The sequence below is a fragment of the Nocardia aobensis NBRC 100429 genome (genome assembly GCF_000308375.1).
Lineage (GTDB): Bacteria > Actinomycetota > Actinomycetes > Mycobacteriales > Mycobacteriaceae > Nocardia > Nocardia aobensis.
On sequence record NZ_BAFQ01000044.1, the window covers coordinates 1 to 51,636 of the forward strand.

The window sequence follows — 51,636 nt, forward strand, 5'->3', positions numbered from 1 at the left end:
GGCGTCGGATCGAATCCGTTGCAGGGGTTGTTGATCTGCGGGCAGTTGGAGATCAGGACGAGTGTGTCGATCTCGGCACGCAACGTCACCGACTTACCCGGTGCGGAGAGCCCGTCGACGATGCCGAGGGTCCCGTCGGCCTCGACCGGAACGTTCATGAACCAGTTGATGTTCGAGACCAGATCGCGTTTGCCCAGGCCCCAGCGCAACGCCTCGGTGAGGAAGTTCTCCACGCAGGCGTGCTGATGGCGGGTGTGGTGACCGTAGCGCAGGGTGTTGGATTCCTGCGAGCACGCGCCGGCGATGGTGTCGTGATTGCCGACCTCGTCGGCGACCACGGTCATCAGTGCCGTCCCCGATTCGGCACGGAGCACGCTGCCGGTGGTCAGGAAGATGTTGCGCTGGGCGGCGACGGTCGCCTGGGCACTGTAGCGGTCGGTGTGATCGGCGGCCGAATAGAGCAGGCAGTCCACCGCCTGGTTGCCGTACAGGTCGACGATCTGCCACTGCTGACCCGCCCGGACCACGGTCGACCACGGTGCGCAGGCGGCCACGGTCTCGTCCAGGACGACAGTGCGTTCGGTAACGGTGGTCATGCGATCGCCTCCGGATCGTGTGCGGCCAGCCAGGCCTGTTCGGTGTTCTCCACGGCCCGGCGATATTCCGGCTCGGTGCCGGCGTCGTGGGGCTCCGCGGCGCCCCGCCAGGCGACGACGTCCAGCGCCGTGGCGGGCCGGTCGTCGAGTGGATGGGTGCCGTTGGCGATGAGGACGGTCAGCGGCAGGTGGATCAGCAGTTCGACCGAGCGGCCCGGACCGGCGCTGCCGGTGGCGGTGAGGGCGCCGTCCGCGCCGACGCGCACTCCGCGGAACAGCGCGATCGACGGACCGATATCGCGCGGTGTGAGACCGTGTTTCGCGCCCGCGACCCGCAGTGCCTGTCGTACCCGCGGTGTCGGTCCGCACAACGTGTCGTGGTGGCCGGACGTGTCGGCGACGATCGTGGCGAGCACGCGCCCCTGATCCGACAGCAGCGGATGGCCCGGGCCCGGATAGGCCTGCCACGGCACCTTGACGGTGTCCGCGACGTTCAACCGTTCCCACGGCGCCTCGGCCCGCAGGAGCAGCAGGTGGGCGCCGGCCGCGCCGTCCGGATCGGCCAGCCGGAGCCGGGTACCGCGGGCGAGTACCGCGGTGGTGTAGCCGTTGCCCGGAACACGTTGGGCGAAGGTGACTTTCGCCGGATCGAGGCTTTCGGGCAGATCGGGACCGGCGACGGTCGCGGCCGCGGCTTGCGCTCGCGCGTGGTCGCGGGCGCCGACGGTGGAGGCGGTTGCGGACATGATGTCTCCTCGCAGAGTCGGATGGGAATGTCGCTCAGGCGGGTTGCGGTGCGGGCCGGGCTTCGGCGGCCGCGGCGCGCGGGGTGACGATGCGGTGCACCACCGCGCCCACCGCGACGGTCAGGAGCAGGAACAGCGGTGCGGCCCAGAGCATCCACCAGCCGCCGCCGGCCGGCGTGTACACCTCCGCGCGCGGCCAGGCCAGATTCACCGCCATCGCGATGCCCCACACCACCGCCGCGACGTTCACCGCGATCCCGTAGCGGCCCAGCGAGAACAGGCCGGGTTCGGCGGCGGGCAGCCCGCGCAGCCGCCGGATCAGCAGCGGGACGGTGACCAGCAGATATGCCACGTACAGCGTCACGATGCACACGCTGGCCAGCGTCGCGAACAGCGCGGCGTTGCCGAGGTTCACCACCAGCAGCGCCACGGCGAGCACGCCGATGATCACCGCGGGCAGGACCGGGGTGCCGAAGCGCGGATGCACGGCGGCCAGTCGCGACGCGAACGGCAGACGGCCGTCGCGGGCCATCGAGAAGATCAGTCGCGAACCCGCGGTCTGAATGGCCAAGGTGCACACCGTGATCGCCACCGCGACACAGCACAGCAGCACGGTGCCGGCCGGACTGTCGAGTTTGGCGGTGATCACGTAGGCCAGTCCGTCCGTGGCCAGGTGGCCGTCGCTGATGCTGGGTGCGGCCATCAAGGCCCCCAGCAGGAGCAGGCCGCCGCCGAGGGCGGAGGCGGCGAGCGCCAGCAGGATGGTGCGCGGCGCGACCCGGCGCGGATTCTTCGTCTCCTCGGAAAGCTCTCCGGCGGAATCGAATCCGACCATCACATAGGCGGCCATCAAACCGGAGACCAGGAACGCCGCCCAGTACGGGCCGGGCGCCGCCTGGTCGGTCTGCAGCACCACATCGGCGCCGCGTTCGGTATGGGTGAAGAACAGGGCGATGACGGCGAGCACGCCCACGATCTCGACGGTGACGCCGATCGAATTGATCCGAGCCATCAGATCGATGCCGATCACATTGATCACCGTGGTGATCACCAGCAGCACGCTGCCCAGCAGGACCGCGTTCGCCGCGCCGTCGGTGGAGGTGAGCGCGGTATCGGTGCCGACCAGTTGGAAACCGCTCCAGATCGAGGGCAGCACGACCTGCAGCGCGATGGCGGCCGCGGCGGCGGTGACGATCTGCGCGATGATCATCATCCAGCCCGCGAACCAGCCCACCACCTCACCCGCGAGCCGGCGCGACCACTGGTAGATGCAGCCCGAAATGGGATAGCGCGCGGCGAGTTCCGCGAAATTCAGCGCGACGAGGAACTGGCCGGCGAACACGATCGGCCAGGTCCAGAAGAACGCGCCGCCGCCGAATCCGTAACCGAATCCGAAGAATTGGAAGATGGTGGTGAGGATCGAGACGAAGGAGAATCCCGCGGCGAACGAGGCGTAGCGGCCGAGTTTGCGATGCAGTACCGGCTGATATCCGAAGCGTTCGAGATCGGCGCTGTCACCGGTCGGGGATTGGGAGGGTGGATCGAGTGCAATGGCCATGGGGCGGTCCTTCGGCGTGGCGGCCAATATCTATCAGGTGACAGTTTTGCGGGCCGGATCGCGCTTTCGGTGACGGCTGTGTATCGCTTGCGGTAACCCGCGTAACGTCTGCGTTGCCGGTATTTCTGTCGAGTGACAGATATTTCACAACCGCAGGTGGGACGCGGTGCGCGGCCCTGTGCCGGTCCGCAGGTGCGGGGACGGTGGCAGGATGAGGCGGTGACACACCTGGGGCCGGGCCGTCCTCGCGTCGACCAACGCAGCCGTCGCGGGCGGACGCCGCGCGCCGAGATCCTCGACGCCGCAGCGGAATTGTTCACGGCCAACGGCTACGGCAGCACATCCACCCGCGGTATCGCCGACGCGGTGGGTATCCGGCAGGCCTCGCTCTACCACCACTTCGCAGCCAAGGACGACATCCTGGACGCGCTGCTCGCCGAAACCATCACCGGCGCATTGGAATTGGCCGAGCGGTTGCGTGCCGAACCCGAGCCGGCGGCGGTCCGGTTGTACGCCCTGGCCCGCGCCGACGTGCGCCAGCTGTGCGCCGCCAAGTGGAATCTCGGTGCCCTGTATCTGCTGCCCGAACTGCGCAGCGACCGATTCGCCGACTTCCGGAGCCGCCGCGCCCGGTTGCGCCGCCACTACGAGGAGCTCGCGGCGGCGGCGATCGAGACCGCACCCACCGGCGTCCCCGGCGCCCACGTGCTGCCTTTCCGAATGGTGGAGACGGTCATCAACATTCGCTCCGACGAGGGCGGCGCACCCGATTACGCGGAAACCACCATCCCCGACGCCGCGCTGCGCCTGCTGGGCGTCACCGACGACCCGGCCGTGCTGCGCGCCGCCGCCGAGCAGCTACTGCGGCGACTCGACGCTGGCGCATAGCCGCCTCAGGGACATCGCCCGGCGATCCGAGCCAGCGCGGTGTGGTCGGCTGCGGTGATCGGCAGCCGGTACTGCGCCGCCGTGGTGAGGTACTTTCCGGCGTAGAAGCAGTGATAGGCCCCGGCGGGTGGCAGCCAGTCCGCGGGTGTGCGATCGCCTTTGTCCATATTGGCCGGGCCGTCGACGGCCAGCAGGTTGAATTCGATGTCGTTGGCGAAGCGCGCCCGCTGTTCGGGCGACCAGGCCGCCGCACCCATATCCCAGGCGGCGGCCAGCGGATAGACGTGGTCGATCTGCACCTCCCGGGCCCGCGCCTTGTCGAAGGTGATCGAGCGGCCGGTGTACGGATCTCGCAGTGTGCCCGCGAGCACCACGCAGTCGCGGGTACCCGGCCGAAATCTCACCTCGCGCAACTGCCGGGCCAGCACGCCGTTGCGCGAATCGCATCCGTCGTGCCCACCCGGCCCGTCCTGATCGTCCGACCACGCCGGCCCGAACACACATCCGTGCCCTGCCCCGCAGTCCCGGTCGTACCCGCCCGGATGCGGCCGCCGCGCCACCACGGCCACCGAGCCCAGCAACTGCTCGATCCGAGCCCGGCTCGGACTCCCCGGCGCGGGGTCGGGCCCGCCGACGATCCCGCACGCCGTCATAGCCATGACCACGACAACCACCGCTGCCCACCCCGCCCGACGTCCCCACCGCATATCCCAGATCTACCTGCCGCGCCCGACAACATCGGTGCCGAAGGACCTGCACGGGGTGCGTTCGTGCGATACGCCTGGATCGGATGGCACCGCGGCCGCGTGACCGCCTCCGTCGCGTCGGCCACGACGACACCGGGGGCACGCGCATCGCCCTGCCGCTGTGTGGACCCGCGCGCGGTCGCACCCCACCACCGGCCACGACCTGGTGTGTCGGTGGCGGCTGATTGGATGGAGGGCATGCTGCACGGTTTGTGGTCGCCGGGGTCGGGGTTGGTGCTGTGGCGCCTGCCCGAGTCGGTGGCACGACCGGACGGGGAGGCATTCGGCGAGCTGCCCGATCCGCTGGGGGCGATCGCGCGGTCGGCGCGGTTCCGGCATCGGGTGCGGGTGCTGGTGCCCGGGGGGACCGGACCGGAAGTGGTCGAGGTGCGCGGGCATGCCTTGGCGCCGGAGGTGGCCGCCCGGGTACTCACCCAGGCCCTGCCGGAGACGGCGGTGGCGGCGGATCTGCGTTTTCTCGCCCATGTGGCCCGCGGACTGCGGCGGTGGGTGCGAGCCGGGCGGATCGTGCCCGAACTGCATCGCGCCGACGGCGAGTGGTGGGTGCGGTGGCGGCTGGTGGGCGGGCAACGGCAGCGGGCCTGGCTGGCCGAACTGGCGGCCGCGATGCCCCCCGCGCTGCGGGTGCCGGATGCCCGGTCCGCGGCCTCGATCCTCGAGGACTTCGTCACCGAACTCGCCGACCCGCTCGTCCGGCTCGAGCTGAGCGTCCGGGAACCGTCGCATCCGCTGACGGCCGCGCTGGTCGCGGAGGTCCCGCTGGAATCGGGATCGCATCGGGTGGCCTCGGTGCTCGAGGAGTGGCGCGCGAGTCTCACCGTCGGCGAGCCGGAACTGGTCCTGCGCCTGCTCGAACCGGACGACGATCCCGACGACGATCCGCAGGCGGTCGACGCCCTGTGGCGGCTGGAAGTCTGCCTCCGGTCGGAAGGCGAAGCGCCGCAACCGGTTCCGATCCAGGGCGACCCGGCGCTGATCCGGCTCGCCGGGGAGAAGGTGGCCGCCGCGGTCCAGGCCTACCCGCGGCTGCAGCAGGTCCCGCGCGACCCGTACGGGATGGATTTCCTGCTCCCGACGCCGGTCGTGCAGGAGTTGGTCGCCCACGGTGCGCACGAATTGCGTTCGGCGGGTGTGCATCTGATGCTGCCCCGGGCGTGGCGCATCGTCTCGCCGAGTATGCGGTTGCGGGTACAGTCCCCGGCCGCCACCGACACCGCTGTCGGACTCAGCGGATTGGTCTCCTATCGCTGGGAACTGGCCTTGGGGGATACGGTCCTCACACCGGCGGAGATGGGCCGGCTGATCCAGGCCAAATCGGATCTGGTGCGGTTGCGCGGCCACTGGGTGCAGGCCGATCAGCGCAGCCTGGCCGCGGCCGCCGCCTATCTGGAGGGCAAGGTCGACGAACGTCCGGCGACACTGACGCAGCTGCTCGGCGAGATCGCGGCCACCCAGGTGCGCCAGGTTCCGATCGAGGAGGTCACCGCGACCGGCTGGGTCCGGGAACTGTTCGACGGTGTCCACTCCGGCGACCCGGTCGATCCGCCCGCCGGCCTGAAGGCGCAGCTGCGTCCCTACCAGCTGCGCGGCCTGTCGTGGCTCGCGACGATGAACCGTCTCGGCTGCGGCGCCATCCTCGCCGACGATATGGGCCTCGGCAAGACGGTGCAGGTGCTCGCGTTGCTGTTGCACGAGAACGAGAGTGCCGCAACGGATTCCGTTCCGGGGCCGACCCTGCTGGTGTGCCCGATGTCGGTGGTGGGCAACTGGCAGCGCGAAACCGAGCGCTTCGCCCCGGGATTGCGGGTGCTGGTCCACCACGGTTCGTCGCGCCGCTCCGGCGCGGAATTCGATGCGGCCGTGGCCGATTCCGATCTGGTGCTGACCACCTACGCGCTGCTGGCGCGCGATGTGGAGGAGTTGAAGCGCCAGCCCTGGGAACGCGTCGTTCTGGACGAGGCGCAGCACATCAAGAACGCCGCCACCCGCCAGGCCCGCGCCGCCCGCGCGATCCCGGCCCGGCATCGGCTGGCGCTGACCGGAACTCCGGTGGAGAACAGGCTCGAGGAACTGCGGTCGATCCTCGATTTCGCGGCGCCGAACGTGCTGGGCAAGCCGTCGGAATTTCACGCGCGCTTCGCGGTGCCGATCGAACGCGAACACGACGAGAACGCGGTCAGCCGCCTGCGCGCCGTCACCGCGCCGTTCGTGCTGCGCCGGGTGAAAACCGATCCCTCGGTCATCTCGGATCTGCCGGAGAAGTTCGAGATGACGGTGCGCGCCAACCTCACCGTCGAACAGGCCGCGCTGTACCAGGCGGTCGTCGACGACATGCTCGCGCAGCTGAAGGCCTCGCGCGCCACCGGTTCCGGCGTGGTGAACATGGCTCGCCGGGGTGCGGTCCTGGCCGCGCTCACCCGGCTCAAACAGGTGTGCAACCATCCCGCGCACTTCCTCGGCGACGGGTCGGCGCTGCTGCGGCGGGGACGCCACCGCTCCGGCAAGCTGGCCCTGGTCGAGGATGTGCTCGAATCGGTACTGGCCGAAGGGGAGCGGGCACTGCTGTTCACCCAGTTCCGCGAATTCGGTGATCTGATCACCCCGTATCTGAGCGAGCGGTTCGGCACCGCGATCCCGTTCCTGCACGGCGGCGTCGCCAAGAAGCGCCGCGACGGGATGGTGGAGCGCTTCGCCCAGGCCGACGGACCGCCGATCATGGTGTTGTCGCTGAAGGCGGGCGGTACGGGACTCAATCTCACCGCCGCCAATCATGTGGTGCACCTGGATCGCTGGTGGAATCCGGCGGTGGAGAACCAGGCCACCGACCGCGCCTTCCGCATCGGCCAGCGCCGCGATGTGCAGGTGCGCAAACTGGTCTGTGTCGACACCATCGAGGAGCGCATCGACGATATGCTCACCGGCAAACAGGAATTGGCGAATCTCACCGTCGGCACCGGGGAGAACTGGATCACCGAACTGAGTACCGACGAATTGCGCGACCTGTTCATGCTCGGCGCCGAGGCGGTGGGTGAATGAGTCCGGCGCCCGAGTATCCGGTTCCCGATTTCAGCGTCTACGGCAAGCGCCGCCCGGTACGCGGCGGCGTCGAACCTCGCAGCCGCCGTGGGTCTTTCGCGCGATCCTGGTGGGGCCGGGCCTTCCTCGAAGCCGTGGAGCAGGTCGCCGACGCCGGCCGGCTCTCCCGGGGGCGCACCTACGCCCGCTCCGGACAGGTCGTCAACTACCACATAGAGCCCGGCGCGGTGGCCGCCGAGGTGCAGGGCAGTCAACCGCGGCCGTTCACCTCCGTGCTGACACTGCGGGTGTTGCGTGACGACCGGTTGGCGGAGCTGGTCGGGCAGGTCCGCGGCACACCCGGCATGCTCGCCCAGCTCGCCTCCGGCGCCCTGCCACAGGAGCTGGGCCCGCTGTTGTTGCCCGATACCGCCGCCGAACTCGATTTCTCCTGCACCTGCCCGGACGACGGCTGGCCCTGTAAACACGTCGCCGCGCTGTGCTACATCGTGGCCGAACGCCTCGACGAGTCCCCGGCGATCATGCTGACCCTGCGCGGCCTCGACCTCGACACCCTGATTCGCGGAGTGCAGGAGGACAGCGGCCCGACCGTCTCCGACGACATCTACGGCGAGAACGTGGTCCTGCCCGACCTGCCGGCGCCGCAGTTCCGCGCGGCGATCGAGGACCTCGATCCGATTCCCCTGCGGCAGGCGTTGCGGATGACCAGTGAGGACGAATCGGTCGCCGAGGCCGGTATGCGGGAACTACGCGCCCTCTACCGGGCCCTCGAGAGCTCCGGCTAGCCCATATGCTGGCGTAGTGCCCGAAGATCCCGTCGACGATCTGGATGCCGCGGTGGCACTGCGGCGTCCGGTGCGCCGGGTGGTGTCGCTGGTCCCGTCGCTGACCGAAGCCATCGCGGTGACCCGCCCGGAGTTGCTGCTCGCCGCGACCGACTGGTGCACCCACCCGCCGGAGCTGGCGGTGGAACGGGTGCGGGGGACGAAGAACCCGAATCTGCGCCGGATCGCCGAACTGGCGCCGGATCTGGTGGTGTGCAATCAAGAGGAGAACCGCCGCCTCGATGTCGAGCGAATGCGCGAGGCGGGAATTCCGGTGTGGGTCACCCGGATTCGCACCGTCGACGAGGCCTTCACCTCGATGACGCGGCTGTTCGGCATCGCCCTGGACGGTGCGGTGCCGTCCTGGCTTACCCGGGCCCGCGCGGTCTGGTCCGAGCCCGCGCCGACCCCGCCTATCGATGCGGTGATCCCGATCTGGCGCAAGCCGTGGATGGTGGTCGGCCGCGACACCTTCACCGCGGACCTCGCCGGTCGCCTCGGTCTGAACCTGGTCCACGCGAGGGGAGCGGAGCGCTATCCCACGGTGACGGAATCCGAACTGGTGCAGGGCGTTCGGCTGGCGGTGCTACCGGACGAGCCGTATGTCTTCACCCCCACCGACGGTCCGGAGGCGTTCGCGGGCATCCCGGTCGCCCTGGTGAGCGGCCGCGACCTCACCTGGTACGGCCCGTCGCTGGTCGAGGCGCGCGAGCGGCTGACCGCTCAGCTGGCCCGCGTGGTCGGCAGCTGAGCCGGGACCTGTTCGAAGGTGTAGTCGCCCAGATCGAAATGGGTTGCGCGCCAAGCTGCTTCGACGGTACTCATCGGTTTCAGGGGCACATCGCCGTGCCTGTCGAAGTAGTAGCTGTTCGAGACCGCGCAGCTGTCCTGCCAGAAGACCTGTCCGCCGCGGCGTTCCAGCATCTCCCGGAAGTACCGCTCGTTGGCCGCCGCGGTGACCTCGATGCGGTGGGCGCGCTTGCCGCGCGCATGCCGTAGCAACCGCAGGATGTGGGAGGTCTGCATCTCGATCAGCGTGAAATACGACGAGCCGTTGTATCCGTAGGGTCCGATGATCGAGAAGAAGTTGGGAAAGCCCGGCACACTGACGCCCTCGTAGGCCTGCAGGCGGTTCTCGTCCCACCACTTCTCGAGGTCACGGCCGCCGACCCCGGTCATGTCGAAGGTCGGCATATTGCCCGATTCCATGACCTTGAAGCCGGTCGCGAGGATCAGCACGTCGGCCGGATATTCGTTGCCGGCCGCCGTGCGCACGCCGGTGGGGGTGATCTCGGCGATCGGATCGGTTTCCAGCGACACGTTGTCGCGGTTGAAGGTCGGCAGGTAGTCGTTGGAGAAACCCGGCCGCTTACATCCGAGCGCATACCGCGGAGTGAGTTTGTCCCGGACCACCGGATCGTGCACCTGGCGCCGCAGATGGGCCAGTCCGGAGCGCTCGCCGAGTTTGGCCAGGGGCAGATTCGAATAGTAGTGCGCCGACAGCGGGAAGGTCAGTTCGACGAACGCCTGGCTCGCAAGACGCGAAATCGCCTGTCCGCCGGGCAGATACCGCAGCGCCCAGCGGGCGGGTGTGGGCAGCGCGGTGTCCGGCCGCGGCAGGCACCAGATCGGCGTGCGCTGGAAGACCGTCAGCTCGGCGACATCCGGAGCGATCGCGGGAATGACCTGCACGGCCGACGCCCCGGTTCCGATGATCGCCACGCGCTTGCCGTGCAGGTCACGGTCGTGGTCCCAGCGCGAGGTGTGCATGGTGAGACCCGAAAACGATTCCACGCCAGGGATATCCGGTAGCTTCGGCCGGGTCAGCACACCGGTCGCGCCGATGACGTAGCGCGCGGTCAGGGTTTCCCCATCGCCGGTGCGCAGCGTCCACACGGAGGCGTCCTCGTCGAATTCCGCGGTGGTGATCGTGGTGCTGAACCGGATGCGCGGTCGCAGCCCGTATTTGTCCACGCAGTGTTCGGCGTAGTCCTTCAGTTCGCGCCCGGGTGCGTAGATGCGCGACCACCGCGAACTCTGCTCGAACGAATATTGATAACTGAACGAGGGGATGTCCACGGCGATGCCGGGATAGGTGTTCCAATGCCAGGTGCCGCCCACGCCGTCGGCGTCGTCGACGATCAGGAAGTCCCGGAAACCGGCCTTCCGCAAGGCGATCGCCACCCCGATACCGGAAAATCCGGCGCCGACGATGATCACTTCGTGGTCGATGGCCATGACTGCTCCCGTGCCGTCCTCGGCCAGGGCACCTGACTGGCCGCACCTGCCACCAATTAACCGCGCGGTGGCCGGGATGTCAACGCCCGGCCGTCTCAGGCCGGACCGTAGGCCCGCAGAAAGGCATCGGCGGCGGCGTCGGCGATCTCGTCCAGTTCGGCCGGTTCCACTGCGCGGGTGCCCAGCCGGGAACGCGCCTCGAGCGGTCCGGTCAGGAGCGCGAGGAAATGTTCGGCGGCGAGTTCGGGATCGCATCGGCGCAGCCCGCCCGAGAGCGCCAGCCGCGCGAACCGGTCGGCCAGGGTCTGCGCCAGGCGCAGCGAGGTGCGTTCCTGCACGGTCAGCACCAGGTCGGGAAAGGTGCCCAGCTCGGCATAGGCCAACGCGCGCAAGGCATGCGACCGCGGTCCGGCGCAGATGTGCACGAGTGCGCGCGCGGTGGCGGTGAGCGCCGGACCCGGGTCGCCGTCGACGGCCCGCAGTGTCTCCACCGCGGCGAGGCATTGCGCGCCGACCTGGTCGGCGGCCGCCTCGACCGTGCTGCGGAACAGTGTTTCCTTATCGCTGAGGTGGTTGTAGACGGTGGGTTTGGCGACCCCCGCCTCGTCCGCGATCTCCTGGACGCAGGCGCGGCCGTAACCGCGCCGGGCGAAGACGTCGAATGCGACGTCCAGGATCGCCTGGCGCTTGTCGATGCGTCCCCGCGCGGCCGGTGCCTTCGTCACCTTCGCATCGTACGTCCAATCCGATGGACTCCCCGGTCAGCTCTTGTGGACTACCCAATTAGTTCATTAGATTGGACTAGCCAGTTCAAATCAGGAGGTACGGATGATCATCCACACGCTGCGCTTCGCCTTCCGGCCCGAAACGTCCGAGGCGGACCGAGAGCGCGTGCTGACCACCATGCGCCGGACCGCGTCGGTCGAATCGGTCTCGTTCGCGGCGGTCGGGCAGGCGCTACTGACCGACCCGGAGGCCGGGTACACCCACGCCTACACCGTCGGCATCGCGGATCTGGCGGCCCTGGAGCGGTACATGCACGATCCGGTCCATCTCGCCGGTGACCCGGAAATCATTCCGCACCTGGCGAAGCTGCATATCGGCCCCGACGTGTCCGACGATCCGGACCCGGAGTTGGAGGCGAAGATCCTGGCCGTCAACGACCGCAAACTCGCCATGTACCCGGAGTGGAAGGAACTGATGGCGACGATTCCCGAACTGCGCTTCGGCTGAGACCGCCACCGCCGCCGCGCACGAAATCGACTGGGATACAGTGCAAGTGGGGTGCCACCGTGTTCAGGCCAGCAGTTCCGCGTCGATGCCGTAGGTGCGCTGGGCGTTCGTGCGGAAGACCTGCTCGAGTTCCTCGGCGCTGCCGTCACGGTCGGCCAGGACGTCGATCACCGCCTGCGCGCCGTTGGCGATACTCGTAATCGGTTTGTCCACAGGGTAATTCGAACCCCAGATGAGACGCTGGGCGCCGAAGACGTCGAAGGCGTGGTGCAGCAGCGGCGCGGTGCGGTCCAGCAGTTCGGAGACCGTGGTCGGAATTCCCCGGACCGGCACCGGGTGGCCGAGGATCGGCATGGCCAGCCCGCTGACCTTGGCCATCACATTGGGATGTGTCGCGAGCGTGGCGATATCGTCGCGCCACTGCACGAACAGTTCGCGGCGCCGGCCCGGTTGGGTGCCGGTGTTCTTGCCGACCGGGCCGAAGATTCCGGCCGGCGTGCCGAGATGGTTGAGCACGATCGTCACCTCGGGATAGCGCCGGGCCAGGGCGGTGACCTGCGGGAGCTGATGCGAATAGACCCACGCCTCGAACGACAGCCCACGTTCGGCCAGGACCGCGAAGCCGTCGAGGAAGGCCGACTCGGTCAGTGCGCCCTCGGCCCGGCAGAACGATCGCACCCCGGGATCCGGATGATGGGCGACCATGGTGCGGATACCGCGGAACAGCGGTGACGCGGACTGATGCTTGTCGATGAGCTCGGCGAATCCGGGCGCCGCCGGATCACCGCTGCCGATGATCGCGCCCAGGGCCGGAGTGTCCACACCGAAGGGCAGGCTGGCCACCCAGCGCGTCTCGTCGGCCTTGGCGTCCGGTGCCCGCCCCGCCCATTCCACCTCGATGTGCACCAGCGCCTCCACCGGCACCGCGCCCAGATCCTCTCGGTAATCCGCGGGCAGATACGGCCGCAGATACGCATCGGGAATTCCGACGAAATCGCGGTCCCGTTTGGGAGCCAGCCGTGCGGCCTTGTCGACCGGCACCGGCACGAACCGGAACAGCTTCGCCAGCATGCTGAAATCCCGCGGGGTGTTCAGCGGATCCCATTGATGGATATGTGCGTCCACAACGCTGATACCGGCGAGGTCCATGGCGCCCTTCCGTCGCGTTCGACTGTCCGCTCTCCGGCATTGTCACACGCCCGCACACACCGGCGGGCCACATCCGAACCCTTGTCACACATTGCGGCGGTATTGCCCGCCGACGGTGAAGAAACAGTCGGTGATCTGCTGCAGAGTGCATACCCGCGCGGCGTCCATCAGCACGTCGAAGACATTGTCGTCGCCGCGTGCGGCGGCCTCGAGCCGGGCCAGCGCCGCCTGCGCCGGCTCGCGGTGCGCGGTGACGAATTCCTCGGTGCGCCGCAGCTGCGATTGTTTCTCGGCCTCGGTGCCGCGGGCCAGCTCCAGCACCTGATGGGTTTCGCCGTTCGGATTGCGGAACGTGTTCACTCCGATGATGGGCAGCGTCCCGTCGTGTTTGCGGTGTTCGTAGCGCATCGATTCGTCCTGGATGCGCCCACGCTGATAGCCGGTCTCCATCGCGCCCAGCACCCCGCCGCGTTCGCTGATCCGCTCGAATTCGGCGAGCACCGCCTCCTCCACCAGATCGGTCAGCTCGTCGATCACGAAACTGCCCTGCAGCGGATTCTCGTTCATCGCCAGGCCCCATTCCTTGTTGATGATCAACTGGATGGCCAGGGCGCGTCGCACCGATTCCTCGGTGGGGGTGGTCACCGCCTCGTCGTAGGCATTGGTGTGCAGGCTGTTGCAGTTGTCGTAGATGGCGATCAGGGCCTGCAGGGTGGTGCGGATGTCGTTGAAGTTCATTTCCTGGGCGTGCAGCGACCGCCCGGAGGTCTGGATGTGGTACTTCAACTTCTGCGAGCGATCGTCGGCGCCGTATTTGTCGCGCATGGTGACCGCCCAGATCCGCCGGGCCACCCGCCCGATCACCGAATACTCCGGATCCATGCCGTTGGAGAAGAAGAACGACAGATTCGGCGCGAATTCATCGATGGCCATGCCGCGCGCCAGATAGGCCTCGACATAGGTGAATCCGTTGGCCAGCGTGAACGCCAGCTGACTGATCGGATTCGCGCCGGCCTCGGCGATGTGATAGCCGGAAATAGACACCGAGTAGAAATTGCGCACGCCGTTGCGGACGAACCATTCCTGGATATCGGCCATCATGCGCAGGCTGAATTCGGTGGAGAAGATGCAGGTGTTCTGCCCCTGATCCTCCTTGAGGATATCGGCCTGCACGGTGCCCCGGACCGTGGCGAGGGTGCGGGCACGCAGGCCGGCCGCTTCGTCGCCGCTCGGTTCGCGGCCGTTGTCCTCCCGAAAGCGCTGCAGCGCTTGATCTATCGCGGTATTGAGGAAGAAGGCCAGAATCGTCGGCGCCGGACCGTTGATGGTCATCGAGACCGAGGTGCTCGGCGCGCTGAGGTCGAACCCGTCGTAGAGGGCCTTCATATCGTCGACGGTGGCGATGGAAACGCCCGAGGTGCCGACCTTTCCGTAGATATCGGGACGCGGGGCCGGATCGTGGCCGTAGAGCGTCACCGAGTCGAACGCGGTCGAGAGGCGTTTGGCCTCGGCATGTTCGGAGAGCACCTTGAATCGCCGGTTCGTGCGGAACGGATCGCCCTCACCGGCGAACATGCGGGCCGGATCCTCGTTGTCGCGCTTGAACGCGAACACGCCGCCGGTGAACGGGAATCGGCCCGGCAGATTCTCCGCTCGCAGGAAGCGCAGCAGCTCGCCGTGGTCGGTGAAGCGCGGCAACGCCACGCGCGGGATCGAGTTGTCCGACAACGTGGTTCGTCGCAGCGGAGTGCGAATCTCGCGGTCGCGGACGCGGACCACCTGTTCCTCGCCGCGATACGACTCCACGGTGGCGGGCCAATCCCGCAGCAGCGCAGCCGATTCCGGCGTGAGATCCTCGTTCGCCCGTGCGAGCAATCCGGACAACGTTCGCTGCGCGGCCGAAAGATCGTCCGCCGCAGCGATTTCGGTGTCGACGGCGCCATCGGTCGCCCCCAGTTCCGCCAGCACCTGTTCGAAGCGCTGCACCCGCTGCGCCGCGACCACCTGCCGTCGCGTCTCGGCATGGTAATCGCGGACGGTCTCGGCGATCTCGGCCAGATACCGTACTCGTCCCGGCGGGATGATCTGCGCGAAGCGGGTGGAGGCCCGGGTGTCGACCCGCGGCAGTACCCCGGTCTCCAGCGGCAGACCGCGCGCACCGAGCAGCCCGGCCAGATGCTGATAGAGCGCGGTCACCCCGTCGTCGTTGAATGTCGCCGCGCTGGTGCCGAATACCGGCATGTCCTCCGGCGCCGACCCGAACGCCTCCCGGTTGCGCACGAGCTGGCGCGAGACGTCCCGGAGGGCGTCCTCGGCGCCGCGGCGCTCGAACTTGTTGATGGCCACCACATCGGCGAAATCGAGCATGTCGATCTTCTCTAGCTGCGAGGCGGCGCCGAACTCCGGCGTCATCACATACATCGAGATGTCGACGTGGTCGATGATCGCGGCGTCACCCTGGCCGATACCCGGCGTTTCGAGAATCACCAGATCGAATCCGGCCGCCTTGCAGGCCAGGATCATCGCGTCGATATTGGTCGGCAATTCGTGCGCGCCGCGGGTGGCCAGCGACCGGAAGTAGATGTGTTCGCTGTCGAGCGAGTTCATCCGGATGCGGTCACCCAGCAGTGCGCCGCCGCCGCGGCGCCGGGTCGGGTCCACGGCGAGAATCGCCACCCGCAGTTTGTCCTGCTGATCGGTGCGCAACCGCCGCACGAGTTCGTCTGTGAGCGAGGACTTTCCGGATCCGCCGGTGCCGGTGATGCCGAGCACCGGCACGGTCCGGCCGGCGGCCGCGGCCCGCAGTTCGTCCAGATGCGCGGCGGGCAGCGCATCGGCCTGCAGGCAGGTCATGGTGCGCGCCAACGCATATCGTTCACCGGCGAGAACCGCCTCGATCGCGGCCGGTTCGGTCGACAGATCCACGTCGCAGGCGCGGACGAGTTCGTTGATCATGCCGGGCAGGCCCAGGCGCTGGCCGTCCTCGGGGGAGAAGATGCGCACTCCCGCCGCCGCCAGCCGTTCGATCTCCTCCGCGACGATCACGCCGCCGCCACCGCCGAAGATCTCGACGTGGCCGGCCCCCGCCTCCCGCAGCGCGCTCGCCAGATATTCGAAGTATTCGACGTGCCCGCCCTGATACGAACTGACGGCCACACCCTGCACGTCCTCGGTCAGCACCGCGTCGACCACCTCGTGGACCGCGCGGTTGTGCCCGAGATGGATCACCTCGGCCCCCTGCGACTGGAGGATGCGTCGCATGATGTTGATCGCCGCATCATGGCCGTCGAACAGGGCCGCGGAGGTGACGAAACGTACGGGATGGACCGGAACGTGCAGGTCGGCCATGTAATCCTCCACCAGAGGCCGGCGCGGGACCGCCGGGCACCTACGCTTGGCGTCCCGATAGTAGGACGTCAAATCAACTGTACTGTGACGCGGACCACGGCGCCATTGGTGGCATAAATCACATGACTTCCGATACTTGGATGTCCAACTATAGGATGGCCGCATACTGCCTCGGCTCCGGCGTGGGAGGCATCGACCGCATCGAGAACAGGACTGGCATGGTTCGCGAACTGACTCATTTCATCGGCGGGCAGCGGGTGCCCGGGACCTCCGGTAACTTCGGCGACGTCTACGACCCCAGCACCGGGCAGGTGCAGGCGCGGGTGCCGCTGGCGAGCGTGTCCGAGGTCGAGGGCGCGATCGCGAATGCGGCCGAGGCGCAGCGCACGTGGGCCGCGTTCAATCCGCAGAAGCGGGCCCGGGTGCTGATGAAGTTCGTCGCCCTGGTCCAGGACGAGATGGATTCGCTGGCCGCGTTGCTGTCCAGCGAGCACGGCAAGACCATCCCGGACGCCAAGGGCGATATCCAGCGCGGACTCGAGGTGATCGAATTCGCGATCGGCATCCCGCACCTGCTCAAGGGGGAGTACACCGAGAGCGCGGGCACCGGGATCGACGTGTACTCGATGCGGCAGCCGCTCGGAGTGGTCGTCGGCATCACCCCCTTCAACTTCCCGGCCATGATTCCGCTGTGGAAGGCCGGACCGGCGCTGGCCTGCGGTAACGCCTTCGTGCTCAAGCCGTCCGAGCGTGACCCCTCGGTGCCGCTGCGGCTGGCCGAACTGTTCCTCGAGGCCGGGCTGCCGGCCGGTGTGTTCAACGTCGTCAACGGTGACAAGCTGGCGGTCGACACACTGCTGAACGACGAGCGGATCAAGGCCGTGGGCTTCGTCGGCTCCACCCCGATCGCGCAGTACATCTACGAAACCGCCACCGCGAACGGCAAGCGCGCCCAGTGCTTCGGCGGCGCCAAGAACCACGCGATCGTCATGCCGGACGCCGATCTCGACGATGTCGCCGATCAGCTGATCGGCGCCGGCTACGGCTCGGCGGGGGAACGCTGCATGGCCATCTCGGTGGCGGTGCCGGTCGGTGCGGAGACCGCGGATCGGTTGCGCGCCAAGCTGGTCGAGCGCATCGGCAAGCTGAACGTGGGCCGCTCCGACGATCCGGGCGCGGACTTCGGGCCGCTGGTCGGCCGCGACGGTGTGGACCGGGTGAACAACTACGTCCAGATCGGTGTCGACGAGGGTGCGGAACTCGTGGTCGACGGCCGGGGGCTCGAGGTGGCGGGCGCCGAGGACGGATTCTTCGTCGGCGCAACACTTTTCGACCGCGTCACCCCGCAGATGCGGATCTACCGGGAGGAGATCTTCGGTCCGGTGGTCGCGATCGTGCGCGCCGCCGATTACGAGGAGGCGCTGCGGTTGCCGAGCGAACACGAATTCGGCAACGGCGTCGCGATCTTCACCCGTGACGGTGACACCGCCCGCGATTTCGCCGCGCGCGTGCAGGTCGGCATGGTCGGCGTCAACGTCCCGATTCCGGTGCCGATCGCGTATCACACCTTCGGCGGCTGGAAGGCGTCCGGCTTCGGCGACCTGAACCAGCACGGTCCCGATTCGATCCGCTTCTACACCAAGACCAAGACGGTCACCCAGCGCTGGCCCCAGGGCCTGCGGACCGCGCCGGCCGCGGACGCGGGTGCCGATCACTTCGTCATCCCGACGATGGACTGACCCGATGTTCGTACTCGACGAGGACGAACAGGCGATCGTGGACACCGCGCGCGGCTTCGCCGACGAGTTGCTCGCCCCGAACGCCTTGGAATGGGACGAGCACAAGCACTTTCCGATCGATGTGCTGCGCAAGGCCGGCTCGCTCGGCATGGGCGGCATCTACGTCGGTGAGGATGTCGGCGGTTCCGGATTGCGCCGCGTCGACGCGGTGCGGATCTTCGAACAGCTCGCCACCGGATGCCCGGCGATCGCGGCCTACATCTCCATCCACAACATGGCCGCGTGGATGATCGACAGCTACGGCACCGAGGCCCAGCGCAATCGGTGGCTACCCGGGCTGACCTCGATGGATCTGCTGGGCAGTTACGCGCTCACCGAACCGGGAGTCGGCTCGGACGCGGCGGCCCTGAGCACCAGGGCCGTTCGCGACGGCGACGACTATCTGCTCACCGGCGTCAAGCAGTTCATCTCGGGCGCGGGCAGCACCGATGTGTACGTGCTGATGGCGCGGACCGACGATGCCGGTTCGCGCGGCATCTCGGCCTTCATCGTGCCCGCGGATACGCCCGGACTCTCCTTCGGCGCCAACGAGAAGAAGATGGGCTGGAACGCGCAGCCGACCCGGCAGGTCATCCTCGACGACGCCCGGGTGCCGGCGGCGAATCTGCTCGGCGGCGAGGGCAACGGCTTCCGGATCGCGATGAACGGCCTCAACGGTGGCCGGCTCAACATCGCGGCCTGCTCCCTCGGCGGCGGCCAGACCGCGCTGGACCGGACCGTGGCGTATATGGCCCAGCGCACGGCATTCGGGGCCCGGCTGCTCGACAACGCGGCACTGCAGTTCGACCTGGCCGATATGCGCACCTCACTGGAGGCGGCGCGGACCCTGCTGTGGCGGGCCGCGGCCGCGCTCGACGCGGATGCCGCCGACAAGGTGGAGCTGTGCGCGATGGCCAAGCGCTTCGGCACCGATGCCGGATTCGAGGTGGCCAACAAGGCACTGCAACTACACGGCGGCTACGGCTATCTGGCCGAGTACGGAATCGAGAAGATCGTGCGCGACCTGCGCGTGCACCAGATTCTCGAGGGAACCAACGAGATCATGCGGGTCGTGGTGGCCCGCTCGGTGGTCGGCGCGGCATGAGCGGATACAGCGTAAGGAATCACATGACCGAAGCAGAAGTATTGTTCGACAAGCGCGACGGCGTCGGCCTGATCACGCTCAACCGGCCCAAGGCCATCAACGCGCTCAATCACCCGATGGCGCAGGCGATTCTGTCCGCCCTGCGCGAGTGGGCCGACGACGACGAGGTTCGCACGGTGGTGCTGACCGGCGCCGGGGAACGCGGACTGTGTGCGGGCGGCGATATCGTCGCGATTCACACCGACGCGAAGAATGCTGTGGCGCACGGTGTTTCGCGTCGCGACAGCGCCGATTCGCCGAGCGGCCGGTTCTGGCGCGACGAGTACATCCTCAACGCGCTGATCGGCAACTATCCGAAACCGTATGTGGCCGTGATGGACGGCATCGTGATGGGCGGCGGTGTGGGGCTGTCCGCGCACGGCAATCGCCGCATCGTGACCGAGCGGTCGATGGTCGGCATGCCCGAGACCGGCATCGGCTTCATTCCCGATGTGGGCGGCACCTATCTGCTGGCGCGCACACCGGGTGAGCTGGGTACCCATGTCGCCCTGACCACGGCTCGCATGGGCGCCGGTGATGCGATCGCGGCCGGATTCGCCGACCACTTCGTTCCCGCCGAACGCATTCCGGATCTGCTGGCACAGCTGCGGCGCACCGATGCCGACGCCGCGATCGCCGCCGTCGCGCAGCCCGCGCCGGTGTCGGATCTCGCCGCGCAGCGGTCGTGGATCGATGCCTGCTACAGCGCCGACACGGTGGAGGAGATCGTCGCGCGGCTGCAGCGTCACGATGCCCCCGAGGCCGCCAAGGCCGCAGGCGATCTGCTGGCGAAATCGCCGGTGGCGCTGAAGGTTACGTTGCGGTCCCTGCGCAACGCCCGGCGGGCGGCGAACCTGGAACAGGCGCTCGACGCGGAGTATCGGGTCTCGGTGGCCGCGCTGACCACCCACGACCTGGTGGAGGGCATCCGCGCCCAGGTGGTCGACAAGGACCGCAATCCGCAGTGGGCGCCCGCCACCCTCGCCGAGGTGTCGGATGCGCTGGTGGACAGCTATTTCGCCGATCTGGGCGACCGGGAACTCGGACTGAGCGGAGCACAGGAGTGATGAGCGTGACGAAGGTGGCCTTCCTGGGCCTCGGGCATATGGGCGGCCCGATGGCGGCGAATCTGGTGCGTGCCGGATATCAGGTGCTGGCCTACGACCCCGTACCGGCCGCGCAGGAACAGGCCCGCGCCGACGGGGTGGAGGTCTTCGACACCGCCGCGGCGGCCGTGACGGAAGCCGAGATCGTCATCACCATGCTGCCCAACGGCCGCATCGTGCTCGACGTCTACGACGCGGTGCTGCCGTCCGCCAAACCCGGCACCCTGTTCATCGACTGCTCCACCATCGACGTCGCCGACGCCAAGCGCGCGGCGGAAGTCGCTGTGGCAGCGGGACATCGGGCCCTGGACGCACCGGTGTCCGGCGGCGTCGGCGGTGCCACCGCCGGCACGTTGACCTTCATGGTCGGCGGCGAGACCGAGGACTTCGCCGCGGCGCAGCCGGTGCTGGACGTGATGGGCGGCAAGGTCGTGCACTGCGGCGGCGCGGGCGTGGGGCAGGCCGCGAAGATCTGCAACAACATGATGCTGGGCATCTCGATGATCGGGCTGTCCGAGGCGATCGTGCTGGGCGAGAAGCTGGGCCTGACCCACGACAAGTTCTACGACGTGGTCTCCACCGCCTCGGGCCAATGCTGGTCGCTGACCACCTACTGTCCCGTGCCCGGCCCGGTGCCGACCAGCCCCGCCAACAACGAATACCGGCCCGGATTCGCCACCGCGCTGATGAACAAGGACCTCGGCCTGGCCGCGAAGGCGCTGCGCGACAACGATGTCGAGGGACGGTTCGGTCTGCTGGCGGCCGAGATCTACGAGCAGTTCAACCGGTCGGCGGGGGACCTGGACTTCTCCGCTATCGTCACCGATATTCGTCGCCGTTCCGGCGCGGAGCCGGGCCAGGATTCCGGCGAGTAGCCGAGAAAGGGAAACAGTGACCGACTTCGAGACCATTCTGCTGGAGCGCACCGGACGGGTCGCGGTGATCACCCTGAATCGGCCGAAGGCACTCAACGCGTTGAATACGCAGGTGCTCACCGACATCACCGCCGCCCTCGACGAGGTGGAGGCCGATGCGGGTATCGGCGCGGTGGTGCTGACCGGTTCGGAGAAGGCGTTCGCCGCCGGCGCCGATATCAAGGAGATGCAGTCCAAGTCCTATATGGACATGTTCCTGGCCGATTTCTTCCAGGGCTGGGACCGGGTCGGCGCGTTCCGCAAGCCGATCATCGCGGCGGTGGCCGGATACGCCCTGGGCGGGGGCTGCGAGCTTGCGATGATGTGCGACATCCTGATCGCCGCCGACACCGCGAAGTTCGGCCAGCCGGAGATCAAGCTCGGCGTGATCCCCGGTATGGGCGGCTCACAGCGCCTGACCCGTGCGGTCGGCAAGGCCAAGGCCATGGATCTGATTCTCACCGGCCGCAACATGGGCGCCGAGGAGGCCGAACGCGCCGGACTGGTGGCCCGTGTCGTTCCGGCGGCGGAACTGCTGTCCACCGCGCGCGAGGTCGCCGAGACCATCGCCGGCATGTCGCTGCCGTCGGTGATGATCGCCAAGGAGGCCGTGAACCGCTCGTACGAAACCACGCTCACCGAGGGCCTGCGTTTCGAACGCCGGGTGTTCCACTCGCTGTTCGCCACCGAGGATCAGACCGAGGGCATGACCGCCTTCGTGGAGAAGCGCGCGGCGAACTTCGAACACCGCTGAGCGCTGCCCCTGACCGCCGCGCATCGCTCGCAGTCGTCGGCCCCGCCCTCGCCGGCATCCGAGTTTCGTGGTGGCCTGGGCGGCGGTGCGCTGTCGCGGTGCCGGCGACCGCACGGGTCCACGCCCGTCGAGCCGTCGCGGGCCCAGGAATTTCCCGTACGCTCATCGGCGTGAGATGGGTAGCCGCCGTGATCACCGTGGCCTCCGCTGCGGTGGTGGCGGGTTGCGGCGCGTCCGGAACGACCCCGGCCGCGACGAGTTCGCCCCCAGCGCCGGCTGCCGCGCAGGCATTGGCGGTCGCCGAATGCGGGTCCGCCACCGATGCCGATATCGTTGCCGCAACGGGCATTTCCGGCATACAGCAGATTTCGGCCAATCCGCTGCGCTGCCGCTGGGAGGCGGCCGCGGGCACCTCGGTGACCTTCGAATGGTTCCGTGCCAGCCCGATCGCCGCGCACACCGCCACCGACCCCGCGGCCCAGGTGTCGGCGCTGCGGGTCGGCGACCACACCGGCCGGCTCTTCGCCACTCCGCAGTGGTGTGAGGCCGCCGTCGATTCCGGTGCCGCGGATTTCGTCGACTGGCGCGCCGACGAGCCGCAACAGCCTGCGGCACAAGCCTGTTCGGCCGTGCGGCAGCTGGCCGCGGCGACCCTGGCGAAGGCGGGGTGAGGATCATGCGCCGAGCGCGCCGTCTCGTCGTCGCGGTGGCCCTGATCGCCGCCGCGACCGGATGTTCCTCGGGGCCGACGCCCGCGCAGCGGCCGGCGCGGTCCGAGGACGAACTTCTGCAGGGCTGCGGTCCGGAAACCGATGCCGAGATCGCGAATCTGGTGCACGCCACCGCCGTTCACCGCGAGGGCGGACCGACCATCTGCGCCTGGGAGGGCAACTACCCCGGCGGCGGCATCGTCGATATCACCTACGCCTGGTTCGCGCAGGACTCGTTGTTGCGTGACGGCCAGGTGGCGGCTGCCCTCGGTTATCGCACCGACCATCTGGTCGTCGCCGATTTCGGCGGCCTGATCTGGCACGATCCCCGCGACCCGGGCAGTTGTGGAGTGTCGGCCGCCGATTCCGGGACGGTCACCTACTGGGTGCAGAACCGCTCCCGCCTCGCCACCCCCGACCCGTGCGCGGCGGCGATGAACGCCGAGAAGGCCACCGTCAAACTCGACGGATGATTCGCGGCGTCACTTCCCGGGAACGGGTTCGGCGCTGCTGCCCGCGACCTCCACCGGACGGGCCGGGGTGCCGTCGTGCGCCGGCCGCGCCGAATCGTGTCCGGTGACCAGCAGGCCGGTGACCGTCGCGCCGAGCGCCGCGGTCACCGCCAGCGCGGCGACCACCTTGCGTCGCGATACCGCCGGTCGCGGCGTCGGCTTCGCCGCCCCGCACTGCGGCGGGGCGAATCGGATACCGCGCACCCGGCGCGCCGCCGGTTGTTCGGTGGCCATCAGCACCGCACCGCGCGCGGAGACGAAATCGGGCTCCGGATCGTAGATCACCGGCAGATCCAGCAGTTGCTCCAGCGACTCCCGGACACCCGGGCTACGCGTGCAACCGCCCAGTAGTGCCACCGCCCGCGGCGCGACCCCGGTGTCGTCGATCAACTGCCGCACATACGACACCGAATGATGGATCCCGGCCGCGACCAGATCACGGAAATCGCTGCGCGTCACGACGATTCGCGTGCCGGAGCGAGGATCGCCGACCGTCACCACCCGAGTGGCGCTGAGCTGTTCCTTGTAGTCGCGTCCGGCGGCATTGTCGATCTCCACCCCGCCGTGCGCGAGATGCCAGCGCAGCAGGGCGTCGTGGCCGTCGCCGCCCAGAAGGGTGCTGCGCTTGGCGGCGAGAATGGCCTGAGTGCGGCAGTCGGCCTCGGTGAGGGTGAGCCCGGAACTGCCGAGGTCGTAGATCAGCACCGCACCCTCGTCGGGCAGTTGTCCGCTGAACCGCAGATACCGCAACTGGGCCGGCGGTTCGTCGATGATGGTCAGCCGGCTGCGTCCGGCCGCGGCCCGGATGGCCTCGGCGTGCAAAGCGCAGCGGGAGGTGACGGCGATGCCGGTGACGAATTCGTCGCGGTCGGCCGCGGATGCCCGCATCGCGTCGATGGCCTGGAAGACCGGCTCCTCGACCCCCGCCCCCGCGCGGCGCGCGACCACACAGCGGTCGATCGGCGGCAGATGCGGCTGATCGGAATGGGTGAGCATGGCGCGCGCGCCACCAGCGCCCGCCGACACGCCCAGGACCAGCACCATGGCGTCCATGGTGAACCTTTCGGCCGCCGATGGAAAGGCAGCGGCCCGGGATGTCGCTGCCGGAATGCTGGCGAGTCGCCCCTCAGGCCCACCGGGTCGGCGTATCACCGCTGTCGAAGTCGCCCGCCTCGCGCCGGAATTCCGCGAGCAGTTGCAGCAGGAGCTGGAGACGCTCCGGAGGCAGGCCCGGCCGGGCGAAGACCTTCTCGTTCAATTCCCGGGTTGCCGCCGCCGCCAGATCGCGGCCGGCGGCCGTGATCTCGATCAGGGTTGCCCGGCGGTCGCTGGGGTGTGGTACTCGTTTGACCAGTTGGGCCGCTTCGAGCCGATCGACGGTATTGGTGACACTCGTCGGGTGGACCTGCAACCGGGCGCTGGCCATCGCCATCGGCAGCGCCCCGGTCTTGCTGAAGCCGAGCAGCGTCAGCAATTCGTAGCGGGAGAAGGTCAGCCCCGACGGGCGCAGCGCCTCGTCCACCCGGGCCATCACGATCTGCTGGGCACGCACCAGAGAGGTCACCGCGGCCATGCCGTCGGCGACATCGCCCCAGCCGTGCGAGGTCCACTGGCGGTGGGCCTCTTCGATGGGGTCCAGCGGAAGCGGGCGGGGTGCGGCCATACTGCCGAGTGTATTTGCCCGCCCGCTCCCACGCTGCGGTCCGGGAGTCGCCGGATCGGTGATTCAGGACAGTCCCGAAAGATCACCGAGGACAACATGGTTGCGATCGGCGGTGTTTCCGAGCGTGTACTCGGGCATCAGTCCGAGATATTCGGCCCGGCTGCGGGTGCTCCACCGCCGCGCGTCCGGGGTGCGGGTTTTGTAGAAATTGACCATGTAACCGCCCTCGTAGAGGCGCAGCAGGGTGTAGCCGCCCGGATACTCCTTCACCGCGCCCACTTCCAGGAATTCCACCCGGAGCGGGATGTCGGGGCGGGTGCGGCGATTGCGGTGGGTATGGCCCGCATGGTGGAAGAACACCCCCGGTGTCGATTGATACAGCTGCTGCAGGGTGAGCGCGTCCGATCGATTCAGCACGAAATTCGGGCCGGCGATATTGGTCAGTCCCGATTCCGCGGTGACCGGATGGTGTCCGAAGACGACCGTCGGCCGGTCGGGATCGCGACGCAGCGATTCGCGCAGGCGATCGAATTGCTCGGGACCGATACTGCCCCCGGAGCCGTCCAGTTCGGTGGTGTCGAGTCCGATCAGCCGCAACCCGCCGAGCCGATGTTCGGTCGATTGTGCCGGGGGAACGAAGGATTCGCCCCAGCAGTCGTAGTGGTCGGCCGCCACCGCCGGACAGCCGGCGTAGTCGGCGCCGGGATGGGGACGGTCGTGATTGCCGCGTGCGGCGAACCAGTCCCGACCCTCGATTCCCCAGGCGTCCAGCCGATTTCGCACCGCCCGGGTCTGCTCGGAGGTGGCTTCCGCGGTCAGATCACCGGCCAGGATCAGATGGTCGGCGCCGCGATCCGGCCGGCGCAGATCGTCGAGCAATGCCGCCAGCATCACCTCGGGGTACGGCGGCAGTCCCGGTTCCTGTCGCACGCCCGGCGGCAGCCCTGCGGCGATGATGCCGCTGGTCTCCTCACCGATGTGCACGTCGTTGCAGAGCGCGAGGGTGCGCAGCAACCGGCCCGGGGGAGCGACGAGAGTGGTGAATTCACCGCTACATTCGGGTGCGCCGGGCAGATGAGTGACCAACTCCGGGGCCGGTACCGCCCGCACCCCGTCCGACCACGCCTCGAATCGATATCGCCGTCCCGGCTCCAGGCCGTCGATCTGGGCGTAGTGATACGGCGTCCGATCGGCGCCGGTCACGGGCACCGGCCGGGCGGGACCGGCGGAATCCGCAGGGGCCAAGCGGATCTCGGTGCCGGCCGCGACCGGGACCGATGCTCCCGACGCATCGGCGGCGAGTGTCGTCCAGGTGATGATCGCCGACGTGTCGGTGAGCGTGACCACCTCCAGATCCGTCGCACGCAGTGAATTCGCCTGTGCCCGAGCCGAAATCGGAAGCACGACCGGTGTGGCGGCCGCGGCGGCCAGGGCCGCGAGCAGGCGGCGGCGATTCGGCCCGCAACAGGTCATCGTCGCTCCCTCGTGGGTGGTCGGTACCGATCCACGGCCGACCCTACCCAGGCCGACGCCATACCGTGTGTCGTGCCGTCGGCTCACCGGGTAGGTTGGCTAGCCGGTCGCCTCGGCGCAGTATCCGATCGGAAGGACGGTCCATGGCAGCGGCGCAGCAGCACGAACGTCGGTGGAAACTCGTGCTCGGCGTGGTGGCGCTGGCCGCCTCGGCCATGATCACCGCGTGTTCGGCGTCCTCGGACGAGCCGGAGATCGTGGTCTACAACTCGCATGATCAGCGTCTGACCCGGCAGTGGGCCGACGCCTTCACCGAGCAGACCGGAATCCGGGTGACGTTGCGCGACGGCGCCGACGCCGAAGTCGCCGATCAGGTGCTGGCCGAGGGCGACCGATCGCCGGCCGATGTGGTTCTCACCGAGAATTCACCGGCGATGGCCCGGATGGAGCGCGCCGGTCTGTTCGCCGGCCTCGACCCCGCCACCCTCGCGCAGGTGCCCGAACAGTTCCGTCCGAGTTCGGGGCAGTGGACCGGAATCGCCGCGCGGTCGACCGCATTCGTCTTCCACCCGGGGAAGATCCCGCCCGCCGAACTGCCCGCCGGCTTGCTGGACCTGCAACAGCCACGATGGCACGGCCGCTGGACCGCCGATTCGCACGGCGCGGACTTCCAGGCGATCGTCGCGGCATTGCTGGCACTCGACGGCGAGAACGCCACGCGCGCGTGGCTGCACGGGGTGAAGGACAACGCCACCGACGCGCCCAACGGCTTCGCGGCACTGAAGGCGGTCGGTGCGGGAGGGGTCGGCGGCGCGCTGGTCTTCGCCACCGACTGGTACCGCGACCAGCCCGCACCCGAGCGGCTCATCGGTCCCTCGACGCCGCACTATTTCCGCGGCGGGGACCCGGGCGGATACCTCTCGCTGTCCGGTGCGGGGGTGCTGAAGTCGAGCCGGCACGCCGCCGAGGCCCAGCGGTTCGTGCGATTCGTGACGGCCGCAGCCGGGCAGCGTCTGCTCAGCGGCGGTGCGGCCATGGAGTATCCGGTGGCCGCGGGTGTCCCCGCCGATCCGGCGCTGCCGCCGCTGGATTCGCTGGACCCGCCGCGCGTGAATCCGAGCGAACTCGACCCCGATCGAGTCGAGGCGTTGATGCGCGAGGCGGGGCTGCTCTGATCCGCTACGAGGCGGTCAGGTCGTAGCGGTACCTGCTGGTCGGAATGACGTCGAGATCGCGGTCGGCGCCGAAGGTCGCGACGCTGGCCATCATGCGACCGGCGCGGCGCTGCAACTCCGCGTCGTCACCGCCGCTGCCCCAGAACGCGTGCTGGTCGGTCATCGCGTCCATCGGGAAGAGTTCCTCGACCAGCGCGTCCACCCGCGGCCCCGGAGTGACCGCCGCGACCACGGTGTTCTGCACGTAACCGAAGGTGGCCTGGGTTTCGATGGCCACGGTGGTATGCCGGTCCTGCCAATTGCGCAGCCATTCGGCGCGGGTCAGCTCCTGCGGAATTCGCAGCAGCGCGATATTGGCCAGCGCCTCGTAGCGGGTTCCGTCCGGGGGCCGCGCGGTGGTGAGCGGTTCGCGTTCGTCCACGATCCAGCCGTTGATCCGCTCGGCCACGCCACCGAGCACATCGGTGATCGGCCCGTTCTGTCCCTCGCTCCAGACGCCGACGATCGCCGCGACGGGTTCGTCGTAGGTGCTCACCCGCAGTTGTGCGGCCGCGACGTCGGCGTCGCCGATGTTGACCTGGAGTTCGGTCGCCCCCGCGGCGGCCAGCCGCCGGTGGAACTCCGGCGCGTGCAGGGTGTCCGCGAGATCCGGCCCCCAGAGGGCGTACATCAATTTCATGCCGGATCCTTTCGGGGAACTGCGTTCGGCTGCGACGACGGTAGTTCCGTCTACCGCGCGAGACTCGCGATTCGCCAAACCCGGTCCCGCTCACCGGGACCGAATCGCCAGGCCGGATCGCCGCGTTCGTGCGCCGGTCCGGCGGGCTCGGTCGCCTACAGTGAGAGCGATATCCGTCCGGTGAGAGGAGACCAGGTGCGCCGCATACTGTTCGCGATGACGTTGTGTGCCGCCGTACTACCCGCGCTCGCCTGCTCCGCCGAGGCCGACCGCGCACCGGCGAAGACATCGGCGCCCGCGTCCGCGCCCGCGGCAGCCGACCACGGCACCAACGGCACGATCGAGGTGGTGGCCACCCACGGTCCCGAGAAGTACGCCGCCGCCGGACTCGCCGCGGGCATCACCACGTGTCAGGCCGGATCGGTGCTGGCGACTCTGACCACCGGCCGGGACGGCAAGGCCCACCAGGATGTGGCCGCCGACTGCTATCAGGTTCAGGTGACGTCGGTGCCGATGGGATGCCGGCTGGCCACCGGCCCCGCCGAGAAGGTCGATGTGGTGGCCGGCCGGACCGCGACCGCGGAGTTCGGATTGGCCTGCGCCTGAGCGTTTTTCACCGGTTGGCGAGTTCGGCGAGCCGGTAGGCCAGCGCCGTGCGCACCGCCGGGATGCGGGTGACGAGGCGGATCGCGGTGTTGCGCAGCATGCGGGCCGGTCGCGGGCGCAGCGTCGCCATCCGGGTCATGCGATCGGTGAAGGCCACCACGTCCAGCGCGACCGGGCGGCGGGTGCGCTCGTAGTCGTCGAGCAGCGCGTCGGGTTCGCCGCCCAGGACCCGGGCCAGCAGCGTGCCCAGCAGGGCCGCATCCTGGATCCCGGTGTTCATTCCCTGCCCACCGGCCGGGCTGTGCACATGTGCGGCATCGCCGGCCAGCAGGATCCGCCCGGCGCGATAGCGGTCGGCCACCCGGTGGTGCACGCGGAAACGTGAGCTCCACAGCACCTCTCGCACCGTGGCGCCGGGGCAGCGGGCATCCAGCAGCGCTTGCACCTGCGCGCGGGTGGGATGTTCGGGCGCCTCGGCGACGGTGGCGACGACGCGGAAACGATCGTGGTCGGTGTCCGGCAGGGGTGCGACCACCACGATGCCCTCGGGCGAGACGTGCAGCGATACCTCGTCGCGCGAGGCGGGCCAGTCCATCCGCACATCGGCCAGGACGAACGATTCCGGATAGGTGGCGCCGGTGAAGCCGATTCCCGCCGCCTCGCGGACCCGGCTGTGCATCCCGTCCGCGCCGATCACGTACTCGGCGCGGATCGATCCGGATTGCCCTGTGGCATCGGTGAATTCGACGGTGACGAATTCCTCGCCCGGTATCACCGCGGTGACCTCCACGGGGCGCACGACCGTTCCGCCCGCCCGCTGCAGCCGGTCGAGCAGGACCGCCTCGGTCGTCTCCTGGCCGATCATCAGCGTGTAGGGGAACGGTGTCGGCAGGTCGGAGAAGCCGATGGTGGTCAACCGGTCGGCGCCTTCGTACATGACGAAGCGCGGCACCTCGAGTCCCAGGTCGTGCAGGGTCGTGGCGATGCCCATCTCGTCGAGGACCTCCAACGTGCGGGCATGGACGACCGCGGCGCGGGACGTGTTCGCCCCGGCGGTCAGTCGATCCAGCAGAACCACGTCGGCGCCGGCATCGGCGAGTGCGATCGCGGCGGTCAGTCCGGCGGGTCCGGCGCCGACGATGACGACTGCGGCGGTGGCGGGAACGGTGCTGCTCATGACTACTCCCTCAGGTTTGCCAACGTATGTTGGCCAACGGCTGTTGACATCAGAATAAAACTGGGAGGATGGAAAGTCAACAGTTGTTGGCCTACGGTTGTGGGCATGAGTGAAGAGACTGCGCCGCGCCGCTCGGACGCCACTCGCGCGGCGATTCTGGAGGCGGCTCGCCGGCATTTCGCCCGCGAGGGATATGCCAAGGCGACCATCCGGGCGATCGCCGCCGACGCCGGCATCGATCCGTCGATGGTGATGCGGTACTACGGCAACAAGGACGGCCTGTTCGACGCGGCGCTCGACGTCGATCTCGCCCTGCCGGATCTGGCCGCGGTGGCCGAGGACGAGCTGGGTGCGACGGTCGCCCGGCGCTTCCTGGAACTGTGGGAGACGCCACCGGGTAACGAACTGCTGCTGACCCTGTTGCGTTCTTCGGTGTCGGACGAGACTGTGGCGCAACGGTTTCAACGCGTCTTCGCCGAACAGCTGATGCCGATGGTGACCCGCGTCGGCGACCCCGCGGACGCGCCGCGGCGAGCCGGATTGGTGGTCACGCAGATTCTGGGACTGGCGGTGTGCCGCTATGTATTGCGCCTGCCACCGGTGGTGGCGTTGACGGCCGAGGAGATCGTCGCGGAGATCGGCGCGACGGTGCAGCGGTATCTGGTGTCGGTGCCGAGATGAGACGGGTCCCGGCGAGACGAGCCGGGAGGAGATATGACGAGCAGATATGACAATGCCCCGAGTCCGGCGGCGCGGGCTCGGGGCATCAGGGCTGCGGTGCGGTCCTCGAGTGTCGGCGCACGGCATCTACCTCCGTTCGATCGGGTGGACGCTGTCGGTGTTCGGTCAGCTGTAGAGGCGCTCGACGAATGCGCGCAGGTTGGTGCGCACCCGTTCGGCCTTCTCCTCGTCGGTCAGATCCTCGCGGTAGCGGTTGCCCAGCGCGGGGCGCTTCTTGTTGCGCGCGTACAGCGAACAGGCCAGATCGGTGCACATGTAGATGCCGATCGAGTTACCGCGCCGCCCGGATTCGCCGACCTTGTGCGCGGTGAGCAGCGACACCCCGGTACCGGTGTGCGTGGTCAGGCAGATCGAGCAGAGCTGGGCCCGGCCGGATCCGCCCGTCTCGTAGCGCAGTGCCACGCCGACCAGCCGATCGTCCTGCGGGGTCACCAGATACGCGCGACCCGGCATCGACCGGTCGTTCCAGCCGAAGAAGTCCAGGTCCTCCCATGGTCGCGTGTCGAGATCCCGGGGGACCGGCATGCGTTTGGCATCGCCCTTGGAACAGTTGACGAACGACGAGCGGATCTCGCGTTCGGTCAGTGGTTGCACGTGTTCACTCCTTCCGAATGGATGAACGGAAAACGGAGCGAGGCTACGGCCACCGGTCTCGGCGGGCAATCGAATATCGGCTCAGCCGATGGTGCGCAGCCCGGCGAGGGTCACCGTGATCAGCCGTTCTGCCGCATCGGGTGAGGTTTCGCACGCGACGCCGATACCGTGGCCCAGGCGCAACAGATCGCGCGGTTCGATTTCCGGGCGGATCAGGCCGGCGTCCTGGGCGGGTTGCAGGACCGCCGTCGCGGCGTCGGTGATCAGATTCGAACACAGCAAGAAGGTCTGCGATCCGCGGTCGATGGCGGCCTTGAGGGTCACCGCCAGACTGCGTTTGTCCATCACGAATCGCACCTGGGCGCGGAACCACTGCTCCAGCGCGTCGAGGGGGGAGAGGGTTTCGGTCAGCTCGGCGGCGAGTTCGGCCAATGCCTCGATACTCGAGCGATAGACCGCCTCGATGAGCGCGTCCCGGTTGGGAAAGTGGCGATAGAGGGTGCCCGGTCCCACCGCGGCTCGGCGCGCCACCTCGTCCAGGGGCGCCTCCGGGCCGAATTCGGCGAACGCCTCCCGCGCGCACGCGAGTATGCGCTCGTAGTTGCGCCGCGCATCCGCGCGCATCGGACGCGGCGGCGCCGCGCGCCCGGACCCCTGTGTCGACGGTGCGCTCACGATTCCTCCAGTGGAAACGGATGAACTCTCCGCTTAGTCTTGCGTAACCGGAGAACTTCTCCATATGCTATCTCCATTGGAAACGGAGACATTCTCCGTTTAGTTCCGCAATCCGATGGAGCCTCCTTGACTACCTCCACGATTTCCTCGTCACCGCAGGTCGGCGCACCGCCCGGGCGGCTGCGCTCCGGCATCGTGCTGGCCACACTGCTGACCTGCCAGTTGATGATCGTGCTCGACATCACCGTGATGAACGTGGCACTGCCCCGCATCCAGCACGATCTGCACTTCAGTGCCACCGGCCTGTCCTGGGTGATGAACGCCTACACCCTGGTCTTCGGCGGGCTGCTGCTGCTCGGCGGCCGGGCCGGCGACCTGTTCGGACGCCGGCGCATCTTCATCCTCGGAACCGTGCTCTTCACCCTCGCTTCCCTCGGCGGCGGGCTGGCGCCGTCGGCCGCCTGGCTGATCGTCGCTCGCATCGTGCAGGGCCTCGGTGGTGCGATGGCCGGTCCGAACACTCTCGCCCTGCTGACCACCACCTTCGCCGATCCGAAGATGCGGGTCCGGGTGCTGGCGCTGTTCTCCGGAATGTCCAGTGCGGGATTCGCGATCGGGCTGATCCTGGGTGGACTGCTGACCCAGTGGCTGAGCTGGCGCTCGGTGCTGTTCATCAACGTGCCGTTCGGACTGGCCGTGGCACTGCTGGCGGCACGGTACCTACCCGACGCGCCGCGCCGTCGCGCTCATCTCGACCTGCCCGGAGCGGTGACCGCGACGGGTGCGGTGGCCGCGCTGGTCTACGGCTTCATCAGCGCCGCGGCGCACGGCTGGGACGATGTGACGACCGATGTGTCGCTGGCGGCCGGCGTGCTCGCACTGATCGCATTCCTGCTGATCGAACGCCAGGCCGCACAACCGCTGCTGCCACTGCACCTGTTCGCCGACCGCAATCGGGCCGCCGCGTACGCCAACATGTTCCTGGGGCCGATGGCGGGGACCTCGATGTTCTTCTTCCTCACCCAGTATCTGCAGGAAGTGCGGGGAATGAGCGCGCTGGCAACGGGTTTCGCCTTCCTGCCGACCGCGGTGACGATGTTCGCGATGATCCGGCTGATTCCGCGCCTGCTGCCGCGCTTCGGTCCCAAACCGGTGACGCTGGTGGGCACGTCCGCGATGATCGCCGGGCTGGCGCTGCTCACCCTGCTCGATACCGATACCGGTTACTTCCCGCTGCTCGCGGTGGCGACGCTGTTGATGGGATGCGGTATCGGCCTGGCCTTCTCGCCGCTGAACGTGATCATCATGGCGAATGTGGCGCCCGAGGAGGCCGGTGCGGCGGGCGGCGCGTTGCAGACGCTGCAGCAGACCGGCGCCGCGCTGGGGCTGGCGGTACTGGTCACGGTATTCGGCACCGCCGTGCGGGCCGCGTCCGGATCGGCCGTGCACGTGCTCGTCTCCGGTATCACGACCGCCTTCGCCGCGGCGGCCGGGATCGCGGTGCTGACCTTGCTCGTGGCGTCGACCTTTCGGAGTGTGCGGGCGCAACGGTGAGTGACCAAGATCAACTCCGGGCATTTGGGACTATTCGAAACATGTTGCCACGCAGTGACTTAACCGAGATTCTACTCACAGCAACCTCTATGACTGCCGTGCGAGACTCGTCGCGATGCTCACCTATTTTCAAGCGATGGTCATCGGCGCGGTGCAGGGCTTCACCGAGCTGTTCCCGATCTCCAGTCTCGGACATTCGGTTCTCGTGGCGGCCTGGCTCGGAGGTAGATGGGGAGCGTTGCCCGGACAGGGTGGAACCGATTCGGCCGCAACCTATCTGGCATTCGTCGTCGCTCTGCACGTGGCGACGGCGGTCGCGCTGGTGATCTACTACTGGCGGGACTGGTGCGCGATCGCCGCCGGATTCGTCGAGATGGTGCGGACCAGGCGGCTGGATACCGTGCCGCAACGGCTGGCCTGGCTGATCGTGATCGCGACCGTGCCGGTCGCGATTCTCGGTCCGCTGCTGGAACATCCGCTGCACGACGTCTTCGCCGCTCCCTTGTGCGCCGCGGCCTTCCTGACCGTCAACGGCGTGGTGCTGGTCGTCGGCGAAGGCCTGCGTCGCCGCAACGAGCCCACCCTCGCCGAATACGGCCGCCGCTTCGCCCTGAATCAGGCGAACAGCCGGAGGCGCACGGCGACAACACTTTCCCTGCCGCAATCCGACCGGCGCCTCGCGGCCCTCGACTCCCGGGACGCGGTCGGCATCGGCCTGGCCCAAGCCGGTGCCCTCCTCACCGGCTTCAGCCGGGCCGGCCTCACCATGGTCGGCGGTCTCTGGCGCGGTCTCGAACACGAACACGCCGCCAAATTCGCCTTCCTCCTCGCCACCCCCGCGATCTTCGGCGCCGGGATCGTCGACCTCCCGGACCTGATAACGCCACGCGCAGAGGTGATCTGGGGCCCGATCATCGTCGGCGCCGTCGTCTCCGGCGTGACATCCTGGCTCGCCGTCCGCTACCTCGAACGGTACTTCCGGACCCGGACCCTGCTGCCGTTCGCGGCGTACTGCGTGATCGTGGGGGCGGTGTCGATCGTCCGATTCGGGTGAGCAGCGTAGCGGGCCGCTAACGCGCCACGGCGGGACTGTTGTGGTACGCGGCGACCGTCCACTTGCCGTCGCGCCGGTGCATGACCCAGGTCGCGTTCACGTACCGGTCGGCGGGTACTTCGGTCTCGCCGGCGAACGCGATCGCGGCCTTGCTGACGACAACGGCGTGGTCGGCGCCGAGGAACCGGATATCTCCGATGTCGTCGGTGACGGCCGAGTTCGCGAGAACGGTCGCGAACCCGTCCGCCATACCCTGCCGGATCTCCGCCCGGCTGCGCCGATAGGTCCCCGGCATGATCACCGTGGCGTCCTCGGCGTAGTCCGCGACGAAAGCGTCCGCGTCCCCAGCCGCCCAGGCCTTGTACTGATCGGCCAAGATCTGCGCGATGGCGGCCGAGTCGTCGGTTCGAGTCGTGGTCATGGCATGTCCTTCGTTCGTCGGCGCGGCCCTCGTTCGGGCCGTACATCTCTCCGACGCGCGAGCATCCCCCGAATCGACAAACGAAAAAGGTCCCGACCGGATGGTCGGGACCTGGTGTGCTGTGCCCTCGGCAGGATTCGAACCTGCGGCCTTCTGCTCCGGAGGCAGACGCTCTATCCCCTGAGCTACGAGGGCGGGGATCGGACCCGGTCGACACCAGTGGTTACGTCGTCCGATCGGGCGGGGAAAGCGTATCGCATCACACGGCGTGCGCCAAAAGACAGGTTCGAGCAGGGATTCAGTCCGGCGTCACGGCACTACCGCGTCGGCATCGGCGCACCCGGCATGCCGGGGATGGCGGGAATGCCGGGGATACCGGCGGGGAGTTCGTCCATCTGGCCGGTGGGCGGGACAGCCTTGTCCTTGTCGGCGTGGTGGCGCGACTTGGGGACGAAGTAGACGACCAGCGCGACGACCAGGACGGCGATCACCACGACCGCGCCGACCAGCGCCCAGGGAACACGCCGGTGCTTCGGCGGGTTGGAATTGCCGTTGTACGCCCCGCCGGGGGCGGATTTGGCGGCGGCACGAATCGCCTTGGCTGATTTCGCGCTGGTGTTCGGCATCGGTTGGCGCTCTCTTCGGGTGCGTCGGTGGTTCTCGCGGTGTCGGAACGACGGCCGGGGCCGCCGGTGCCGGATGCCGGGTGCGGCGAGCAGGTGCCCGCTGACGGCGCACACCCGCTCGGACCATAGGATAGAGACTCGTGACTCCAGCTGACCTTGCAGAACTCCTTCGTGCGACCGCGGCGAAGGTGCTCGTCGAACGCGGATCCGACCCTGCGGTCCTGCCCGACGAGGTCAAGGTGGAGCGTCCCCGTAATCCGGAACACGGAGACTATGCCACGAATGTGGCCATGCAGGTGGGTAAGAAGGCCGGAATGAACCCGCGCGAACTGGCCGGTCTGCTGGCCGACGCGCTGGCCGCCACCGACGGCATCGAATCCGCCGACGTGGCCGGCCCGGGCTTCCTCAACATCCGCCTCGCCGCGGCCGCCCAGGGCGCCATCGTGGAGCAGATCCGCGCCGCGGGTGCCGCCTACGGCACCGCGCAGGCGCTCACCGGCACCAAGATCAACCTGGAGTTCGTCTCCGCCAATCCGACCGGCCCGGTCCACCTGGGCGGTACCCGCTGGGCCTCGGTCGGCGATGCGCTGGGTCGCATTCTGGCCGCTCAGGGCGCGGACGTGACCCGCGAGTACTACTTCAACGACCACGGCGCGCAGATCGACCGCTTCGCCGAATCGCTGGTCGCCGCCGCCACCGGCGCGCCCACCCCGGAGAACGGCTACGCCGGCGCCTACATCTCCGAGATCGCGGGCCAGATCACCGCGGCGCATCCGGACGCGGCGAGTCTGCCGGAGAACGAGCGGCACGAACTGTTCCGCCGCGAGGGTGTGGAGCTGATGTTCGCCCACATCAAGCAGACCCTGCACGATTTCGGCACCGATTTCGACGTGTACTTCAACGAGAGCTCGCTGTTCGCCTCCGGCGCCGTGGAGAAGGCGCTCGACCAGCTCAAGGCCTCGGGCAATCTGTACGAGAAGGACGGCGCCTGGTGGATCGCCAGCACCGAATACGGTGACGACAAGGACCGCGTCGTCATCAAGAGCGACGGCAAGTCCGCCTATATCGGTGGCGATATCGCCTACTTCCAGAACAAGCGCTCGCGCGGATTCGACCTCTGCATCTACATGCTCGGCGCCGACCATCACGGCTACATCGGCCGGCTGAAGGCGGCGGCGGCCGCGTTCGGCGACGATCCGAACACCGTCGAGGTGCTGATCGGCCAGATGGTGAACCTGGTGCGCGACGGCGTGGCGGTGCGGATGAGCAAGCGCGCCGGCACGGTGGTCACCCTCGACGATCTGGTCGAGGCGATCGGCGTCGACGCCGCCCGCTACGTGCTGGTGCGTAGTTCGGTGAACTCGAGCATCGATATCGACCTGGATCTGTGGACCAAGCAGAGCAGTGAGAATCCGGTCTACTACGTGCAGTACGCGCACGCCCGCACCTGCGCGGTCGCCCGCAATGCCACCGACTTCGGATTCGCCGGTGTCACACCGGATCTCGGCCTGCTGGTCGCCGACGAGGAAGGCGAGCTGATCCGCACCCTCGGCGAGTTCCCGGCCGTGGTGGCGAGTGCGGCGAGCCTGCGCGAACCGCACCGCGTGGCCCGTTATCTGGAGGAACTGGCGGGCGCCTACCACCGCTTCCAGACCAACAAGACGCTGCGGATCCTGCCGCAGAACGACGACCCGGTCCTGCCGGTCAACGCCGCCCGCCTGCAACTGGTCGACGCCACCCGTCAGGTGCTGTCCAACGGTCTGGCGCTGCTGGGCGTATCCGCCCCGGAGCGCATGTGAACCGCCGTCGGTCAGGTGATCGTGTGAGGAAGGAATTATTGTGAGTGCGCATCCGGCGGGACCTCGGCACGCCGAGATCCCCCACGCCCCCAACCTGCCGGAGCGGCCCGCGGACCCCCGCGAGATGATCGACCTGCCCGACAAGGTGTGGCCGCGCAACGCCTCTCGCGACGCCGCGGGTGTGGTGCGCTTGGCCGGTGTGCCCGTCACGCAGCTCGCCGCCGAATTCGGCACGCCGCTGTTCGTGGTCGACGAGGACGACTTCCGCTCCCGCTGCCGCGATATGGTCCGGGCCTTCGGTCCCGGCGCGCGAGTTCACTACGCCTCCAAGGCATTTCTGTGCGGCGAGATCGCGCGCTGGGTGCGCGACGAGGGCCTGCACCTGGACGTGTGCTCCGGCGGCGAGCTGGCGGTGGCGCTGCACGGCGGCTTCCCGGCCGAACGAATCGCGTTGCACGGCAACAACAAATCGGTCGCCGAACTGGAGCAGGCCGTGGCGGCGGGTGTCGGGCACGTCGTCGTCGACTCACTGATCGAGATCGAGCGCCTGGAGGCGGTCGCCGCCCGCGCGGGCGTGGTGCAGGACGTGCTGGTCCGCGTCACCGTCGGCGTGGAAGCACATACCCACGAATACATTTCGACCGCGCACGAGGATCAGAAGTTCGGCTTCTCGATCGCCGGCGGCGATGCGATGGAGGCGTTGGCCCGGGTCTTCGAGGCGGACAATCTGCGCCTGGTCGGCCTGCACAGCCATATCGGATCGCAGATCTTCGACATCGACGGTTTCGAGATCTCCGCGCGGCGCATGTTGCGACTGCTGCGCGATGCGATCGAGAAGTTCGGCGTCGAGCGCACCGAGCAGATCGCGATTCTGGATCTCGGTGGCGGCCTCGGCATTTCGTATCTGCCGAGCGACGATCCGCCGCCGCTGGACGAGTTCGCCGCGAAGGTGCGCGACCTCGTCGAGGTGGAGGCGGCGCAGATCGGCCTGCCCACCCCGACCATCGCGGTGGAGCCGGGCCGCGCGATCGCCGGACCGGGCACCGTCACCCTCTACGAGGTCGGCACCACCAAGGACGTCTCACTCGACGCCGGCGCGCAGCGCCGCTACGTCAGCGTCGACGGCGGGATGAGCGACAACATCCGTCCCGCGCTCTATCAGGCCGACTACGACTGCCGGCTGGTCTCCCGCTCCAGCGAGTCCGCCCCGGTGGTGGCCCGTGTGGTCGGAAAGCATTGTGAGAGCGGCGATATCGTCATCCGCGACACCTGGATGCCGGCCGACGTCGGACCGGGGGACCTGGTTGCGGTCGCGGCCACGGGCGCGTACTGCTATTCGATGGCCAGCCGCTACAACATGCTCACCCGCCCGGCCGTGGTCGCGGTCCGCGACGGGCAGGCGCGGCTGCTGCTGCGCCGTGAGACGGTGGCGGATCTGATGAGCCTGGAAGCGACGGAGGTGCACTCATGACCGAGGCGACGAACCGGCCCCGAGGCGGTGCGTTCGGAATCGAACGTCCCATCGGGGTCGCGGTGCTCGGCATGGGCAATGTCGGCACCGAGGTGGTGCGCATCCTGCGCGAGCACGCCGACGACCTGCGCTCGCGGGTGGGCGCCCCGGTGGTGCTGCGCGGCGTCGCGGTGCGGCGCCTCGACGTCGACCGCGGCATTCCGGCCGAGTTGCTGACCACCGACGCCGAAGCGCTGGTCGCTCGCGACGACGTCGACCTGGTGGTCGAGGTGATGGGCGGTATCGACCCGGCTCGCAAGCTGATCCTGGCCGCGCTCAACGGCGGCAAGTCGGTCGTGACCGCGAACAAGGCGCTGCTGGCCGACTACACCGGTGAGCTGGCCGCGGCGGCCGAGGGCAGCCGCGCCGACCTGTACTTCGAGGCCGCGGTGGCCGGCGCCATTCCGGTGGTGCGCCCGCTGATCCAGTCGATGTCCGGCGACCGGGTGAACCGGGTGGTCGGAATCGTCAACGGCACAACGAATTTCATTCTCTCGGCGATGGACGAGACCGGCGCCGACTACACCGACACGCTCGCCGAGGCGACCCGGCTGGGCTACGCCGAAGCGGATCCCACCGCCGATGTCGAGGGCTACGACGCCGCCGCCAAGGCCGCGATCCTGGCCTCGCTGGCCTTCCACACCCGCGTCACCGCCGCCGACGTCTACCGCGAGGGCATCTCGAAGATCACCGCCGAGGATCTGGAGACCGCGGCGGCGGTCGGCTGCACCGTGAAGCTGCTGGCCATCTGCGAGCGGATGCCCGGCGGCGAGCGGCTGTCGATGGACGGATCGGCGGTCGCCGCGCTGGGTGACGCGAGCAGCTCGTCCGCCGGTAAGGACCGGGTGTCGGTGCGCGTGTACCCGGCGCTGATCCCGCGGCGGCATCCGCTGTCCTCGGTCAACGGCGCCTTCAACGCGGTGGTCGTCGAGGCCGAGAACGCCGGCCGGCTGATGTTCTACGGCCAGGGCGCGGGCGGCGCGCCGACCGCCTCGGCGGTGATGGGCGATCTGGTGATGGCGGCCCGCAACAAGTTCTACGGTGGCCGCGCACCGGGTGAATCGGTTTATGCTGAGCTGCCGATCGCGCCGATCGGCGACATCCCGACCCGCTATCACGTGAACCTGCAGGTTGCCGACCGCACCGGGGTTCTGCAGGCGGTGTCCGGCAAATTCGCCGAACACGGTGTCAGCATCTCGACGGTCCGCCAGGAGGGATTCGACGAGGGCGCCCGACTGGTCGTGGTCACCCACCACGCGCCGGAGTCGGCGCTGGCCGATACCGTGGCAGCACTTGCCGAGCTGGAATCCGTCACATCCGTGACCAGCGTCTTGAGATTGGAAGGCACCGAGGAATGAGTCAGACAGGAGCGCCGCCGTCGGCCGGGGTCGTGCACACTCCGTGGCCGGGGCTGATCGCCGCCTATCGGGAGCGCCTGGCGGTCGGCGCGGACTGGGAGCCGGTCACCCTCTACGAGGGTGGCACGCCGCTGGTGCCCGCGCATCACCTGTCCGAGCTCACCGGCTGCGAGGTGTATCTCAAGGTCGAGGGCCTCAACCCGACCGGGTCGTTCAAGGACCGCGGTATGACCATGGCGATGACCGACGCCAAGGCCCGCGGCCAGAAGGCGGTGCTGTGCGCCTCCACGGGTAACACCTCCGCCTCGGCGGCGGCCTACGCCACCCGGGCCGGCATGCACTGCGCCGTGCTGATCCCGCAGGGCAAGATCGCGATGGGCAAGCTCGCGCAGGCGGTCATGCTCGGCGCCAAGATCATTCAGGTCGAGGGCAATTTCGACGACTGCCTCGAGCTGGCCCGCAAGGTCACCTCGGACTTCCCCGAGGTCGGCCTCGTGAACTCGGTCAACCCGGCCCGCATCGAGGGGCAGAAGACCGCGGCCTTCGAGATCTGCGACGCGCTGGGCAAGGCCCCCGACGTGCACGCCCTGCCGGTCGGCAACGCGGGCAACATCACCGCGTACTGGAAGGGCTACAGCGAATACCACGCCGACGGCCTCACCGCGAGCCGCCCGCGCATGCTCGGTGTGCAGGCCGCCGGGGCCGCGCCGCTGGTCAACGGTGCGCCGGTGAAGGACCCCGAAACCATCGCCACCGCGATCCGGATCGGCGCGCCCGCGTCCTGGAACAGCGCGGTGGCCGCCCAGGAGCAGTCCGGTGGCGCCTTCCGGGCCGCTACCGACGACGAGATCCTGGCGGCGTATCGCCTGGTCGCGGGCACCGAGGGCGTCTTCGTCGAGCCCGCCTCGGCCGCCAGCGTGGCCGGTCTGCTGGCCGCGCGCAAGGAGGGCTGGCTCGATTCCGGTCTCACCGTCGTGTGCACCGTCACCGGCAACGGCCTGAAGGACCCGGACACCGCCCTGCTGGGTATGCCCGCGGTGGAGGCGATCGCGGTGGATCCGGTAGCGGTGGCCCGCGAGCTCGAGTTGGCCTGAGTTGAGTGCGCGCGAAGGTCAGTTGATGACGCGGACCCTCCCGCCCGGTATCACCGTTACCGCGAAGGTGCCCGCCTCCAGCGCCAATCTGGGACCCGGATTCGATTCGCTCGGTATCGCTTTGGGGTTGTACGACGAAATCGTGGTACGTACCACCGATTCCGGGCTTACCATCCGAGTGGAGGGTGAGGGCGCCGACGACGTCCCTTGGGGCCCTTCACATCTGGTGGTGCGCGCGATCGAACGCGGCCTGGAAGCCGCGGGCGTGTGGGCCGACGGGCTGGATGTGGTGTGCCGCAACGTCATTCCGCATTCGCGAGGGTTGGGATCGTCGGCCTCGGCGGCGGTCGGCGGACTCGCCGCCGCGCGTGGGCTGGCCGCGAAGTTCGACCCGGCGCTGACGGGTTCGGATGCCGAATTGGTGCAGCTGGCTTCGGAATTCGAGGGCCATCCGGACAACGCGGCCGCGAGCGTGCTTGGCGGCATCGTGGTGTCGTGGACCGAATCCGACCGCGCCGGCGAACTCGACGCGAGCAGTTCCGTCGAGCACCACCAGCGCGTCTACCGTGCGGTGCGGCTGGAACCGCACCCGCGGCTGCGCGCGACGGTGCTGATCCCGCAGGAGCGCTCCTCGACCGCGCACACCCGCGGCCTGCTGCCGGAGATGGTCCCGCACGGCGACGCCGCGTTCAACGTCAGCCGCGCCGCGCTGTCGGTGGTCGCCCTGACCGAGCGTCCCGACCTGCTCCTGCCCGCGACCCAGGACCGCCTGCACCAGGGCTATCGCGCCGCCGCGCTGCCGCTGACCACCGCCTGGATCACCCGGCTGCGCACCGCCGGACTCGCCGCGATGGTGTCGGGCGCCGGTCCGACCATCCTGGCGCTGAGCGCCGGAGAATTTCCGGACGACCTGCGCAAACTCGCCGAGGAGGACGGTCTGCGCGTGGTCGAACCCGACATTTCCGCGGGTGTGAGCGTGGACTGATGGCGTGGCTGCCTTGCTGACGTGGTCGGACAGAGCTATCCTGAGCACGTCCGTACATCGTGCGCGTCAGACGCCGGTGCTTCATCAGGGCAATCGCTCCAGCAGGCTCCTTGCTCAAGCTCGGTGGCTCGGGGGCTCGAATCACTCGGGACTTCGACCTCGACGTCGGGGACAGCGACTGGAATGATCACTCCCACTCAATGAACCGGTGGCCGTGACCAGGTGGGTGATTCCATCGGTCCGGCGGGGCAGGCGATACGGCATCCGAGCTCGGCACAGTGATCGGGCTTCGGGACGAACCCTCGAATATGCACACGGCAATCGAGGGAAGGAAAGGATCTCCGTGACAGATACGGACCTGCTCGCGACACCCGGGGTGGACACTGCAAATCCCTCGGACGGCCGCGAAAGTGACTCCGGACAGATTTCGAAGATGAGCGAACACACCGACGTCGCACGATCGGGGCTGACTGGAATGTTGTTGCCGCAGTTGCGTGCGCTTGCCGGAGAGCTCGGTATCCGAGGCACATCCGGAATGCGTAAGGGCGATCTCATCGCCGCCATCAAGGAAAACCAGGCCTCCTCCGGCAAGTCCGCGCGTGGTGGCCGGGGCGATGCGAAATCCGCCGAAGCGGACGCGGGCGCCGAGCCCGCCGCGAAGTCCGCGTCGAATGTCGCGACCGAATCCGGTGCCGCGGCGAAGGCCGAGTCCCCTCAGACCTCCGAGAACACCACCGAGTCCGCCGGTAAGGGACGCGCCCGGAACGATGCGTCGAAGGGCACCCGCAACGGTGCCGCGCGTGGTCAGCAGCAGACTCTCGACGGCGTCGGCACCGAGAACGCGTCCGCCAAGGCGGAAACCGCGGAATCGGCTGCGCGCCCGGCCGATTCGGGTGACGAGTCCGGCCGTGACGGTGGCCAGCGCGGCCGCGGCCGCCAGCGTCGTGGCCGCGACCAGCGTGGTGAGGGCGGCGACAACCGCGGCGAGAACCGCGGTGGCGAGGCTCGCGCCGAGACCAAGACCGAACCGAAGGCCGAAGGCAGCGACGCCAAGTCGGATCAGGAGTCGGGCGATCGTCGCCGCGACCGCAACCAGTCCGGCGGCCAGAACCAGTCCGGCCAGAACGGCGCCGCCCGCGGTGGCGATCGTGGCCGCGACCAGCGTGGTGAGGACGACGAGGAAGGTGGGCGCGGGCGCCGCGGCCGCCGATTCCGGGAGCGCCGTCGCGGCGGACGTGACCGTGAGGGCGGGGAGGGCGGCCGCGAGGTCGAGATCCGCGAGGACGATGTCCTGCAGCCGGTCGCCGGCATCCTCGATGTGCTCGACAACTACGCGTTCGTGCGCACCTCGGGCTACCTGGCCGGCCAGAACGACGTCTACGTGTCGATGAACCTGGTGCGCAAGAACGGCCTGCGCCGTGGTGACGCGATCACCGGTGCGGTGCGTGCTCCGCGCGAGGGCGAACAGGGCAATCAGCGCCAGAAGTTCGATCCGCTGGTGCGGCTGGACACGGTCAACGGCTCGGATGTCGAATCCGCCCGCCGCCGGCCGGAATTCAACAAGCTCACCCCGCTGTACCCGAACCAGCGGCTGCGGCTCGAGACCACGCCGAACAAGCTCACGACCCGCGTGATCGACCTGATCATGCCGATCGGTAAGGGCCAGCGCGCGCTGATCGTGTCGCCGCCGAAGGCGGGTAAGACCACGATCCTGCAGGACATCGCGAACGCGATCGCCACCAACAACCCGGAGTGCTACCTGATGGTGGTGCTGGTGGACGAGCGTCCCGAAGAGGTCACCGATATGCAGCGTTCGGTGCGCGGCGAGGTGATCGCCTCGACGTTCGACCGTCCGCCGAGCGATCACACCTCGGTCGCCGAACTCGCCATCGAGCGGGCCAAGCGCCTGGTCGAGATGGGGCAGGACGTCGTCGTGCTGCTCGACTCGATCACCCGGCTGGGTCGTGCGTACAACAACTCCTCGCCGGCCTCGGGTCGCATCCTGTCCGGTGGTGTGGATTCCACCGCGCTGTACCCGCCCAAGCGGTTCCTCGGCGCGGCCCGCAACATCGAGAACGGCGGTTCGCTGACCATCATCGCCACCGCCATGGTGGAGACCGGTTCCACGGGTGACACGGTGATCTTCGAGGAGTTCAAGGGCACCGGTAACGCCGAGCTCAAGCTCGATCGCAAGATCGCCGAGCGGCGCGTGTTCCCGGCCGTCGACATCAACCCGTCCAGCACCCGCCACGACGAGCTGCTGATGTCGCCCGACGAGATGGCGGTCATCCACAAGCTGCGCCGGGTGCTCTCGGGCCTCGATTCGCAGCAGGCGATCGACCTGCTCATCGACCGTTTGAAGAAGTCGAAGAGCAACGTCGAATTCCTGATGACGGTCTCGAAGACCGCACCGGGCGCCTTGGACGAATAGGCGACGAGCAGTACGTCCGCCCGGCGCGCACCCGCAGGTGCCGCTCGGCCCGCGATAATGCGGCCCCGCTTCGGCGGGGCCGCATTGCTGTCTGCGGGAGAGGTGTACGCCGATGCCCGCGCCGTCTGCCGGGGCGGGGCGGAGTAGGGGAGTAGAACAGCAGGCCGATGACCGCGGCACCGGCGATCAGCCCGAGCAGAATCAGTGCGGTGGCACCGGTGATGGATCCGGTGGAGACCGAGGTCGCGGCGAATTCGTAGGGCCGATCCGGTCCGGTGGGGGTCACGACGGCGGCCCGGGGCGGGGTACCGGAGGCCGTGAGCCACCCGGCGAGGACGAGGACCGCCAGGGCGGCCAATGTCGTCGCGGCGCCGATTTCCTTGGTATGTCCCTTTCCCGGCAACAGGCGGATGGTGCGGTCTCCGAGGTGGGTATGTCCGGCGTCCGGGGCTCGAGATCTCCTGCTCGTCCCCCGTGCGGTGGGGAAATTCACTGCTGTCCCTCGGATCGTCGGTTCGATTGCCATGGGTCTACTTCCTGCAACGAATCTACGAACAAAGGTGTTCATATTCCCGAGTAGCCGACTACTCGTTTCAGCGTGGCTCGAGAACCGCGAAGACGCGTGCCGCTACTTCCTTGGGGTCTGCCGCTGTCCGGGGTGGCCGATGCCGGAACAAATGCGGTACGGGGTGCGTTGTGAGTGCGTATCGGCGGTTCTGGCATACTGGACCGTCGGTGCGTCTGCGATCGGCAGACCATCCCGCCTAGTCGGTTCCGGTTCACGTCCATCACGGCAGCACGGCAGATACCGCCGTGCGCGCGGGCGACCCGGGGCCAGATCGAGAGGACACCCATGAAGGCAGGAATTCACCCGGCATACGTGCCGACCACCGTTGTCTGCGGTTGCGGCAACACCTTCCAGACTCACAGCACCAAGGAGTCGGGCCACATCACCGTCGAGGTCTGCTCGCAGTGCCACCCGTTCTACACGGGCAAGCAGAAGATCCTCGACACCGGCGGCCGCGTCGCCCGCTTCGAGGCCCGCTACGGCAAGCGCGCCAAGAAGGCCGAGCAGTCCGAGAGTTCGGAAGCCCAGTAGCTACCCCGCCAACGCCCGTCCTGCCCAGCGCAGGCCGGGCGTTGGTGCGTTTACAGGTGTTCGCACGCTCCCCACGGAAGGCATGACCGCCATGGCCGACAAGATCACGGCCCCCTCCGCCATCGACGACATCCTCGCCGAACACGCCGGCCTGGAGACACAGCTGTCGGATCCGGCGTTGCACAACAACCCGGGGGAGGCCCGTCGCGTCGGTAAGCGGTTCGCCGAATTGGCGCCGATCATGTCGACCTACACCAAACTCAGCGCGGCGCGCGACGATCTGGCCGCCGCCCGGGAGCTGGCCGCCGACGACGCGTCCTTCGCGGCCGAGGTCCCCGGGCTCGAACAGCAGGTCGAGGAGCTGTCGAAGGCGCTGACCGATCTACTGGCCCCGCGCGACCCGCACGACAGCGACGATGTCGTACTCGAGGTGAAGTCGGGGGAGGGCGGCGAGGAGTCGGCCCTGTTCGCCTCCGATCTGGCCCGCATGTACATCCGCTACGCCGAACGGCACGGCTGGAAGGTCGAGGTCCTCGACGCCAACGTGTCCGACCTGGGCGGATACAAGGAGGCGACGCTCTCGATCAAGAGCCGCGAGCCCAGCCGCGACGGCGTCTGGTCCCGGCTGAAGTTCGAGGGTGGGGTTCATCGCGTGCAGCGCGTGCCGGTCACCGAATCGCAGGGCCGCATCCACACCTCCGCGGCCGGCGTGCTGATCTATCCCGAACCCGACGAGGTCGAACAGGTCCAGATCGACGAATCCGATCTGCGCATCGACGTCTACCGTTCCTCCGGTAAGGGCGGCCAGGGCGTCAACACCACCGACTCCGCGGTCCGGATCACCCATTTGCCGACCGGCATCGTCGTGACCTGCCAGAACGAGCGTTCGCAGCTGCAGAACAAGATCCGCGCGATGCAGGTGCTCTCGGCGCGGTTGCAGAGCCTGGCCGAGGAACAGGCCGAGGCCGACGCCGCCGCCGGACGTGCGTCGCAGATCCGCACGGTCGACCGCTCGGAGCGCATCCGCACCTACAACTTCCCCGAGAACCGCATCACCGACCACCGCATCGGCTTCAAGGCCCACAATCTGGACTCGGTGCTGGACGGAGAACTGGACGCGCTGCTGGACGCTCTCGGCGAAGCCGACCGCGCCGCCCGGCTCGCGGCGGAATGATGCAGGAGGCCCCCGGCGCGGCGGGTCAGCACCGAATGCCGCTAGGTCCCGCGATCATCGACGCCGCGCGCACGCTCGCGGCGGCGGGGGTGCACAGCCCGCAGATCGACGCGGAATTTCTGGCCGCCTTCGTCCTCGAAGTCGAGCGATCGCGGCTGGCCCTTGTTCCGATGGTCACCCCGGAACAACTCGAACGGTTCCTCAAACTGGTGGCGCGCCGGGCCGAGCGGGTACCGCTCCAGCATCTGACCGGCGCCGCGTCGATGGGTGAGGTGGACCTCGAGGTGGGCCCGGGCGTGTTCGTCCCGCGGCCGGAGACCGAGCTGATCTTCGCGTGGGCGCTGGCCCGGCTCGAGGCGGCCGGCCACGAGCACCCGCCGATCGTGGTCGACCTGTGCACCGGATCGGGAGCCCTGGCCCTGGCGATCGCCAATGCCCGTCCCGACGCCGAGGTCCACGCCGTCGAAATCGACCCCACCGCAAGGCAATGGGCGCAGCGCAACGCCGAACGCCAAGCCGCGCAAGGAGATACGCCGATCGTTCTGCATGCCGGCGATGTCACCGACACCCAGGTACTGGCCGAGCTCAACGGCCGGGTCGACGTCGTCGTCGCGAATCCGCCCTACATCCCGTCGGACGCACGGCTGGATCCCGAAGTGGCCGAACACGATCCGCATCTCGCCCTGTTCGGCGGCCCCGACGGACTCGGGGTGATCGCCCCCATGGTCGCCACCATCGCGCGGCTGCTGCGCTCCGAGGGCGTGGCCGCCGTCGAACACGACGATTCGCACGGCCCGCAGGTCGCGGAGCTGTTCGCCGGAGACGGCCGGTTCTGCGACATCGTCGAACACCCGGATCTGGCCGGCCGGCCGCGCTTCGTCGCCGCCCGCCGCGTGCGCTGACCCTCGCGATTGCCGAGAATTTGCGCGAAGCCGGGCAACGTGCCGAGAGACACATTCAATAGACTCACCGCCGTGAGTACCGTCTACGACTGCTCCGATCCCGATTCTCGTGCCGCCGGATTGACCGCCGCGCGGACCACCTTGAAATCCGGACGGCTGGCCGTCATCCCCACCGATACGGTCTACGGAATCGCCGCGGACGCGTTCGATTCCACGGCCGTGGCCGGCCTGCTGGCGGCCAAGCGGCGCGGGCGCGACATGCCCGTGCCGGTGCTGGTCGGTTCATGGAACACCATCGACGGACTCGTCTTCTCCGTGCAGCCGCAGGCACGCGACCTGATCCGTGCCTTCTGGCCGGGCGGGCTGAGCCTGGTCGTGCAGCAGGCGCCCTCGCTGGCCTGGGATCTCGGCGACGCCCGCGGCACGGTGATGCTGCGCATGCCGCTGCACCCGATCGCGCTGGAACTGCTGCGCGAGGTCGGCCCGATGGCCGTGTCGAGCGCGAACGTCTCCGGGCAGCCGCCCGCCACGACGGTCACCGAGGCGCGCCACCAGCTGGGCAACCAGGTGGGCGTGTATCTGGACGGCGGCCCGGCCGAACACGGCGTGCCCTCCACGATCGTGGATCTGACCGGCGACCGTCCGCGGGTGCTGCGGGCCGGCGCGGTGACCGTCGCCCAGGTCGCCGAGGTGCTGGGTATGGCGCCGGACGAACTGTCGCCCGAGACCACCCGCTGACGGCCCGGTAGATGGTTTTCAGTCAGGGTGCGGTCGTCCCGCTGCGCGAGCTGCTTCTGGTGCTGCTCGTGTCCGCGGTGGTGACGATGTTGTCCACCGGCGGAATTCGGGTGCTGGCCATCGGTTTCGGCGCCATCGCGGTGCCCCGCGATCGTGATGTGCATCTCGAGCCGATTCCGCGCATGGGCGGCGTCGGCATCTATCTGGGTGTGCTGGCCGCAGTGCTGTTCGCCCATCAGCTGCCGGCGCTGCGCCGCGGCTTCGACTATCCGCGCGATATTCCGGCCGTGCTGGTCGCGGGCACCCTGATCGTCCTGGTCGGCATCGTCGACGACCGCTGGGGCCTGGACGCGCTGACGAAGTTCGTGGGCCAGATCTCGGCCGCCGGGGCGATGGCCGTGATGGGCCTGAGCTGGGTGGCCATCTACAACCCGTTCAGCAACACCACGGTCGTGCTCGACCAGTTGCAGGGCTGGGTGGTGACGGTGGCCATCACCGTCACCATGATCAACGCGATGAACTTCGTGGACGGTCTCGACGGGCTCGCGGCCGGGCTGGGGCTGATCGCGGCCGCCGCCGTCTTCGTGTTCACCGTCGGTTTGCTCTATCAGCAGGGCGGTGCGACCGACGGCTATCCACCGGCCCTGCTGGCCGCCGCGCTGGCGGGTGGATGTCTGGGATTTCTGCCACATAATTTCCACCCGGCGCGAATATTCATGGGCGATTCCGGATCGATGTTGATCGGTCTGATGCTCGCCGCGGTCTCCACCGGCGCATCCGGCCGAATTCCGCTCACCGGATACGGGCCGCGCGACATCGTGGGTCTGCTGTCACCGCTGTTGCTGGTGGGAGCGGTGATGTTCATTCCGGTATTGGATCTGGTGCTGGCAATCGTGCGCCGCGTGCGCGCGGGTGTGAGTTTCTCCACTCCCGACAAAATGCATTTGCATCACCGTCTGTTGCAGATCGGCCATTCGCATCGGCGCGTGGTGTTGTTGATCTATCTGTGGGTCGGCGTGCTCGCATTCGCGGCCGTGGGAACCTCTTTGATGGATCGCCGGGTGGTGGTTCTGCTGTTCGCGGCCGGTTTGGTTTTCGCGTTGGTTGTGACGGCCGTCCCATCGTTGCGTGAAGTGGTCGGGCTCCGCGGTCGCCGCAAGTAAGGAACGGGTAAAGTGGCTCGACGTGAGCACGGCACCCGAATTGCACCCCGACGCGCCACTACGAGCAGCGCTGCGTTACGGCATCGCCGGATTGTGCGTGCTGGTGGTGGTTTCGGTCGTCGCCGGCTCGATCGTCGCGGGCTGGGCCGGTTTCTGGGGCGCGCTCATCGGATCCGCGATCGGTGGTTTCTTCATTCTCACCACGGCCGCTCTCGTGCTGTTCAGCGCGAAATTGGATTCCGGCATTCAGGGCATGGTGATGCTGGCGAGCTGGATCGGCAAAATTCTGGTCGTGATGATCGTGGTCGCGATCTTGCACCAGTTCGATTTCTACAGCCCCGGCACCCTTTTCCTGACCGTCGTGGGGGCGTTGCTGATTGTTCTCGGAGCCGAGACGTACGGACTTCTGCGCCAACGTGTTCCGGTGATCGACCCACCGGCGGGCTCCGCCGACCAAGATCGTTCGAACGTGTGAACAAGACCCCCTACACGTTGTCGTAGATAGCTTGGTAAACTCTTTACCGTAAGCATCCGAACCAACGGGGCCGACCGCATCGTCGCCGGTGCGAGAGGTTATGCTTACTGCCGTGCCGGTCCTTCGGTGAGAAGTTCCGGCCCTGCACCGTCGACGATGTCGCCGACGTACAGACGCCACTGCGGGTCTCCCCGCGCAGCTGCTGACGAACTTCGAGCCGACCTGAGTCGACCACCTGATCGTCAATGTCCGATCGAACCGCGAGATGGAACATGTCTCGTGGCCGAACACGGGAGAGAATGCTGAGCGTCACCACTCTGGCGGGCGAGTTCCACGCGCCTTCGCTACAAGACTTCTTCCCTGATGCGCTGCTGTTCGGGGGGACACCTTTCGAGATCGACCGATTGATGATGGTTCGCCTCATCATGGTGGCGGTATTGGTTGCGGTGATGTTGCTCGCATTCCGCAGTCCCCGCCTCGTTCCCCGCGGTCTGCAGAACGTCGCGGAGATCGGCCTGCTGTTCGTTCGTGAGCAGATCTGCGATGAAGTGCTGGGCAAGAAGACCGGCCGCAGGTTTTTCCCGCTGATCGCCACGATCTTCTTCACGGTGCTGTTCCTGAACTTCTCCAGCGTCATACCGCTGTTGAACATTTCCTCGAACGCGCGTGTCGGAATGCCGATCGTGCTGGCGGCCATCGCCTACATCACGTTCAACTACGTCGGTATCCGCAAGTACGGATTCTGGCGGTACATGCGCTCGTCCGTCGTGGTGCCGAATGTTCCGGTCGCGCTGCACGTGCTGCTGATTCCGATCGAGTTCGTCTCGACCTTCATCCTGCGTCCGTTCACGCTGACCGTCCGACTCATGGCCAACATGCTGTCCGGTCACATCATGCTGGTGCTGTTCTTCAGTGCCACCCAGTTCTTCCTCTTCGACGCCGCTTCGTGGATGAAGATCTTCTCGCCGTTCTCCTTGCTCGCGGGATTCGGATTCACCCTTTTCGAACTTCTGGTGATCTTCCTGCAGGCCTACGTGTTCGCGCTGTTGACGGCTGTGTACATCAGCCTCGCCGAGCACGCCGACTCGCACTGACCGCACGACCGCACAAGAACTGCCCCACCTGCCGCCGGGCGGGTGGGCAACAGAAAGGGAAAGAAATCTCATGAG

Annotated in this window: 47 protein-coding genes and 1 tRNA gene; 30 read left to right on the forward strand and 18 right to left on the reverse strand. The window is 68.3% G+C overall.

Annotated elements, in window-relative coordinates:
• From RJ03_RS05620 to RJ03_RS05630, 3 genes are all read right to left on the reverse strand, one after another.
• On the reverse strand, window positions 1-596 hold a 596-nt coding region (locus tag RJ03_RS05620; protein WP_036498481.1), incomplete at its 3' end, for an urea amidolyase associated protein UAAP2.
• On the reverse strand, window positions 593-1,342 hold the full coding sequence (locus tag RJ03_RS05625; RefSeq protein ID WP_036498482.1) for a DUF1989 domain-containing protein: 750 nt from the start codon (window positions 1,340-1,342) through the stop codon (window positions 593-595). The genes RJ03_RS05625 and RJ03_RS05620, both read right to left, overlap by 4 nt.
• A gap of 34 nt (window positions 1,343-1,376) precedes the next feature.
• A complete protein-coding gene (locus RJ03_RS05630; protein WP_036498484.1) occupies window positions 1,377-2,900 on the reverse strand; it encodes an amino acid permease in 1,524 nt (507 codons plus the stop codon).
• Between the two features lie 219 nt (window positions 2,901-3,119).
• Here RJ03_RS05630 and RJ03_RS05635 point away from each other — a divergent pair, with 219 nt between their 5' ends.
• Complete coding sequence (locus RJ03_RS05635) at window positions 3,120-3,788, forward strand: TetR/AcrR family transcriptional regulator (RefSeq protein WP_036498544.1); 669 nt, start codon at window positions 3,120-3,122, stop codon at window positions 3,786-3,788.
• Between the two features lie 5 nt (window positions 3,789-3,793).
• On the opposite strand, the gene RJ03_RS05640 is transcribed toward RJ03_RS05635, so the two are convergent.
• On the reverse strand, window positions 3,794-4,447 hold the full coding sequence (locus tag RJ03_RS05640) for an HNH endonuclease family protein (RefSeq protein ID WP_245552192.1): 654 nt from the start codon (window positions 4,445-4,447) through the stop codon (window positions 3,794-3,796).
• A 285-nt stretch (window positions 4,448-4,732) separates the two neighbouring features.
• Here RJ03_RS05640 and RJ03_RS05645 point away from each other — a divergent pair, with 285 nt between their 5' ends.
• From RJ03_RS05645 to RJ03_RS05655, 3 genes are read left to right on the forward strand one after another with little or no spacing between them, the layout of a single operon-like run.
• On the forward strand, window positions 4,733-7,591 hold the full coding sequence (locus RJ03_RS05645) for a DEAD/DEAH box helicase (protein WP_174372264.1): 2,859 nt from the start codon (window positions 4,733-4,735) through the stop codon (window positions 7,589-7,591).
• Window positions 7,588-8,376: an SWIM zinc finger family protein gene (locus tag RJ03_RS05650; RefSeq protein WP_036498490.1), complete on the forward strand. Its 789-nt coding sequence runs from the start codon at window positions 7,588-7,590 to the stop codon at window positions 8,374-8,376. Before RJ03_RS05645 ends, RJ03_RS05650 begins: the two co-directional genes overlap by 4 nt.
• Window positions 8,377-8,392: 16 nt before the next feature.
• A complete protein-coding gene (locus tag RJ03_RS05655) occupies window positions 8,393-9,166 on the forward strand; it encodes a helical backbone metal receptor (protein ID WP_036498491.1) in 774 nt (257 codons plus the stop codon).
• On the opposite strand, the gene RJ03_RS05660 is transcribed toward RJ03_RS05655, so the two are convergent.
• Both RJ03_RS05660 and RJ03_RS05665 read right to left on the reverse strand, forming a co-directional pair.
• Window positions 9,139-10,653 (reverse strand): flavin-containing monooxygenase, encoded by a 1,515-nt coding sequence (locus RJ03_RS05660; RefSeq protein ID WP_036498492.1) that lies wholly within the window; start codon window positions 10,651-10,653, stop codon window positions 9,139-9,141. The two genes, RJ03_RS05655 and RJ03_RS05660, sit on opposite strands and share 28 nt — an antisense overlap.
• A 95-nt stretch (window positions 10,654-10,748) precedes the next feature.
• Window positions 10,749-11,378: a TetR/AcrR family transcriptional regulator gene (locus RJ03_RS05665; RefSeq protein WP_036498493.1), complete on the reverse strand. Its 630-nt coding sequence runs from the start codon at window positions 11,376-11,378 to the stop codon at window positions 10,749-10,751.
• Between the two features lie 103 nt (window positions 11,379-11,481).
• Here RJ03_RS05665 and RJ03_RS05670 point away from each other — a divergent pair, with 103 nt between their 5' ends.
• Window positions 11,482-11,886, forward strand: coding sequence for a Dabb family protein (locus RJ03_RS05670; RefSeq protein ID WP_036498495.1), 405 nt, complete (start codon window positions 11,482-11,484; stop codon window positions 11,884-11,886).
• A 63-nt stretch (window positions 11,887-11,949) separates the two neighbouring features.
• Here RJ03_RS05670 and RJ03_RS05675 read toward each other — a convergent pair whose 3' ends face one another.
• Entirely contained in the window at window positions 11,950-13,035 is a 1,086-nt protein-coding gene (locus tag RJ03_RS05675) for an amidohydrolase family protein (protein ID WP_036498497.1), read from the reverse strand.
• 84 nt (window positions 13,036-13,119) lie between these two features.
• Complete coding sequence (gene icmF, locus RJ03_RS05680; protein WP_036498545.1) at window positions 13,120-16,383, reverse strand: fused isobutyryl-CoA mutase/GTPase IcmF; 3,264 nt, start codon at window positions 16,381-16,383, stop codon at window positions 13,120-13,122.
• A gap of 218 nt (window positions 16,384-16,601) precedes the next feature.
• Here icmF and RJ03_RS05685 point away from each other — a divergent pair, with 218 nt between their 5' ends.
• The 7 genes from RJ03_RS05685 (at window position 16,602) to RJ03_RS34840 (ending at window position 23,262) form a co-directional block, all read left to right on the forward strand.
• Window positions 16,602-18,122: a CoA-acylating methylmalonate-semialdehyde dehydrogenase gene (locus RJ03_RS05685; protein WP_036498547.1), complete on the forward strand. Its 1,521-nt coding sequence runs from the start codon at window positions 16,602-16,604 to the stop codon at window positions 18,120-18,122.
• Between the two features lie 4 nt (window positions 18,123-18,126).
• Window positions 18,127-19,266, forward strand: coding sequence for an acyl-CoA dehydrogenase family protein (locus RJ03_RS05690; protein WP_036498499.1), 1,140 nt, complete (start codon window positions 18,127-18,129; stop codon window positions 19,264-19,266).
• A gap of 23 nt (window positions 19,267-19,289) precedes the next feature.
• A complete protein-coding gene (locus RJ03_RS05695; RefSeq protein ID WP_036498501.1) occupies window positions 19,290-20,372 on the forward strand; it encodes an enoyl-CoA hydratase/isomerase family protein in 1,083 nt (360 codons plus the stop codon).
• Window positions 20,372-21,286 carry a 3-hydroxyisobutyrate dehydrogenase gene (mmsB, locus tag RJ03_RS05700; RefSeq protein ID WP_036498504.1) on the forward strand — a complete coding sequence of 305 codons (915 nt, stop codon included), beginning with the start codon at window positions 20,372-20,374 and terminating at the stop codon, window positions 21,284-21,286. Before RJ03_RS05695 ends, mmsB begins: the two co-directional genes overlap by 1 nt.
• A gap of 16 nt (window positions 21,287-21,302) precedes the next feature.
• On the forward strand, window positions 21,303-22,079 hold the full coding sequence (locus RJ03_RS05705) for an enoyl-CoA hydratase (protein WP_036498506.1): 777 nt from the start codon (window positions 21,303-21,305) through the stop codon (window positions 22,077-22,079).
• 170 nt (window positions 22,080-22,249) lie between these two features.
• Window positions 22,250-22,750 carry a DUF3558 family protein gene (locus tag RJ03_RS34835; RefSeq protein ID WP_157163354.1) on the forward strand — a complete coding sequence of 167 codons (501 nt, stop codon included), beginning with the start codon at window positions 22,250-22,252 and terminating at the stop codon, window positions 22,748-22,750.
• Window positions 22,751-22,755: 5 nt separating this feature from the next.
• Window positions 22,756-23,262 carry a DUF3558 family protein gene (locus RJ03_RS34840; protein WP_051024359.1) on the forward strand — a complete coding sequence of 169 codons (507 nt, stop codon included), beginning with the start codon at window positions 22,756-22,758 and terminating at the stop codon, window positions 23,260-23,262.
• Between the two features lie 9 nt (window positions 23,263-23,271).
• Here the strand turns inward: RJ03_RS34840 and RJ03_RS05720 are convergent, their stop codons facing one another.
• From RJ03_RS05720 to RJ03_RS05730, 3 genes are all read right to left on the reverse strand, one after another.
• Window positions 23,272-24,354: an Hsp70 family protein gene (locus RJ03_RS05720; protein ID WP_232329273.1), complete on the reverse strand. Its 1,083-nt coding sequence runs from the start codon at window positions 24,352-24,354 to the stop codon at window positions 23,272-23,274.
• A gap of 73 nt (window positions 24,355-24,427) precedes the next feature.
• Window positions 24,428-24,964, reverse strand: a complete 537-nt coding sequence (locus tag RJ03_RS05725) for a MarR family winged helix-turn-helix transcriptional regulator (RefSeq protein WP_036498508.1) — start codon at window positions 24,962-24,964, stop codon at window positions 24,428-24,430.
• A 63-nt stretch (window positions 24,965-25,027) separates the two neighbouring features.
• Complete coding sequence (locus RJ03_RS05730; RefSeq protein WP_036498510.1) at window positions 25,028-26,437, reverse strand: metallophosphoesterase; 1,410 nt, start codon at window positions 26,435-26,437, stop codon at window positions 25,028-25,030.
• A 143-nt stretch (window positions 26,438-26,580) separates the two neighbouring features.
• Here RJ03_RS05730 and RJ03_RS05735 point away from each other — a divergent pair, with 143 nt between their 5' ends.
• Window positions 26,581-27,612: an extracellular solute-binding protein gene (locus tag RJ03_RS05735; RefSeq protein WP_036498512.1), complete on the forward strand. Its 1,032-nt coding sequence runs from the start codon at window positions 26,581-26,583 to the stop codon at window positions 27,610-27,612.
• 4 nt (window positions 27,613-27,616) lie between these two features.
• Here RJ03_RS05735 and RJ03_RS05740 read toward each other — a convergent pair whose 3' ends face one another.
• Entirely contained in the window at window positions 27,617-28,291 is a 675-nt protein-coding gene (locus tag RJ03_RS05740; RefSeq protein ID WP_036498514.1) for an EthD domain-containing protein, read from the reverse strand.
• Between the two features lie 195 nt (window positions 28,292-28,486).
• Here RJ03_RS05740 and RJ03_RS05745 point away from each other — a divergent pair, with 195 nt between their 5' ends.
• The gene (locus RJ03_RS05745) at window positions 28,487-28,897 is read left to right on the forward strand and encodes a hypothetical protein (protein WP_036498516.1); all 411 of its coding nucleotides are present in this window, start codon (window positions 28,487-28,489) and stop codon (window positions 28,895-28,897) included.
• Between the two features lie 7 nt (window positions 28,898-28,904).
• Here the strand turns inward: RJ03_RS05745 and RJ03_RS05750 are convergent, their stop codons facing one another.
• A complete protein-coding gene (locus tag RJ03_RS05750; RefSeq protein WP_036498518.1) occupies window positions 28,905-30,074 on the reverse strand; it encodes an FAD-dependent oxidoreductase in 1,170 nt (389 codons plus the stop codon).
• A 105-nt stretch (window positions 30,075-30,179) separates the two neighbouring features.
• Here RJ03_RS05750 and RJ03_RS05755 point away from each other — a divergent pair, with 105 nt between their 5' ends.
• Entirely contained in the window at window positions 30,180-30,755 is a 576-nt protein-coding gene (locus RJ03_RS05755; protein WP_174372263.1) for a TetR/AcrR family transcriptional regulator, read from the forward strand.
• A 165-nt stretch (window positions 30,756-30,920) separates the two neighbouring features.
• Here the strand turns inward: RJ03_RS05755 and RJ03_RS05760 are convergent, their stop codons facing one another.
• Together RJ03_RS05760 and RJ03_RS05765 are read right to left on the reverse strand one after the other, a co-directional pair.
• Entirely contained in the window at window positions 30,921-31,409 is a 489-nt protein-coding gene (locus RJ03_RS05760; RefSeq protein WP_036498520.1) for an FBP domain-containing protein, read from the reverse strand.
• 81 nt (window positions 31,410-31,490) lie between these two features.
• On the reverse strand, window positions 31,491-32,084 hold the full coding sequence (locus RJ03_RS05765; RefSeq protein WP_232329274.1) for a TetR/AcrR family transcriptional regulator: 594 nt from the start codon (window positions 32,082-32,084) through the stop codon (window positions 31,491-31,493).
• 126 nt (window positions 32,085-32,210) lie between these two features.
• Here RJ03_RS05765 and RJ03_RS05770 point away from each other — a divergent pair, with 126 nt between their 5' ends.
• Both RJ03_RS05770 and RJ03_RS05775 read left to right on the forward strand, forming a co-directional pair.
• A complete protein-coding gene (locus tag RJ03_RS05770) occupies window positions 32,211-33,638 on the forward strand; it encodes an MFS transporter (RefSeq protein WP_036498524.1) in 1,428 nt (475 codons plus the stop codon).
• Window positions 33,639-33,753: 115 nt separating this feature from the next.
• Window positions 33,754-34,692 carry an undecaprenyl-diphosphate phosphatase gene (locus tag RJ03_RS05775; RefSeq protein ID WP_036498526.1) on the forward strand — a complete coding sequence of 313 codons (939 nt, stop codon included), beginning with the start codon at window positions 33,754-33,756 and terminating at the stop codon, window positions 34,690-34,692.
• Between the two features lie 16 nt (window positions 34,693-34,708).
• On the opposite strand, the gene RJ03_RS05780 is transcribed toward RJ03_RS05775, so the two are convergent.
• The 3 genes from RJ03_RS05780 to RJ03_RS05790 form a co-directional block, all read right to left on the reverse strand.
• Window positions 34,709-35,113, reverse strand: a complete 405-nt coding sequence (locus RJ03_RS05780) for an SgcJ/EcaC family oxidoreductase (protein WP_036498528.1) — start codon at window positions 35,111-35,113, stop codon at window positions 34,709-34,711.
• A 122-nt stretch (window positions 35,114-35,235) separates the two neighbouring features.
• Window positions 35,236-35,308, reverse strand: a tRNA-Arg gene (locus tag RJ03_RS05785).
• A 122-nt stretch (window positions 35,309-35,430) separates the two neighbouring features.
• A complete protein-coding gene (locus RJ03_RS05790; protein ID WP_036498530.1) occupies window positions 35,431-35,739 on the reverse strand; it encodes a hypothetical protein in 309 nt (102 codons plus the stop codon).
• 140 nt (window positions 35,740-35,879) lie between these two features.
• On the opposite strand from RJ03_RS05790, the gene argS reads away from it, so the two are divergent.
• The 13 genes from argS (at window position 35,880) to atpB (ending at window position 51,561) form a co-directional block, all read left to right on the forward strand.
• Window positions 35,880-37,538 (forward strand): arginine--tRNA ligase, encoded by a 1,659-nt coding sequence (gene argS, locus RJ03_RS05795; RefSeq protein ID WP_036498532.1) that lies wholly within the window; start codon window positions 35,880-35,882, stop codon window positions 37,536-37,538.
• A gap of 40 nt (window positions 37,539-37,578) precedes the next feature.
• Window positions 37,579-39,009, forward strand: a complete 1,431-nt coding sequence (gene lysA, locus RJ03_RS05800; protein ID WP_036498534.1) for a diaminopimelate decarboxylase — start codon at window positions 37,579-37,581, stop codon at window positions 39,007-39,009.
• The gene (locus RJ03_RS05805) at window positions 39,006-40,406 is read left to right on the forward strand and encodes a homoserine dehydrogenase (protein ID WP_051024360.1); all 1,401 of its coding nucleotides are present in this window, start codon (window positions 39,006-39,008) and stop codon (window positions 40,404-40,406) included. The genes lysA and RJ03_RS05805 overlap by 4 nt, the downstream gene beginning before the upstream one ends.
• Window positions 40,403-41,500 (forward strand): threonine synthase, encoded by a 1,098-nt coding sequence (thrC, locus tag RJ03_RS05810; RefSeq protein ID WP_036498535.1) that lies wholly within the window; start codon window positions 40,403-40,405, stop codon window positions 41,498-41,500. Before RJ03_RS05805 ends, thrC begins: the two co-directional genes overlap by 4 nt.
• A gap of 25 nt (window positions 41,501-41,525) precedes the next feature.
• Window positions 41,526-42,485: a homoserine kinase gene (gene thrB / locus RJ03_RS05815; RefSeq protein ID WP_036498558.1), complete on the forward strand. Its 960-nt coding sequence runs from the start codon at window positions 41,526-41,528 to the stop codon at window positions 42,483-42,485.
• A gap of 475 nt (window positions 42,486-42,960) precedes the next feature.
• Window positions 42,961-44,916 carry a transcription termination factor Rho gene (rho, locus tag RJ03_RS05820; RefSeq protein ID WP_051024362.1) on the forward strand — a complete coding sequence of 652 codons (1,956 nt, stop codon included), beginning with the start codon at window positions 42,961-42,963 and terminating at the stop codon, window positions 44,914-44,916.
• 853 nt (window positions 44,917-45,769) lie between these two features.
• Entirely contained in the window at window positions 45,770-46,015 is a 246-nt protein-coding gene (gene rpmE, locus RJ03_RS05825; RefSeq protein ID WP_036498540.1) for a 50S ribosomal protein L31, read from the forward strand.
• 91 nt (window positions 46,016-46,106) lie between these two features.
• On the forward strand, window positions 46,107-47,189 hold the full coding sequence (gene prfA, locus RJ03_RS05830) for a peptide chain release factor 1 (RefSeq protein WP_036498560.1): 1,083 nt from the start codon (window positions 46,107-46,109) through the stop codon (window positions 47,187-47,189).
• A gap of 35 nt (window positions 47,190-47,224) precedes the next feature.
• A complete protein-coding gene (gene prmC, locus RJ03_RS05835) occupies window positions 47,225-48,091 on the forward strand; it encodes a peptide chain release factor N(5)-glutamine methyltransferase (RefSeq protein ID WP_086007197.1) in 867 nt (288 codons plus the stop codon).
• A gap of 72 nt (window positions 48,092-48,163) precedes the next feature.
• Window positions 48,164-48,829 carry an L-threonylcarbamoyladenylate synthase gene (locus RJ03_RS05840; protein ID WP_036498542.1) on the forward strand — a complete coding sequence of 222 codons (666 nt, stop codon included), beginning with the start codon at window positions 48,164-48,166 and terminating at the stop codon, window positions 48,827-48,829.
• An 11-nt stretch (window positions 48,830-48,840) separates the two neighbouring features.
• Window positions 48,841-49,992, forward strand: coding sequence for an MraY family glycosyltransferase (locus RJ03_RS05845; protein ID WP_030518282.1), 1,152 nt, complete (start codon window positions 48,841-48,843; stop codon window positions 49,990-49,992).
• 22 nt (window positions 49,993-50,014) lie between these two features.
• Window positions 50,015-50,467: a Cg1360 family ATP-synthase-associated protein gene (locus RJ03_RS05850; protein WP_030518281.1), complete on the forward strand. Its 453-nt coding sequence runs from the start codon at window positions 50,015-50,017 to the stop codon at window positions 50,465-50,467.
• A 272-nt stretch (window positions 50,468-50,739) separates the two neighbouring features.
• A complete protein-coding gene (gene atpB / locus RJ03_RS05855) occupies window positions 50,740-51,561 on the forward strand; it encodes a F0F1 ATP synthase subunit A (RefSeq protein ID WP_223273948.1) in 822 nt (273 codons plus the stop codon).
• The last annotated feature ends 75 nt before the right edge of the window (window positions 51,562-51,636 follow it).

What these genes read in the sequence shown, in the direction of transcription:
- RJ03_RS05625 (WP_036498482.1), bottom strand. Translation starts at nt 1,342, where the DNA reads ATGTCCGCAACCGCCTCCACCGTCGGCGCCCGCGACCACGCGCGAGCG.
- RJ03_RS05630 (WP_036498484.1), bottom strand. Translation starts at nt 2,900, where the DNA reads ATGGCCATTGCACTCGATCCACCCTCCCAATCCCCGACCGGTGACAGC.
- RJ03_RS05640 (WP_245552192.1), bottom strand. Translation starts at nt 4,447, where the DNA reads ATGGCTATGACGGCGTGCGGGATCGTCGGCGGGCCCGACCCCGCGCCG.
- RJ03_RS05645 (WP_174372264.1), top strand. Translation starts at nt 4,733, where the DNA reads ATGCTGCACGGTTTGTGGTCGCCGGGGTCGGGGTTGGTGCTGTGGCGC.
- RJ03_RS05650 (WP_036498490.1), top strand. Translation starts at nt 7,588, where the DNA reads ATGAGTCCGGCGCCCGAGTATCCGGTTCCCGATTTCAGCGTCTACGGC.
- RJ03_RS05660 (WP_036498492.1), bottom strand. Translation starts at nt 10,653, where the DNA reads ATGGCCATCGACCACGAAGTGATCATCGTCGGCGCCGGATTTTCCGGT.
- RJ03_RS05670 (WP_036498495.1), top strand. Translation starts at nt 11,482, where the DNA reads ATGATCATCCACACGCTGCGCTTCGCCTTCCGGCCCGAAACGTCCGAG.
- RJ03_RS05675 (WP_036498497.1), bottom strand. Translation starts at nt 13,035, where the DNA reads ATGGACCTCGCCGGTATCAGCGTTGTGGACGCACATATCCATCAATGG.
- icmF (WP_036498545.1), bottom strand. Translation starts at nt 16,383, where the DNA reads ATGGCCGACCTGCACGTTCCGGTCCATCCCGTACGTTTCGTCACCTCC.
- RJ03_RS05685 (WP_036498547.1), top strand. Translation starts at nt 16,602, where the DNA reads ATGGTTCGCGAACTGACTCATTTCATCGGCGGGCAGCGGGTGCCCGGG.
- RJ03_RS05690 (WP_036498499.1), top strand. Translation starts at nt 18,127, where the DNA reads ATGTTCGTACTCGACGAGGACGAACAGGCGATCGTGGACACCGCGCGC.
- RJ03_RS05695 (WP_036498501.1), top strand. Translation starts at nt 19,290, where the DNA reads ATGACCGAAGCAGAAGTATTGTTCGACAAGCGCGACGGCGTCGGCCTG.
- mmsB (WP_036498504.1), top strand. Translation starts at nt 20,372, where the DNA reads ATGAGCGTGACGAAGGTGGCCTTCCTGGGCCTCGGGCATATGGGCGGC.
- RJ03_RS34840 (WP_051024359.1), top strand. Translation starts at nt 22,756, where the DNA reads ATGCGCCGAGCGCGCCGTCTCGTCGTCGCGGTGGCCCTGATCGCCGCC.
- RJ03_RS05720 (WP_232329273.1), bottom strand. Translation starts at nt 24,354, where the DNA reads ATGGACGCCATGGTGCTGGTCCTGGGCGTGTCGGCGGGCGCTGGTGGC.
- RJ03_RS05725 (WP_036498508.1), bottom strand. Translation starts at nt 24,964, where the DNA reads ATGGCCGCACCCCGCCCGCTTCCGCTGGACCCCATCGAAGAGGCCCAC.
- RJ03_RS05730 (WP_036498510.1), bottom strand. Translation starts at nt 26,437, where the DNA reads ATGACCTGTTGCGGGCCGAATCGCCGCCGCCTGCTCGCGGCCCTGGCC.
- RJ03_RS05735 (WP_036498512.1), top strand. Translation starts at nt 26,581, where the DNA reads ATGGCAGCGGCGCAGCAGCACGAACGTCGGTGGAAACTCGTGCTCGGC.
- RJ03_RS05740 (WP_036498514.1), bottom strand. Translation starts at nt 28,291, where the DNA reads ATGAAATTGATGTACGCCCTCTGGGGGCCGGATCTCGCGGACACCCTG.
- RJ03_RS05750 (WP_036498518.1), bottom strand. Translation starts at nt 30,074, where the DNA reads ATGAGCAGCACCGTTCCCGCCACCGCCGCAGTCGTCATCGTCGGCGCC.
- RJ03_RS05755 (WP_174372263.1), top strand. Translation starts at nt 30,180, where the DNA reads ATGAGTGAAGAGACTGCGCCGCGCCGCTCGGACGCCACTCGCGCGGCG.
- RJ03_RS05775 (WP_036498526.1), top strand. Translation starts at nt 33,754, where the DNA reads ATGCTCACCTATTTTCAAGCGATGGTCATCGGCGCGGTGCAGGGCTTC.
- RJ03_RS05780 (WP_036498528.1), bottom strand. Translation starts at nt 35,113, where the DNA reads ATGACCACGACTCGAACCGACGACTCGGCCGCCATCGCGCAGATCTTG.
- RJ03_RS05790 (WP_036498530.1), bottom strand. Translation starts at nt 35,739, where the DNA reads ATGCCGAACACCAGCGCGAAATCAGCCAAGGCGATTCGTGCCGCCGCC.
- RJ03_RS05805 (WP_051024360.1), top strand. Translation starts at nt 39,006, where the DNA reads ATGACCGAGGCGACGAACCGGCCCCGAGGCGGTGCGTTCGGAATCGAA.
- thrC (WP_036498535.1), top strand. Translation starts at nt 40,403, where the DNA reads ATGAGTCAGACAGGAGCGCCGCCGTCGGCCGGGGTCGTGCACACTCCG.
- thrB (WP_036498558.1), top strand. Translation starts at nt 41,526, where the DNA reads ATGACGCGGACCCTCCCGCCCGGTATCACCGTTACCGCGAAGGTGCCC.
- rho (WP_051024362.1), top strand. Translation starts at nt 42,961, where the DNA reads ATGTTGTTGCCGCAGTTGCGTGCGCTTGCCGGAGAGCTCGGTATCCGA.
- rpmE (WP_036498540.1), top strand. Translation starts at nt 45,770, where the DNA reads ATGAAGGCAGGAATTCACCCGGCATACGTGCCGACCACCGTTGTCTGC.
- prfA (WP_036498560.1), top strand. Translation starts at nt 46,107, where the DNA reads ATGGCCGACAAGATCACGGCCCCCTCCGCCATCGACGACATCCTCGCC.
- prmC (WP_086007197.1), top strand. Translation starts at nt 47,225, where the DNA reads ATGCCGCTAGGTCCCGCGATCATCGACGCCGCGCGCACGCTCGCGGCG.
- RJ03_RS05845 (WP_030518282.1), top strand. Translation starts at nt 48,841, where the DNA reads ATGGTTTTCAGTCAGGGTGCGGTCGTCCCGCTGCGCGAGCTGCTTCTG.
- atpB (WP_223273948.1), top strand. Translation starts at nt 50,740, where the DNA reads ATGTCTCGTGGCCGAACACGGGAGAGAATGCTGAGCGTCACCACTCTG.